We start from the raw sequence: 57,149 nt of genomic DNA, 5'->3' as shown, positions 1-57,149 counted from the left end.
CTCGGTCGGACGGCAGCGGCACGAAGGCCATGGTGAGGCCTGAAGGGCGGATGGTACCGATGCCGAAGGAGGCGCCGCGCACCATGCGCAGGATGTCCGTGCGCAGGATATCTGTGGCCGCGTGCTGGCCCGTGCCGACCACGATCGGAATGCCGTGCCAGACGGAAACGCGGTCATGATGAATATGGCCGCTCAGGATGCCGATGACATTGCGATCCTTGAGCAATGCGCGTAAACGTTCCGATTGCGGGAAATGGATTGTCCGCCAGTGGGTTGCATCCGGCTCCTCACCAAGCGCTGGAGGGTGGTGGACGACGATCAGCTTGGGCAGGTGCGGATGGCTGTCGAGCGTGGAGGCGAGCCAGTCGAACTGTTCGGGATCGATCGTGCCACCGATCAGGTCGGGGGTCGAGGAATCGATCGTGACGATATGGATGCCGTCGATGATCGCATCGTGATCGTAGGGCGCGTCCGGATCATGCGTCTCGATGCCCATGCCCTCGTAGAAGCCCGGACGGGTATCGTGATTGCCCAGCGCATAGATCACCGGCACGTCGATCTTCGCGTCCATGATTTCCTTCAGCCGGCGGTAGCTGTCCGCGTCGCCGCGATTCGTGAGATCGCCGCTGGCGATCACGAATTGAGGCTTCGGCGTTACGGTCGCGACAAGATCGAGGACCTGGTTCAGCGTTTCCGTCGTGTCGCTGTGCAGGTGATCGTCGTCGGCGGTGCCGATATGCAGGTCGGTCAGATGGATGAATGTGGTTTCGCGTCGCACCGGATGCCTCCATGGATGACTGTCCGGAGGATCGATAGAGGGGCTTTGTTTCCCGGTCGTGACGGATTTCGAATGACGTTTGAAACCGGCGAGGCGGTTCAGTCCTCAGGCCGGCCGGCGGAACATCGGGGCGATGACTTCGATCATGCGGGCGATGACGATTTCGGGATCGTCGAGATTCATGCGGTAGTTCGTGAGGACCTCGGTGCGCGAGCGGCTGCGGGTGACCTGCGACCGGATGCCGAGGGCGCAATTGAGCCGCCAGCCGATATCCACTTCGTCGAGCCAGGGCGCTATCCGCTTGAAATGCGGTATGAAGGCGCGATGATGTTCGACATTGTCGATGATGCGGCGGTAATGGGGTGCGCGTTCCCGGTGGGTCTTCGCCATGGACGTGAAGTGGGAGAGGACCGGATAGCTGGACGTCGGATCGAGGCTCCATCGGATCGACGGGCCGATGAGCGCTGCGATGACCTCTTCCAGATCGGGCGGATCGGGTGCCCGGCGATCGGCCGCCTTGCGCAAGAGGCTCAAGCGCTCGGCATTCAGCCGGCGATAGACCCGCTCGGCGACGGCTGCGATCAGCTCCTCCTGCGAGCCGAAATGATAGGCGATGGCGGAAGGCGTGGCATGCGCCTCGATGGCAATCCGCCGGGCGGTCAGCTCCTCCAGAGCCTCGGCTTCGCAGAGCAGATGCTCGCAGGCATCCATCAGCCTCATGGCAGTGAGATTGGCGCGGCCATGCATGGAACGATCACCCTCGACCACGCCAGTCTAGGGATGGTTTATGTAGGGCCGATGACAATCCAAAGAGCTATGCGAAGTCGGCGCGGCCCGTTTCACTCCCAGCCTTGCGGGTGAACGGTGAAGGCCAGGTGTCGCGCTCGTCATCGCCATCCTCTCCCTCACGAAATTCGTCCATGCGATGTTTGATGGCGAGCGCATAAATCGTGTCGAGGATGTTGCGATCGCGCAGGTGAGGATCGGTGAGGCCGAGCAGCGCGGCCCGAACGATCTTCTTGCTCGATGTCCGGGGGCAGCGTCTTGCGACGAATTCGAATAACGCCTTGTCCGTGAGCCCCTCCATCGCACCGTCGACCAGCGCCTCATAGACCTTGCGTTTCTCTCCCATTGAATTCTCCACAATCGAACGCGATGTCACATAGCTGTCATCATTCATTTTGAATGAAATATGGCAAGAGGCTGGAATAAAAGTTCTGATTGCATTTTGCCGGCAGCGCCGGCTAAGCCGGCTCACGTGCTCGGTAAAATGCGGTGCCCCCGTTTCAATGATTGCAACCATCTCCTTCCACTCCTAGTTTCGTTGCGTCGGCGTATATCCGGAGGCAAGACGTGAAGACAGGCATTGGAATCTGGTGGCAGGTGGCCTGTCTCATATCGATGCCTCTTCCGGCGCATGCTCAGACGCAATGGCAGGCCGTCGAGCAGGTGCAGACCTATCCGGTGACCGGCACGTCCGGTATCGAAATCTATGCCTCGATCGGCGAGCGCGGTCCCAAGATCGGCCGAGAGGTGCGCACCATCGCCCACACCAATTTCAAGCTCACGTGGACGCGGAAATACGAGCCGCAGCCGAACGGAGCGTGCACGCTGGTTTCCGCGCTGCCACGGCTTGTCATTACCTATGTTCTGCCGAAGCCGGTCTCGCCCCTGTCGCCGGACATCAAGAAGAAATGGGACGTTTTCATCGCGGGTGTCCGCAGGCATGAAAAGGTGCATGGGGTGATGATCACCGACATGGTGAAGGAGATCGAACGGGTGAGCGTCGGCCTCACGGTCGCCGATGATCCGAAATGTACGAAGATCAGAACCGAGCTGACGAAGAAACTCGGCGAGATTTCGCGGGCGCAGCGGCAGCGGAGCAGCGATTTCGACCGGATGGAGATGAGCGACGGGGGCAATGTCCATCAGCTCATCCTCAACCTGGTCAATGGGAAATAGTCGTATCGCGACCGTCTATCTCTTCCGCATCAGGTTGACGACCAAAACCCCGAGAATGGCCATGACGCCGCCGATCGCACCGATCAGGGTCGGGACTTCACCCAGCCAGACGAAGCCGATGAGCGTCGCCGTCGGCGGCACGCCGTAGAGGAAATTGGCGGCGCGGGCAGCGGAAAGCCGTTTCAACGCGATTGCCCAGGTGACATAGCCTATGGCGGTAGGAAAGAGCACCAGATAGGCGACGCCCCAATTCACCTCGGCCGGTGCGGCGAGGAGCGCCTGAACGGTGGACGGGACCGCCGGCAGCAGCGGTATGGAGCCGATCAGCAGCAGCCAGACCGTGACGGCCAGCGCCGGCATGCGGCCGAGGATCGGCTTCTGCAGCACGCTTGCAATGGCGGAGCAGAGGGCGGCGCCGAGGATGAGGATCGCATTCGGGTCGAGATCGAAGCCCTCGTCGCTCGATGCGGCGATCAGCGCCACGCCGGCAAAGGAGATCGCGGTCCCCGACCAGCCCCAGCGTCCGAATTTCTCGCCGAGCGCGAAGGTGGCGATAAGGGCGGTGAGGACCGGCATGGTGTTGATGATGAAACTGGCCGGGCCTGCCGCCACGGTACGCTCGCCCATGTTCAGGAGAACGGCATAGGCTGCGATGAAGAGTACGCCCGCAACCGTGAGGCGCAGAAGATCGCGCTTCGAGGGAAGCGGCGGCCGGACGGCGGCGAGATAGACAGCGGCGATCAGTGCAGCCGCCACGTAACGGGCAGCCGCGAGTTCGACCGGCGTCAGCGGGCCGAGGCAGATGCGGATGACCACGAAAGATGACGCCCAGAAGACGATGGTTACCAGGATCGCCAGGAAGGCGATCACATCGAATTCCTGTCTTCCGTCCATCGTTTTGGATCCCGTTGCAACCGCGCTCATGCTCGCCTCTATCTTTGTCCGTGCTCGCCGGCTTACGCTTTTGATCCGTGCTTGAAAAGCATCGGGATCGATGATCATATGTGCGTATGGTTCACAGCTCGCAGACATTGCCGCCGCTCGACACGCTCGAGACTTTTGCGCGCGCCGCCCGGCTTGGCTCGTTTTCCGCCGCAGCGGAGGAGAGCGGTGTCACCCATGGCGCCGTCTCGCGGCAGGTAGCGCGCCTGGAGCGCTGGATGGGCGTGCGGCTTTTCTCGCGCGAGGCACGGGGTGTCGTGCTGACACCGGAGGGCGCACGCTTTTTTGGACGGGCGGAGGAGGCGCTGGCACTGCTCGGCGATTCCGACGAACGCTGGCGGCCTCGCCCCAACAAGACGGTGGTCCGGCTTTCGGTGACGCCTTCGGTCGCCTCGCTTTGGCTGTTTGCGCGCCTGCCGATGCTGGAGGCAAATGACATCCATCTCGACATGATCCTGGAGCACCGCCTGGCGGATTTCAGCGAAGGGATCGATCTGGCAATCCGCTGCGGCAAGAGTCCGTGGGCCGGCGTGCGCAGCCTGCCGCTCTGGCAGGAGAAGCTTTTTCCGATTGCCGCGCCCTCACTGGCGTCCCGGTTGGGTCCATGCCCGGATGCGAAGGCGCTCCTCGAACTGCCGATCCTGCACGATTCCAACATCGAGGGTTGGCGCCGCTGGCTGGCGGCCGGCGGAGTGGAATACGTGCCGCGCGGTCAGGACCGGCGCTTCGAAGACTATAATCTGGTGATCGACGCCTGCGCCCAGGGCGTCGGGATCGCGCTTGCCCGCCCGCCGCTTGTCGACGCAGCTTTGGCCTCCGGCCGGCTCGTTGCGGTTTCGGACAGGACGATCGATCACCACCTGGCGTTCCACCTGATCCGCCCCAATGACGCACTCAAAGGTTCCGCGGCCGAATTCGCGCGCCGGTTCCTGGAAGCTGCAGGTCAGGACGAAGCCGCAATCGCCGCCTTTATCGCTCCCGGTCGGGGCAAGGGATAGGGCAGGGCGGTCTTTTGATCGATCGGCAGCATTGAACCACCGGCTATCATCGGATCGCGGCCGTATTGGCCGACGGCGTAAGGCCGTTTCAGGCCTTGCCGGTCACATAGTCGCGCATGACATTGCCGAGCCTTGCGAGATTGGCTTTCAGCTCATCGTAGCCGGCGATCTTCTCCCGGCTGTCCTCGTCCATATAAAGCTTGCGGTTGAGCTCGATCTGGATGCTGTGACGATTCCTTGCCGGGGCACTGTAGGCGGAGATCAGTTCGGCGCCCTTGAAGGGTACGTTCAACGATACCGAGTAGCCGAAGCCTTCCAGCGTCTCGACGACGAGCTTCACGAAGTCGGGCTCGCTTGAGAGGCCTTCGTAGTCTCCGACGACGACGTCCTTGCGCACCGTACCGGCCGGATCGGGCGAGAGCACATGGCCGACCGCCGGCATGGAATGGCAATTGACGTGGTAGACTTTGCCGAATGCTGCATATGTCTCGTCGAGCAGCCGGACGATCTCGCGGTGATAGGGCCGCCAGTATGTATCGATGCGGTTTTCCAGCTCCTCCACGGTAAGCCTGCGGCCATACATCGGCGTGTCGCTCCAGGCATAACGCCAGGTGAGGCCCATGCCGCGGCGGGCAGAGGCGCTGTCGCGCACCGGATGCGGCCACACACCTTCCACCATTTCGAGATCGACGTCCTTCAGCGAACGGTTCAAATCGAGGAAACTGCGCGGAAAGTGCGCGATCAGCAGCGGCGCGCCGATCGAGGGCGCGAAGCCGAAGAGGTCGTCCACATGGGTATCTGCCGCAACGCGCACCAACTCGTCGGGAACGATGCGTTCGAAATCCGGAATCACCAGCCCGCTATGGGGCGAGTCGACGACGAGCGGGATGGTCGGGGCAGTCGGCGGAATGATCTTGAGAACGCCGTCGATATCGGCGGGGGCGAAGGTCAGGTCAGTCATGGAAGCCTCATTCAGGCTGTAGCGGCGTAGGCGGCCGGATAGGTGATGTCGGGCATGCCGACGAAGACTTTGCCGCGCCGGCCCACCATGCCGGGGGCGGCGAAGGGACGGGGATAGACGACCGCGGCAGCGGGCCTCACCTTGGCGATCCTTTCGAGCGCCTCGATCTGATCGGCGGGCATGTCGATGTTGAAGATGACGTCGCTATGCGGGCCGGTGGTCATTCGGGGCATATTCATCGCCTCCTCGATATCGAGACCGGCATGCAGGATCATGCCGGTGAGCTGCGCCAGCGCAGGGACGATCTGGTTGCCGCCGGCAGCGCCATAGGCCGCGAAGGGACCGTTCTCGTCGGTGATCGCGACCGGGCACATGTTGCTCGGCGCATAGGCGTTGGGCTTCAGCGAGTTTGCGCGACCCGGCGTCGGATCGAACCACGACATGCCGTTGTTCAGGAGGATGCCGGTGGACGGAGAAAGCGCGCGGGCGCCAAAACGGTTGAGCAGCGTGAAGGTGATCGCCACCATGCGGCCTTCGGAATCCACGGCGTTGACCTGGGTCGTGCTGGTCTTGCCGTTCGTCTCGGCGGAATTGAGGCGCTTGCGGTGGGCGCCGAAGCTTTCCCAGAGGGCTTCGGCCATGGCGGTAAAGAAGCCGGCCTCGACCGGCCCTTTGCCGCGCTTCCCGTCAAAGTGATCGAGCGCATCAAGGAGCCGTTGTCCGGCGCTGGTTTCCCCCGCCACATGCACGGTCTTGCCCTGCAGCGGCATGGTCCGGGACGGATAGAGGAGCGGCGCATAGTTCGCCATGTCCTCCAGCGTGATCGAACTGCCGCCGGCGTTCAGGTCCTCGACGAGTCTTTCGCCGATCGCGCCGCCATAGAGAGCATCCGGCCCCTCTTTGGCGAGCTGTTCCAGGGTCCCGGCGAGCTGGGGCAGGGGCAGCGTGATGCCCGGCTCCGGCGCGTGGCCGTCCGGGAGGAAGATCGACCGTGCCCCCGGATCCATGGCGAGATCGCCCTCGGCGATTGCGATCGCCAGCGTCGTGTGCCAGTCCACATACATGCCCTTGCGGGCGCGCTCGATGGCCGGCGTCAGCGCCCGGTCGAAGCCGATCGTGCCGTAGCGCTTCAGCGCTTCCGCGAAGCCGCGCACGCAGCCCGGCACGACGGCAGCGGTAAAGCCCCGGACATTGCGGTTGTCGATCGAGGCCGGATGGCCGATGAAGGTCTTGATCGCGGGATCGGGCTTGTAGAATTCCTCATCGAAATAGGAAGGAACCCGGCCGGTGAATTCCACGACCTCCACCTTGCCGTCCGGCTGGGCGACCAGCATGTAGCCGCAGGCGGCGAGGCTGGTCATCCACGGTTCGACGGTCTGCAAGGTGAAGGCGGCGGTCACCGCAGCATCGACGGCATTGCCGCCCGCCGCAAGAACTGCGGCGCCTGCCTCGGCCGCCGCATAATGCTGGGAGGTGACGACGCCACGTTCGCTGACGCCCGCCACCTTGCGATAGATGCCCCGCTCGACGCGCAGGTGATTGTATTGCGGATTTTCCATTACTTCTGCTCCAGCGCGGCGGCGACGAGGCGGCTTGCACCCGAGAGGTCCCCGAGCTTTTCCCCGGCGGCGACCTTGTCCTTGTTCCGGCCGGCGCGGGCCTGCCGGGCCATCGCTTCCTCGACCACTTCCTCGGCCTCATCGACCGGGATCACCACGATGCCGCTCGCATCGGCAACGACCACGTCGCCCGGCAGTACCGGAACGTTGCCGCAGGAGACCGGCAGGTTCAGCGCGCCGCCGAGATCGTTGAGCCTTGTGGTGATGCCAGAGACGCCGCGACACCAGAGCGGCATGCCGAGCTCGACGATCTCCTCGACGTCGGTACAGGGGCCATCGATCGCGACGCCGATCGCGCCTGCCGTCCTTATCGCGAAGGCGACGCCGCCGCCGATGCAGGCGTGCCGGTCGTCGCCGAGCCGGTCGACGAACAGGAAGTCGCCGGGACGCAGGAAGCCGATCGCGTGATGCAGCAGCGTGGAATCGGTGCCGGGGATAGCCACCGTCACCGCCGTGCCGACCAAGGTCTTTTTCGGCTCCACCACCGGCGTGATCGAATGGCGCACGAAACCGCGATGACGGAAATGGCCGATCGTCGCCACCTCGACGCTCTCGAACTTGCGGACGAGTTCGGCGTCGACCTGTTTCGGCACGGAGCCGATCTGGTATTTCTTCATGGTGCTTCCTTCCGGAGCTTTGGCTCTCCGGCCTCGTTTTCGCTCGCGTGGTGTTGCCAGCTCTTGCCGGGCACGGCGGCGAGCAGTTCCTTCGTGTAGGTTTCCTTAGGTGCGCCGAAGAGCGATGCCGGGTCGCCCCGCTCGACGATCTTGCCGTTCTTCATCACCGCGATGTTGTCGCAGATCTGGCTTGCGACGCGCAGGTCGTGGGTGATGAAGAGGATGCCGAAGCCGAGCCGCGCCTGCATGTCGGCGAGCAATTTCAGAACCTGCGCCTGGACCGAAACGTCGAGCGCGGAAACGCTCTCGTCGGCGATCAGGAGCTCCGGCTCTACCGCAAGCGCCCGGGCGATGCAGATGCGCTGCCGCTGGCCGCCGGAGAATTCGTGCGGAAAACGGTTCGCGGAAGCCCGGTCGAGACCGCAGGCTTCGAGCAGATCGAGGGCGCGGGCCATGGCCGCCTTGCGGTCGAGCCCGTGGATGATCGGCCCTTCCGCGATGGAGGCGCCGACCTTCTGGCGTGGGTCGAGGGCGGTATAGGGATCCTGGAAGACGATCTGCACCTTGCGCCGCGCTTCGCGGAGCGCCTTGCCGGAAAGGCCGGCGAAATCGCCCCCGGAAATGAGAATATCGCCACTTTCGGGCTGCACCAGTCGGATAACGCATTGGGCCAGCGTCGATTTGCCGGAGCCGGATTCGCCGACGAGCCCCAGTGTCTCCCCGCGGCGGATGGTGATATCGACATCGTCCACCGCCTTCACCGTGCGGCCGCCGCCGAACAGGCCGGAACGGGTGAAGGTCTTGACGATGTTCCTGGCGACGAGAACCGGATTGCCGAGGCCTTCGCGTTCCTTGCGCGGCGTCAGCGTCGGTACCGCAGCGAGCAACCGGCGGGTATAATCCTCCTTGGGGTGGTTGAGGATTTCGTCGCGCGTGCCGATCTCGACCAGCTTGCCCATCTGCATGACGGCGACGCGGTCGGCGATCTCGGCCACGACACCGAAATCATGGGTGATGAAGATGATGCCGGTGTCGTGCCTGGCGCGAAGCTCCAGCATCAGCTTGAGGATCTGCGCCTGGGTGGTGACATCGAGCGCGGTCGTCGGTTCGTCGGCAATGAGAACGGACGGATCGAGCGCCAGAGCGGTCGCGATCATCACCCGCTGGCACTGTCCGCCGGAAAGCTGGTGCGGATAGGAGTGGTAGATCTGTTCGGGGTTCGGGAGCTGCACTTCGCGGAAGAGCTCGATGACCTTCTTGCGGATCTCCGCCGGAGAGAGCGACGTGTGAATCCGAAACGTCTCCGACACCTGTTCGCCGACCCGGAAGATCGGGTTGAGGGCTGCCATCGGCTCCTGGAAGATCATCGCGATGCGCCGGCCGGTGATGCTGCGGCGGGTGGCGTCGTCGATCGTCAGCAGGTCCCGGCCTTCGAACATCACATGCCCGGTCGGCAGCCCGAGATTACTGGGCAGAAGCCCCATCGCGGCCAGCGCCGTCAGCGATTTGCCGGAGCCGGATTCGCCGACGATGCAGAGGATTTCGCCTTTGCTCACCGTCAGCGACAGGTCCTCGACCGCGAAACGCCGGTCTGCGCCCTGCGGCAAAGGCACGTTCAGATGCTCGATCGAAAGCCGCTCGCTGCTCATGAAACCGCCCTCGTTTCTTCCGGCGTGAAAGCTGTCACCGAGCGCATGTCGCAGCGGCGCATATGCTCGACGAAGCGGGCGCAGAAGCCCACAAGATGCTCGACCATTTTCGCGCCCTTCTCGGCGCTGGCGAGCGAGGGATCGCCGCCCAGCATGCCATCGGCATTCACCTCATGGCAGTCGAGCGGCATATGCACGGGCATGCCTTCGAACTGGACGTTGCTGACGCCGCCGGTCGGCAGCCCGAAGGCCTTGGCGCGAACCGAAGGCTTGGCAAGATCCATGCGCATCAGTTCGGGGAAGAGATGCAGATAGATGGAGGTCAGCGGATCGCCGCCATGGCCGCGGGCGGCTGCGACCAAAGGACCATGCAACTCCTTCCAGAGCGCATCGGGGATCGACTGCCAGAGATTGATGAAAGGGACGGAGACGCCGCGTTCGGCACGGATGCGCCTCAGCGTCTGGTCGAAGAGCGACGCGTTGCTCGTATGGCCGTTCAGGATGAGGATGTGTTCGATGCCGTGGTCGAGGAAGGCCGTCACCGTATCCTCCACCACCGCGGAAAAGGTGGAAGGCCGAAACTGAATGCCCCCGGGGATGGTCCTGAAAAAGTCCGCCCAGCCGAAGGGAATGGTCGGCGCGACGATCGCATCGGCGGCTTCCGCCACCTTCGCCGCCACCGCCTCGGTCAGCATGAAATCGCCCATCGGGGCGTGTGGTCCCTGCTCCTCCTGACTGCCGAAAGGCAGCAGGATGACAGGCTTTTCGGAAAGGCGTTCGCGGAATTCCGCGAACGTCATGTCCTTCAGCGCATGCTTGCGTTCTACCGTCATCATACGAACTTGAAGTAGTCGCCGTAGATGCGCATTTCGCCGTTCGGCTTGAACTTGAATTCGATGCCGGCGCGATGGGCGCAGTTGTAGACGCTCTTCCAGAGATAATAACCGGGCGTTACGCGCTGCCATTCGTCCGAAAGCGCGAGATAGGCTTTCTTGCGCTCCTCGAAATCGGTGGCGGCGTCGAATTTCTTGCCGAGTTCGATGAATTCCGGCGTCGGATCCCACGTCTTCCAGTTCGCGGTCGAGCGGGATGCCGTCGGTCCCCAGTCCAGCCAGAGCGGCTGGTAGGGATCGCCGGGGATGAAGTCCGAACTCATCGACATGTTCATCAGATGGAACGGCCGGCGATAGACGAGTTCGAAGTTGTCGAGGATGACCGCATCGACGTTGACGCCGATCTCGCGCCATTGCTCGACCATGATTTCCGCGGCCGCTTCATAGTTGGGATAGAACTGGCGGGTAATGTGCCAGCGCAATCTCTCGCCCTTGTATTTGGTCTTGGCGACGAGCGCCTTGGCGGCCTCCACGTCGTAGGGCAGCTTCACCGGCAGGTTCGGATCGTAGAACTTGCCGTATTCCTTGAAGTTGAAGGGAACGGCCGGATGTTCGGTCGTGCCGTTGAAGAGAGCCTGGACGATCGAATCCATGTCGATCGCCTGAACCATGGCGTAACGCAGGTTGGCGTCTACGAGCGGATTGTCTTCCGGATCGGGGCGGGTGTTGAAGGCGAAGGCCGGATAGTTGTCGGCCAGCACCCGCTTCAGCGTGACGCCTTCATAGCCTTCCAGCGTCGCTTCCTGGTCGGTCGGGATGTTGACGATGAAATCGAATTCCTTCGACACAAGGCCCGCCATGCGGGCGGCGAATTCCGGTACGATCTTCCAGGAGATCTGCTTGACCGGCGGCGGACCGTCCCAATAGTCGTCGAAGGCATCGAGCATCATGATCTCGCCGGAGCGGAAGGTCGTTACCTTGTAGGGGCCGGTTCCGACCGGCTTCTGGCCGAAACCGTCGACGCCGACTTCCATGTAATACTTCTTCGGCACGACGAAGCCGATGTACCCGGTGAGCTTGCTCGGAATGTTGGGGTCCGGCCGCTCGGTCTCGATCTCGAACGTGTATTTGCCGGTCGCCTCGACACGCTTGAAGCCGGCGGTAAACGTCTTGCCGCGCGGCTCGAACGGCTTCGGTCCCCACAGGCGCTCCGGCGACAGCGTGAAGACCGCATCTTCCGCGGTCATTTCCGTGCCGTCGTGGAATTTCACGCCTTCACGCAGCGTGAAGCTCCAGACATTGCCGTTCTGCTCCCATTTGGTCGCGAGCTTCGGCGCGAAGATCAGGCCGTTCTCGTCGTTGATGTAGTCGCGGTCGACGAGATTGTCGTAGAAGTTCGGGAATATCCGGCGCGACGTGGTCGAGATGCCGTTGATCGTCGCCATGTTGGCCCAGAGATTGTCGACTGCGATCGTCAGCGACGGCCGGTCCTGTGCCGCTGCCCGTTTCGGCATGCTGCCGACCATGGAAAGGGCGCCAGCGCCCAGAATGAGATTTCCAACTTCACGCCTTGTAAACATCGTTCCACCTTCCCTTTAGTTATTACGTTAAAGCGGTATTTCAGGTCGTTCGGGCACGCAGCATCGGATCCAGCCGGTCACGCAGCCAGTCGCCGACGATGCTCATCGAAAGAGTGACGAGAAAGATGACCAGACCCGGCCAGACCGAGATCCACCAGGCGGTCGAAAGATAGTCGCGGCCGTCTCCCAGAATCTGGCCGAGGCTCGTCTGCGGGGCCTGGATGCCAAGCCCCAGGAAACTCAGCGAGGTTTCGAGCAGGATGATCTGCGGGAATGTGAGCGTGACCTGGACGATCAGGGCGCTCGCCACATTCGGCAGCACATGCTTCAGATAGAGGCGGCCGTTGCCGGCGCCGAGCGCGACGATCGCCTTGGCATAAGGCTGGTTGATCGCCGAAAGGACGACGCCGCGAGCGAGGCGCGCATATCTTTCCCAGCCGAACAGTCCCATCAGGATGACGAAGAGCGTCATGCTGTTGCCGAAGAAGGCGAGCAGCGTCAGCGTGATGAGGATGAAGGGAAGCGATGCCTGGAAGTCGACCAGCATCATCAGCGCCTCGCTGACCCAGCCGCGAAAATGCGCGGCGACGAAGCCGACCAGCGAGCCGAAGACCGCGCCGATGATCGTGCCCGCGATCGCGACCGAGAGCGACATCTGCAGGCCGGCGATCAATCTGGCGACCATGTCGCGGCCGATGCGGTCGGTTCCGAGCGGGAAGCTCGGATTGCCGCCGCTCAGGAAAGCCGGGGGCTTCAGGCGCGCGAGCAGGTTCTGCTGCGACATGCCATAGGGCGTGAAGACATTTCCGACGATGGCGACGAGGACCGCGATCGCAAGAACGACGACCGCGAAAACGAGAATGGGGGAGACGCGCTTCATCCGCCTGTCCTCAGTTCTGCACACGGATGCGCGGGTCGAGCAGACCGTAGAGCAGGTCCACCACGAGATTTGCCAGAACCATGGTGACGGCCATGATGAGGACCAGGCCCTGCACGACCGCGAGGTCGCGCGAGGAAACGGCTGTCACCAGAAGGCGACCGATGCCCGGCCAGGCAAACACGGTCTCCACCACGATCGCTCCGCCGATCAGTTCGCCGAGATTGAGGCCGATGATAGTGACGAGAGGGATGCTGGCATTAGGCAGCGCATGCAGGATGATGCGCTTCCAATAGCCTACGCCCTTGGCCGCCGCGGCACGGATGTAAAGCTTGTCGAGGACTTCCAGCATGGCCGACCTGGTGAAGCGGGCAAGCGTGCCGGCCGTGAAGGTCGCCAGCGTCACCGCCGGCATGACGAGGTGCCAGATGGTGCCGGTGCCGGAACTCGGCAGCCATTGGAGGCTGAGCGAAAAGAGCAGGATCATGAGAATGCCGAGGAAGAAGTTCGGCAAGGCGAAGCCGAAGACGGCGGTCGCCATGATCAGGTTGTCGAAGGTCGAGCCGCGCTTGATGGCGGCGATGATGCCGGCCGGCACGCCGATCAGGATAGCGCCGATATAGGAGAAGAGGCCGAGCATCAGCGTCCACGGCACGCGTTCGGCGATGATGTCGATCACCTCGCGGCCGTCGCGGTAGGAGATGCCGAACTGGCCCGTCGCCATCTGCATGACGTAACGGACGTACTGGACCCAGAGCGGGTCGTCGAGACGCCAGAGGGCGCGGAACTGCTCGATTTCCTCAGGCGTGGCGTCGGCGCCGACAAGCGCGACCACGGGATCGCCTGACGTTCTCAGAACCACGAATGTGAAAGTCACCACGAACCAGAGCGTAACCGCGGTCCGCAGGATTTTCAGCAACCAGAAACGCGTCATGAAAGCCCCGTTTCAGGGCCGATAGGCCCAGCTGTTCCAATTTTTATGTCGTTTTTTTGAAAACTAATCACGGGAATAAATTATTATCTATTACAAAATCGCGGGGGCTTTGATATGTTTCAGATATGAAATACGGCATCGAATTTCGTCATCTCCATTACTTCGCCTGCGTTGCGGAAGAGCTGCATTTCAGCCGCGCGGCAGACAAGCTCGGCATGGCGCAAGCCCCCCTCAGCCAGCAGATCCGCCAGCTGGAGGAGAGGCTGGGCACCAGACTTTTCCGCCGTACGACGCGCCGCGTGAAGCTCACGCCCGCCGGCGAGATCTTCCTGCGTCACGCACAGGAAATCCTAGGGGGCATCGACCGGGCAGTCACGCATACCCGTTCCATTTCCGGAGAGGACAGCGGAACGATTTACGTCAGCGGCGTGCATGTGGCGCTGTCGCATGTCCTGCCGCCGGTCATTTCGCAGTTTCGGAAACGCTATCCGGCGATGACCGTCGACGTGCAGGTGCTCGGCACCGCCCAGCAGCTCGAGCTCCTGCAAAGCGGCAAGATCCAGGTGGCGTTCATCCGTCCGACCAATCCGGCGGGTTTCCTGAAGACCGAGCATATTCTCAAGGAAGGCTTCGTCGCCGTCCTGCCGAGGGATCACCGGCTGGCTGGTAAAAGCGATCTGACGGTGAAGGATTTTGCCGGCGAACCGATCATCACCTATGCGCCGACGGTGGGAGCCAGTTATTACCACGCGATCATGGATGCGCTGCGCCGCGCGGGCGTCTACCCGGTCATCGCGCAGGAGGTCTCGCACACGCTGGCGATAGGAACCCTTGTTGCGGCCGGTGTCGGCATTGCGGTCGCGCCGTCATGGCTGGCGCACAATCCTAGCCCCTATCTCGTCTACCGGCCGCTTCCGGATATCCCCGCGGAAGTCGAGCTGCTGGTCGCCTGGCAGGCGGAGGAAAAGTCCAAAATCGTGCTCGATTTCCTGGAAACGACGCGACGGGTGATGGCGGAAGCCGGCAATAGCCTCATCCGCAGCAGTCATTTCGAGCCCGTCTGAAAACGTCACGTGGATGGTCGGCCCGGAGGTGGAAAATTCTCCGCTCTCGCGCAGTGCAGCGTATCGGCCTGCCTGGTTTTCTGGCATAGGCAGATGCGACTCGATGCCGGTGGTGTTGTGAATCGGAAGGAGAATCCATGCTGACGATCAAGCGTTTGAGCCTTGAGGACGCGCGCGTGCTGATAGCGGGCGCCCGCGCCAAGGCGGAGGAGATCGGCGTGCCGATGTGCATCGCGGTGACCGACGAATCCGGCCAGCTCATCGCCTTCGAACGCATGGACGGCGGCAAGATCACCAGCTCGATCATCGCTCAGGACAAGGCCTATACGGCCGCCGGCGCCAAGCGAACTACGGAAAGCTATGGCGTCGCCAGCCAGCCGGGCAGCCCGGCCTACGGCATCAATTCGGCGATCGGCGGCCGTCTTCTGGTGGTCGCCGGCGGCTTGCCGGTGATCGTCGACGGCGACGTCGTAGGCGGCATCGGCCTCAGTTCCGGCACGCCGGCGCAGGACGCCGAATGCGCCCAGGCCGGCATCGATTTCTTCCTGAAATCTCTCTGATTCCTTCGGCGGTCGGAACGCCTCGTCAAAGGCAGGGAATCCCGCACAATGGGTATGGCGATCCTTGTCCGGCTCATTATAGTGGCCGGGCCGCGCCTCTGCGGTATCCTCTTCGCCCGCCTGAACCGTTCCCAAGGTTACTCCCATGACGCCTGCCATTTCCGCCAACGACATCAACGACAAGGCTCTCATCGAAGAGCTGAAGCGCTGGGTCGGGATCGAGACCCCGACGCTGAATGCCGCCGCCGTTAACCGGCTTGCCGACCGTGTCGAGGTTTTGGGCAAGGAGGCGGGTCTTGAGACGGAACGCGTGCCGGGCACGCTCGGCTTCGGCGATATCCTGGCGCTGCGATCGCCACGTCCTTCCGGCAGTAATGAGAAGACCGTGCTGATCCTTGCCCATCTCGATACGGTGCACGCGGTCGGCGTCATAAACGACCAGCTCCCGCTGCGGCAGGAAGGCGACAAGCTCTACGGCCCCGGCATCTACGACATGAAGTCCGGTGCGCTGATGGCGCTCGAAGCGATGAAACTCGCCGTCAGGCACGGCACCCGGATGCCGATCGACCTGATCTTCGTGCCGGACGAGGAGATGGGCAGCCTTTCTTCGCGCGCCTTCATGGAGGAGGCGGCGAAGAATGCGGGCTACACGCTGGTGGTGGAGCCCGCCCGCGACGGCGGCAAGGTCGTCACCGCCCGCAAGGGTGTGGCCATGTATGACGTCGCCGTACGGGGACGTGCGGCGCATGCGGGCGCTAGACCGCAGGACGGGCGCAGTGCCATCCGCGCCGCCGCCCGGCTGGTTCTGGAACTGGAGGCGCTCAACGATACCGAGCGCGGTGTCACCGTCACCGTCGGCACGATCCAGGGCGGAACCGGCCGCAATACCGTGCCGGCCGAATGCAGGCTGCAGGTCGATGTGCGTGTGCCGAACGACAAGATCGCCGCCGAGGTCACCGGCAAGATCGAAGCGATGAGGCCGGTCGATCCGGACATCACTTTCGAGATCGCGGGCAAAATGAACCGTCCGCCCTTCGCGCAATCGGAAGAGGGCAGACGTTTGTTCGATGTCGCCGCAGAAATCGCGGGCGGCCTCGGCATTGCGCTCGAAGGCGTGGCGACCGGCGGCGGATCGGACGGCAATTTCACGGCCGCGCTCGGCGTGCCGACGCTCGACGGCCTGGGAGCGGACGGCGCCGGGCCGCATACGTTCAACGAGCATATCTTCTTGAGCAGCGTCGCGCCGCGCACGGCGCTTCTCGCCAATCTGATGATCTCGCTGGAAGCAAGATAGCTCAGACCGGCAGCTTCACGTCCAGTGAATTGCGGATGCGGCTCTTCCCTACCTCGATGACATGGCGCATCGCGGCGATCGCCTTCTGCGGATCGCGCGAGGCGATCGCGTGCGCGATCCTGAGATGATTGGAGGCGACTTCCTCGATCTTTTCCGGCGAGGCCGCCGGCGAGGAGAGCTGGAAGGAGATCGCCAGCGCCGCCTCGATCAGCGCGCTTGCCGAACGCATGAAGGGATTGCCGGACATGCGGGCGATGGCGAGGTGAAATTCCAGGTCCACCTTTGCGATGGTTTCCGGCGTGTGCGAGAGATCGTCGAACCTTGCGGCGATCGCATAAAGCGCGACGATGTCGTCGCTCGTGGCCCGTATTGCCGCCGCCGCCGCTGCCGCCGGCTCCAGCGCCATGCGCATCTCGGCGAGATGCTCGATGAATTCGAAATCGAGGCCGGATTCGAAACGCCAGCCAAGCACGTCGGAATCGAAGAAGTTCCAGCTCGCCCTGTCCAGCACGCGGGTGCCGACTTTGGCTTTGGGCTCCACCAGCCGCTTGGCGGCAAGCGTCTTCATGGATTCGCGCAGGACGGTGCGGGAGACGCCGAAACGGGCGGAAAGCTCCGTATCGCCCGGCAGCAGCGAGCCTTCGGGTATCTTGCCGGATACGATCCCGCGGCCGAGCTCCGCGACCACATGCGCGTGGTTGCTGCGGCGCTTTCGTCCACTGATCGTCGTCTCCAGAAGACCCAATCAAACCTCCTTGAGCCGGCCCTCGGCCAATTTCCTGTTTGAATACCAGATGATGCCGCGCTGCAATACGATGAAGACGAAGAGCAGGATGCCGATGACGATTTTTGTCCACCAGGACGACAACGTGCCGTCGAAGACGATGTAGGTCTGGATCAGCCCCTGGATCAGGATGCCGACGAACGTGCCGGCCACGAGGCCGACGCCGCCGGTAAGCAACGTGCCGCCGATGACGACGGCGGCGATCGCGTCGAGCTCGACGCCGACGGTCGCAAGCGAATAGCCGGACGAGGTGTAGAGCGTATAGGCGATGCCGGCGAGGCCGGAGAGGAAGCCGGACAGCGCATAGATGCCGACGGTCGTGGAGCCGACCGGCACGCCCATCAATTCGGCGGATTGCTGATTGCCGCCGATCGCATAGACATTGGCGCCGAAGCGGGTGCGACCGGCGATGAAGGCGCCGACGATGAAGACCAGGAGCATCAGCATGGCGAGCGCCGTCAGCCTGCCGCCGCCGGGGAAGCGGAAATAGAAGCTCTGGATCGCATCGATCATCGGGTGGGAGATCGGCACCGATTCGGTGGAGATCAGGTAGGCGGCGCCGCGGGCGAGGAACATGCCGGCGAGCGTCACCACGAAGGGCGGGATGCCGAGATAGCGGATCATCGCTCCCATCAGGCAGCCGAACAGCGTCGAGACGACCAGAACGGCGGCAAACGCGACGAGAGGATGCACACCGAGCGTGCCGACCATGACCGCCACGAAGACGCTGGTGAAGGCAATCACGGACCCGATCGACAGGTCTATGCCGCCCGAGAGGATCACGAAGGTCATGCCGACTGCGGCGATGCCGAGAAAGGCGTTGTCGGTGAGCAGATTGCCGATCACCCGGGTCGACAGCATGTTCGGGAACTGCAGTACGCAGAGCGCATAGGCGATGATCAGGATGGCCAGCGTCGTTACGAAGGGCAGGTTGCGGCTGTGGATCATCGCGCCGTTCCTTCCGCCTTTTTGGTCACGGTTTCCGGCCGCCGGCTGGCCGGTTTGAGGAAATGGAACAGCGAGAAAATCGCCGGCGACTGGAGCGTCAACACGATGATGATAATGCCCGCCTTGATGATGAGATTGAATTCCGGCGGGAAGCCGGAAACCAGGATGCCGGTATTGATCGACTGGATGATCAGCGCGCCGATCAGCGAGGCTGCGATCGAGAAGCGTCCGCCGTTCAGCGACGTGCCGCCGATCACCACGGCGAGGATGGCGTCGAGCTCCAGCCAGAGGCCCGCATTGTTGGCGTCGGCGCCGCGGATGTCGGCGGTGACGATCAGGCCGGCGATGGCGGCGCAGATGCCGGAGACCGCGTAGACGAAGAAGAGAAGGAAACGGGCGCGAACGCCGGCGAGCGTCGCGGCGCGGCGGTTTATCCCGGTCGCCTCGATGAGGAAGCCGAGCGCCGAGCGGCGCACCAGCAACCCGACGGCCAGGCCGGCGCCGGCCCAGAGATAGATCGGGATCGGAATGCCCGCGAACGAGCCGGAGCCCAGAGCCGCGAACGTATCGTTGTTGAAGGTGAGGATGACCCCCTCTGTGATGAGCTGCGCGATGCCGCGGCCGGCCACCATCAGGATCAGCGTGGCGATGATCGGCTGAATGTCGAGAATCGCCACCAGCACACCGTTCCAGAGCCCGCAGAGGAGGCCGACGCCGAGCGAGATCAGGATGACGGCCGATAACGGGTAATCCTTGCTGATCAGCGTTGCGGCAACCGCGCCGCAAATGGCGATCACAGCGCCGATCGAAAGGTCGATGCCGCGCGTGGCGATGACCAGCGTCATGCCGATGGTCAGCAAGGCGACAGGTGCGGCGCGCACCAGAATGTCGATCAGGCTGCCGTAAAGGCGGCCGTTCTGGACGGAGACCGTCAGGAAGCCCGGCGCGACCGCGGTGATCAGGGCCAGGATGACGGCGAGTGCGATGAGCTGGGGCGCGAGGCGCTTGAGGCGGCGGGCGACGCGGGCCATCACGCGGCCTCCGTGCGGGCGGATGCGGCGATCGCCTGCATGATATTGTCGGCCGTCACCTGATCGCCTGACAGTTCCGCGACATGGCGGCGGTCCGAAAGCACGATCACTCGATGAGCGACGGCCGTGAGTTCCTCCAACTCGGAGGAGATGACGACCAGCGACATGCCCTCGGCGCAGAGGCGCTCGATCATCTTCAGGATTTCCGCATGCGCGCCGATGTCGATGCCGCGGGTGGGTTCGTCGAGGATCAGGAGCCGCGGTTCGGTCGCCAGCCAGCGGGCGAGGATCGCCTTTTGCTGATTGCCGCCGGAGAGGAACTTGATCGGCCGCTCCGCATCGGCGGGACGGATATCGAGCGACTTGATGAAGTTTTCCGCCAGAGCCCGTTTTTCGCGCGAGGAGATCGGGCTTGCCCAGCCCTGGCGCGCCTGCAGCGCGAGCGCGATATTATCCGCGACCGAAAAGTCGCCGATGATACCGTCCGCCTTGCGTTCTTCCGGACAGAAGCCGAAACCGTTGGCGACAGCCGCTTCCGGTGAAGAAAGGGCAATCTCCTGATTGTCGACGCTGGCAGAGCCGCTGTCGGCGCGGTCGATGCCGAAGAGAAGGAAGGCGGTTTCGGTGCGGCCGGAGCCGAGCAGGCCGGCAATGCCGACCACCTCGCCGGGGCGGATATCGAGATCGAAAGGGGCGACGCTGCCGCGCTTGCCGTAGCCCGCAAAGCGGATCGGCGCTTCGGCGCTATCCGCCACCGTTTCCTCCTGGGCCTGGTGCTCCCGAGTGATGTGCTGCAACTCGCGGCCGAGCATCATCGAGATCAGTTCCAGACGGGGGAGTTCGGAGAGTTTTCGCGTGCCGACGAGCCTGCCGTTTCTGAGCACCGTGACGCGATCAGCGACGGCATAAACCTGATTGAGGAAATGGGTGATGATGACGATGCCGAGACCGTCTTCACGCAGCCGCCGCAATACGGAGAACAGCGTCTCCACTTCATGCGTATCGAGGCTGGCGGTCGGCTCGTCGAGGACCAGGACCTTGCCGGAGAGATCGACCGCACGGGCGATCGCGACGATCTGGCGGATCGCGACGGAATAGGATGAGAGCAGGGCGTCGACGTCGATGTCGAGGCCGTAGCGGGCAAGCAGGGCCTTCGAGCGGCGCCGCATCTCGCGGCGGTCGATCAGGCCGAAACGACGCGGCTGGCGCCCGAGGAAGAGGTTTTCCGCCACCGTCAGGTTTTCGAGCAGATTGACTTCCTGGTAGACCGTGCCGATGCCGAGCGCCTGGGCTTCCGCCACGTTGGCCGGCGTCACCTCGATGCCGTCGAGGCGCATCGTCCCATGGTCGCGACTGTAGACGCCGGTCAATATCTTGATCAGCGTCGATTTGCCGGCGCCGTTCTCGCCGAGCAGCGCATGGATTTCGCCGCGTTCCAGCGTGAAGTCGACGTTGTCCAGGGCGGTGATACCAAGGAAGGCCTTGCCGATGCCCCGGGCTTCCAGAAGTGAGGAGGAATCCGTCATGTTCAATCCCGCGTCTATCGAAGAACCGGAGCGGCAAGGGGGCTCCGCTCCGGTTGCTGAGTTTGCCCGGCCGAATTGAGGAGCGGCCGGGCGGCGGGAGGTCAGTAGCCGAGACCCTTCTTGGCTTCGTAGACCTTCATCGGGTCATCGGCAGCCGTGTAGAGCTTGGATTCCGTCTGGATCCACTTCGGCGGTTCCTTCTTGTCCTTGAGATAGGCCTCGAGCGCGTCGAAGGCGGGGCCGGCCATGTTCGGGGTCAGTTCCACCGTCGCATTGGCTTCGCCCTTGGCCATGGCCTGGAAGATGTCCGGCACGGCGTCGATCGAGACGATCTTGATGTCGGTGCCGGGCTTCAGGCCGGCTTCCTTGATCGCCTGGATGGCGCCGACGGCCATGTCGTCGTTATGAGCGTAGACGGCACAGATGTCCTTGCCGCCGCCTTCCGCCTTGATGAAGCTTTCCATGACTTCCTTGCCCTTGGTGCGGGTGAAGTCGCCGGTCTGCGAGCGGGCGATCTTGATGTTGGGATGCGAGGCGATCGCCTGCTCGAAACCCTTCTTGCGGTTGATGGCGGGCGAGGAGCCGGTCGTGCCCTGAAGCTCCATTACCTTGCAGTCCTTCGACCCGATCTCCTTGACGAGCCAGTCGCCGGCGACCTTGCCTTCGAAGACCTGGTCGGAGGTAACGGCCGTCAGGTAGAGGTCCTTCGGCGATTCGATTTCGCGATCGAGCAGGATGACCGGGATATTCTCTTCCTTGGCTTCCTTCAGGACCGCATCCCAGCCGGTGGCGACGACCGGAGCCACGAGGATCGCATCGACCCCCTGCGCGATGAAGCCGCGGATCGCCTTGATCTGGTTTTCCTGCTTCTGCTGCGCATCGGCGAATTTCAGGTTCACGCCGCGCTTTTCCGCCTCCTGCTTGGTGACGGTCGTTTCTGCGGCGCGCCAGCCGGATTCGGAACCGATCTGCGAAAAACCGACCGTAAGCGATTGAGCGGAAACGCCGGAAGCCAGGGATATGCCGAGAGCGACGGTTGCCGCCGCAAATGCTCTTTTCATCTTAAATCCTCCCAGAGATGAGAAAGCGAACTGACATCGGCAGGATTGGCATATAATAATACTTTTTCAAGCGATAATTTCGGGGGAGCCCAAAAATACATGCAGTTGTAGAGTCTTCCATGAAAATAATGCAATCAATACAGCTAGTTGATGCCGGTCCAGAACGATATGGATCCTCTTGAAGAGGCTGTTTTCTCGTTCTTGACAAGCATGATCGCAATCCAATAGTCGTATTAATACCGCGTCGAGCTCAGGTGGTTCCGACGGGAGGAGCTGTGTGGCGGCACAGTGCGCCATATGGATTACGGAAGCATTTGGATGACGACGTCGATGTTGCGAATTCTTCAGGTCAAGGATGAGGCCGGCCGGGTGCAGGTCGTTGCGTGGGATGGGGAAAACCCGGCACGTGCGGTGAACGGCGTTTCTTCCACCTATGACCTTGCCAAACAAGCGATTGCGGCTGGCCAGAGCTTGGCTCAGCGGATCGAAGCGGCAGGCTTTGGCGATCCGATCGATCTCCAGAAGGCCGCGGACGAAGGACGTCTCCTTTTGCCGATCACCCATCCGGATGCGGCGCATTTCGTCGTCGCCGGCACGGGGCTCACCCATCTTGGTTCGGCCGACGGCCGCGACAAGATGCATAAAGCGGCCCAGGCCGCCGAAAAGCCGACCGATTCTATGCGCATGTTCCTGATGGGCGTCGAAGGCGGCAAGCCGAAGCCGGGCGAGGCCGGCGTTCAGCCGGAATGGTTCTATAAAGGCAATGGCTCGCAGCTTCGCGCGACCGGCGAAGACCTCGTCTCGCCGGCCTTTGCGCTCGATGGCGGCGAGGAGCCGGAACTGGCGGCGATCTATCTCATCGGTCCTGACGGTACGCCTTTCCGGCTGGGTTTCTGTCTTGCCAATGAATTCTCCGACCATGTGACGGAGAAAGGCAATTATCTCTGGCTTGCCCATTCGAAGCTCCGACAAGCATCGCTGGGGCCGGAACTCCTGGTCGGCGACCTGCCGGACCATGTGGAAGGCACTTCCCGGGTGCGGCGCGGCGACGGGGTGGTCTTCGAAAAGCCCTTCCTGTCGGGCGAGGCGAACATGTCGCACACGATCGCCAACCTGGAGCATCATAATTTCAAGTATGAGCTGTTCCGCCAGCCGGGCGATTTGCACGTGCATTTCTTCGGCACGGCGACGCTTTCCTTCTCGGACGGCGTGAAGACGGAAGCGGGCGATGTCTTCGAGATTTCCGCAGCACCCTTCAAGCTGCCGCTCGTCAACCGGCTGACCGTCGCGGCGGACAAGCCCGTGACGATCAAGAAGCTCTGAGGCGAGATCATGGCTCCTATCCGCCTTGCCATCGTCGGGCTTGGAAAGATCGCCAGAGATCAGCATCTCGGCGCGATTGAAGCGACCGGCGGCATCGATCTGGTGGCCGTCGCAAGCCGTCACGCGAAGCTCGATGGCGTCCGCTGTTTCCATGAAATTACTGACCTGCTGGCCTCCGATGTGGAGATCGGCGCCGTTTCGCTCTGTACGCCTCCGCAGGGCCGGTTCGAACAGGCCAAGGCCGCGCTCGACGCCGGCAAGCATGTGATGCTCGAAAAGCCGCCCGGTGCGACGCTGTCTGAAGTCTACGCGCTTGAAGCGCTCGCCAAGGCAAAGGGCCTCACGCTTTTTGCGACCTGGCACTCGCGGGCCGCGGCCGCCGTGGAGCCGGCGCGGGCGCTGCTTGCGAAACGGAAAATCCGCAGCGTTGCGGTCGAGTGGAAGGAAGACGTGCGCCACTGGCATCCGGGTCAGGCGTGGATTTGGGAGCCGGGCGGTCTGGGAGTCTTCGATCCAGGCATCAACGCACTGTCGATCGTCACCCGCATCCTGCCGGAGAAGTTTCATCTCACACGTTCCGACCTGACCTTTCCGGCCAACCGGGCCGCGCCGATCGCCGCCAGCCTCGCCTTCGAGACGGATGGCGGCGTGCCGGTTTCCGCGGAGTTCGACTGGCGCCAGACCGGCCCGCAGACCTGGGACATCCGCGTCGAAACGGACGAAGGTCCGATCGTGCTGACCCATGGCGGCAGCCGGCTCTTCGTCGATGGTGGGCAAAGGATCGTCGAAGAGGACCGGGAATACCGCAATCTCTACCGCGATTTCGTGACGCTGGTCGCGGAGGGGCGCAGCGACGCCGATTTTTCCCCGCTGGTTCATGTCGCCGACGCCTTCATGCTGGGCCGGCGCATTCAAACAGATGCTTTTGAGGACTGATGATGAGCAATTCCGAAAACGCTCCATCCAATGAGATCGCCGAAACGGACCATCGCCGCCAGGAGATGAGAAAGCTCCGCTCCCGCGCCTGGTTCGACAATCCGGCGAATGTCGACATGACGGCGCTCTATCTCGAGCGCTACATGAATTTCGGCCTCAGCCAGGCGGAGCTGCAATCAGATCGGCCGATCATCGGCATCGCCCAGACCGGCTCCGATCTTTCCCCCTGCAATCGCCACCATCTGGAACTTGCCAAGCGGCTGCGCGAGGGCATTCGCGAAGCGGGCGGCATCGCGATCGAATTCCCGGTCCATCCGATCCAGGAAACCGGCAAGCGTCCCACCGCCGGCCTTGACCGCAATCTTGCCTATCTCGGCCTCGTCGAAGTGCTCTACGGCTACCCGCTCGACGGCGTGGTGCTGACGATCGGCTGCGACAAGACCACGCCGGCCTGTCTCATGGCCGCGGCGACGGTCAACATCCCGTCGATCGCGCTCTCGGTCGGGCCGATGCTGAACGGCTGGTTCCGGGGCGAACGCACCGGGTCCGGCACGATCGTGTGGAAGGCGCGCGAACTGCTGGCCAAGGGCGAAATCGACTATGCCGGCTTCGTGAAGCTCGTCGCGTCCTCGGCCCCGTCGACCGGTTATTGCAACACGATGGGCACGGCAACGACGATGAACTCGCTTGCCGAAGCGCTCGGCATGCAGCTTCCGGGTTCCGCGGCCATTCCTGCGCCTTACCGCGACCGTCAGGAAGTGGCCTATCTCACGGGCCTTCGTATCGTCGAGATGGTCAAGGAGGATCTGAAGCCTTCCGACATCCTGACCAGGGAAGCGTTCATCAACGCGATCCGCGTCAACTCGGCGATCGGCGGCTCCACCAATGCGCCAATCCATCTGAACGCGCTGGCGCGTCATATCGGCGTTGAACTCACCGTCGACGATTGGCAGACCTATGGCGAGGAGGTGCCGCTGCTCGTCAACCTGCAGCCGGCCGGCGAATATCTCGGCGAGGATTATTACCATGCGGGCGGCGTGCCCGCAGTCGTCAACCAGCTCATGCGGCAGGGCCTCATCCATGAGGATGCCATGACGGTGAACGGCAAGACGATCGGCGAGAACTGCCGCGGCGCGATCATTGAAGATGAGAAGGTCATCCGCCGCTATGAGGAGCCGTTGAAGGAGCATGCCGGATTCCGGGTGCTGCGCGGCAATCTCTTCTCATCCGCGATCATGAAGACGAGTGTCATCTCGCCCGAATTTCGCGAGCGTTATCTGTCGAACCCCAATGACCCGGAAGCTTTCGAGGGCAGGGCGGTCGTGTTCGACGGGCCGGAGGATTATCATCACAGCATCGATGACCCGTCGCTCGAAATCGATGAACACACGATCCTCTTCATGCGCGGCGCCGGCCCGATCGGCTATCCGGGCGCGGCGGAGGTCGTGAACATGCGCGCGCCGGATTACCTGCTGAAGAAAGGTATCACCTCGCTCGCCTGTATCGGCGACGGTCGCCAGTCGGGCACGTCGGGCAGCCCGTCGATCCTCAACGCCTCTCCGGAAGCGGCGGCAGGCGGCGGTCTTGCGCTGCTGAAGACCGGCGACCGGGTCCGCATCGACCTCGGCCGCGGCGAAGCGAACATTCTGATCTCGGACGAGGAACTGGCGGCGCGCCGCAAGGCCTTCGAGGCGAACGGCGGATACCATTATCCTAAGCACCAGACGCCCTGGCAGGAAATCCAGCGCGGCATCGTCGGCCAGATGGAAACCGGTGCGGTGCTGGAGCCGGCCGTCAAATACCAGCGGATCGCCCAGACAGCCGGGCTGCCGCGCGACAATCACTGACGTCATCATGCCGAGGGCGGGAGGGCTGCCCTCGGAGGTAAACTCGGCGGCTCGAAGGGAGACCGCCCCAAAGGAGGAGTAGTCATGCGAATCTTCAAATATCTGACCACCGCCGCAATGCTGGCAGGGCTGGCCTTTGCGGCACCGGCCGGCGCCCAGGAGAAGGGTCTCGTCGGCGTTGCCATGCCGACCAAGTCCTCGGCCCGCTGGATCGCCGACGGCGACAACATGGTGAAGGTCCTTCAGGAGCGCGGGTATAAGACGGACCTGCAATATGCCGAGGACGACATTCCGAACCAGCTTTCGCAGATCGAGAACATGATCACCAAGGGCGCCAAGGTGCTCGTCATCGCCTCGATCGACGGTACCACGCTGTCGGACGTGCTGCAGCAGGCCGCCGACCAGAAGATCAAGGTCATCGCCTATGACCGCCTGATCCGTGACACCCCGAATGTCGATTATTACGCGACCTTTGATAACTTCCAGGTCGGTGTCCAGCAGGCGACTTCGCTCGTGAAGGGGCTCAAGGCGGACACGGAGGCGGGGCCGTTCCATATCGAGCTTTTCGGCGGTTCGCCGGACGACAACAACGCCTTCTTCTTCTACAACGGCGCGATGAGCGTGCTGCAGCCGCTAATCGACAAGGGCACGCTGATCGTCGGCAGCGGTCAGACCGGCATGGACAAGGTTGCGACGCTGCGCTGGGACGGTGCTACCGCTCAGGCCCGCATGGACGCGATCCTTTCCTCCACCTATTCCGACAAGAAGCTGAACGGCGTGCTTTCGCCCTATGACGGCATCTCGATCGGCATTCTCTCGTCGCTGAAGGGCGTCGGCTACGGCAGCGGCGACATGCCGATGCCGGTTGTCACCGGCCAGGACGCGGAAGTGCCGTCCGTCAAGTCGATCCTCGCCGGCGAGCAGTATTCGACGATTTTCAAGGACACGCGCGATCTCGCCAAGGTGACCGTCGACATGGTCGATGCCGTGATGAGCGGCAAGGAGCCGACCGTCAACGACACCAAGACCTATGAGAACGGCAAGAAGGTCGTGCCGTCCTATCTCCTGAAGCCGGTCATCGTCGACAAGTCGAACTGGAAGCAGGTCCTGGTCGATAGCGGTTACTATCAGGAATCGCAGATCCAGTAAGCTGTTTCGAAGCCGCGCGACAGGTTCGCCTGCCGCGCGGCCTTTGCTATTGCGGAGTCGTCATGCTTGATCCCGTCTCTCTTCCCGAGAAACCGCCCATTCTCGAGATGCGCGGCATTTCGAAGAGCTTTGGTGCCGTGAAGGCGCTTTCGGATGTCAGCTTCACCGTCAGGGAAGGCGAGATCCATGCGCTGGTCGGCGAGAACGGCGCCGGCAAATCGACCTTGATGAAGGTGCTGTCGGGCGTCTATCCGTACGGTTCCTACGAAGGCTCGATCCTCTTCGACGGAGAGGAACGGCACTTCCACAACATCAACAATTCCGAAGCGCTCGGCATCATCATCATCCATCAGGAACTGGCGCTGATCCCGCTGATGTCGATCGCGGAAAACATCTTCCTCACCAATCCGCCGGCGCGTCACGGCATCATCGATCGCGGCGAACGGCATAGGCGCACCCAGGCACTGCTCGCCAAGGTGGGGCTCAGCGAACAGCCGGACACGCTGATTACCAATATCGGTGTGGGCAAGCAGCAGCTCGTCGAGATCGCCAAGGCGCTGTCGAAGGATGTGCGCCTCCTGATCCTCGACGAGCCGACCGCCTCGCTTAACGAGACGGACAGTGCGGCTTTGCTGGAACTGCTTAAGGAGTTCCGGTCGCAGGGCATCACCTCGATCCTGATCTCCCACAAGCTCAACGAGATTTCCGAAGTCGCCGACCGTATCACCGTGCTGCGCGACGGCCGCACGGTCGGCACGCTCGATTGTCATGCCGGTCCCGTGGACGAGGACGAGATCGTGCGGCGCATGGTCGACCGCGACCTCGAAAGCCGCTACCCGAAGCGCGACCCGAAGATCGGCGACGTCATTTTCGAAGTCGAGAACTGGTCCGCCTATCATCCGATGCATTCCGACCGGCAGGTGGTTAAGAATGTCTCGCTCCAGGTGCGTGCCGGCGAGATCGTCGGCATATCCGGGCTGATGGGCGCCGGGCGCACCGAATTCGCCATGAGCCTGTTCGGCCGGTCCTGGGGCCGCCACATCACGGGTACTGCCAAGCTGCGCGGCAAGGTGCTCGACCTCTCCGATGTCCACAAGGCCATCAAGGCGGGCCTTGCCTATGTGACCGAGGACCGCAAGCAGCTTGGCCTCATCCTGCCGGAAGACATCCGCAAGAACGTCTCGCTCGCCCATCTCGGCGGCGTTTCCTCGCGCGGCGTGATAGACGACATCGCGGAAATGAAAGTGGCGCAGGAGTTCCGCGGCCGCATGCGCATCCGCAGCCACAACGTCTATCAGGAAACGGGAAAACTCTCGGGCGGCAACCAGCAGAAAGTGGTATTGTCGAAATGGCTGTTCACGGGACCTGACGTGCTGATCCTGGACGAGCCGACGCGCGGGATCGATGTCGGTGCGAAATACGAAATCTACACGATCATCAACGAGCTCGCGGACGCCGGCAAGGCGGTGATCGTGATCTCGTCGGAAATGCCCGAACTGATCGGCATCTGCGACCGTATCGTGGTCATGCACGAGGGTGCGTTCGTCGGCGAAGTGTCCGGCGAGGGAGCCACGCAGGAAAATATCATGCGCGCCATCATGCGGCGCAAAGGGAGAGAAGAATGAGCACGCCCCAGGAAGCAATTAACGCGCCGCAGAGCGCGGTCGGTTTTCTGAAGGACAATCTTCGTGACTTCGGCATGCTGATCTCGCTGGTCGCGATCGTCGTCTTCTTTCAGATCGCCACGGGCGGTGTTCTCCTGAAGCCGCTCAACGTCACCAATATCGTGCTTCAGAACAGCTATATCGTCATCATGGCGCTCGGCATGCTGATGGTGATCGTCACAGGCCATATCGATCTGTCGGTCGGTTCGGTCGCGGGCTTCATCGGCGGTCTCGCAGGGCTGATGATGGTCAAGCTGGGCATGAATTTCGCCGTGGTCATCGTTGCCTGCTTGGCGGTCGGCGCCCTGATTGGCGCGATCCAGGGCTATTTCGTCGCCTATTTCAAGATACCCTCGTTCATCGTGACGCTCGCGGGCATGCTGGTCTTCCGCGGCCTGATGATCGCCATTCTCGGCAGCCAGGCGATCGGACCCTTTCCGCCGATATTCCAAAAGCTTTCGTCCGGTTATGTCGTCGAGCTCATCTCGTCGGCCGGCGGCCTCTACATCACCTCTTTCCTGCTCGGACTGGTGCTTGCGATCATCCTCATCATGCAGAATTTCGCGAGCCGCAAACGGCGCATTTCGCATGGCGTCGAGTCGGAGCCGTTCGGCTTCTTCGTCGCCAAGAACCTGCTGATTCTCGCCGGCGTCGGCTACATCGCCTTCCTGATCTCGTCGCATCGCGGCATGCCGAACGTGCTGATCATCATGGCTGTACTGATCGCAGCCTATAGCTTTCTGACCACCCGCACCGTGATCGGCCGGCAGATCTATGCCGTCGGCGGCAATGCCCGGGCGGCCGAGCTTTCCGGCATCAAGACGACGCGGCTCGTATTCTTCACCTTCGTCAACATGGGCGTGCTCGCAGCCCTCGGCGGGCTCGTTGTCGCCGCGCGGCTGAACAGCGCCACGCCGAAGGCCGGCGCCGGTTTCGAGCTGGATGTCATCGCCGCCTGCTTCATCGGCGGCGCGTCCGCCTATGGCGGCGTCGGCAAGGTGACCGGCGCGGTGATCGGCGCGTTCCTGATGGGCGTTATGAACAACGGCATGTCGATCCTCGGTATCGGCATCGACTACCAGCAGGTCATCAAGGGCCTCGTCCTGCTCGGCGCCGTCTGCGTCGATGTGTATAACCAGCGCCGCTGAGCTACTCCCTGCGAGGTTCTGATAAGCCTCGCCCACTACTCGACGTCATCCTCGGCCATGTGCCGAGGGTCTGCTAGCGCTTAGTTTTGACCGACGTTTGTAGATCCTCGGCACAAGGCCGAGGATGATGTAGGAGCAAGTTTTCAGGCTTCCGCGGTCAGGTTGCCGAATCCGTCGCGGCTTCCTCAAGGACGTCCTCGGGGATGTCGTCGAAGGAGGCGTAGTTGAGATTGTAGAGCTTCGAATAGAGCTTGCCGTTCTTCATCAGCTCGCGGTGATTGCCGCTTTCGACCAGCTCGCCGTTCTGCAGCACGATGATGCGGTCGGCTTCGCGGATCGTCGCCAGGCGGTGGGCGATGACGAGGCCGGTGCGGCCTTCGAGCAGTTTCACCAATGCCTTCTGGATCAGCATTTCCGTATAGCTGTCGATATTGGCGGTCGCCTCGTCGAGCACGAGGATCTTCGCGTCCGCCACCAGCGCGCGGGCGAAGCTGATGAGTTGCCGCTGACCCAGCGAGAGATTGCCGCCGCGCTGGCCGAGAATGCTCTCGTAGCCGTCGGGCAGGCGCATGATGAAATCATGGGCGCCGACAGCCCTGGCCGCCTCGATCACCTGTTCGCGCGTCGCGTCCGTCTTGTGGTAGCGGATGTTCTCGAACACCGTGCCGGTGAAAAGGAAAGGCTCCTGCAGCACCATGGCGATCTGGCGCCCGAGCGAGTCCTGCGTCAGGTCGCGCACATCGTGGCCGCCGACCAGGACCTGGCCGCCCTGAACCTCGTAGAAACGGTGGATCAGCGACATGCAGCTCGACTTGCCGGAGCCCGTCGGGCCGACGAGCGCGACCGTTTCGCCGGGATTCACCTTGAAGCTGACGTGTTTCAGCACCGGATGCTTCGGATTGTAGCCGAAGACGACGTCCTTGAACTCCACCGAACCATCCATGTCGGGTGAAAGCACCTTGGCGTCCGGCGCATCCTTGATGTCGACCGGCACGTCCAGCACATCCGTCAGCCGCTGGCCGGAAGCCATGGCGCGTTGCATGACCGAATATTGCAGGGTCAGCGAACGGATCGGATCGAAGAAGCGCTGAATATAGAAGAGGAAGGCGATCATGACGCCGACGTCGAGCGCCTGGTTCAGCACGCGCGCGCCGCCGACGACGATCACGAGCGCCATGGCGAGGCCGGTCAGCGAATCCACGATCGGCACCATGACCTGCGCATATTTCGCAGCCGTCAGATGGGTTTTCAGGTTGGCGCGCGCCTTGTCGTCGTAGAGCGTGAAGTTGACGCGTTCGCGATCCATGCTCTGCACGGCGCGAACGCCGTGGATCGCCTCGGCAAGCGCGCCGTTCGCCACGGAATTCGTCTCATGCGCGGCCATGAAGGACTTTCGAGCGCGCGGCAGCCAGAAGATGCGGACGATGAAGAGCACGGGAAGCGCCGAGAGCGTCAGCAGGCCGAGCTTGAAGTCGAGCGTGAGCATCACAAAGACGATGCCGAAGAGCAGCGCAATATCTCCGACCGAAAGCACCGAGGTTTCGAGGAATTCCTGCATCGAGTTCACGTCGCCCTGCAGGCGCGACATCAGGCGGCCGACTTCCGTCTTGTCCATCCAGGACAGCGAGACGCGCTGCAGATGGGCGAACATTGCCTTGCGGATGTCGAAGAGCACGTCCTCGGCGACGTTGCCGACGAGGGTTTCCTGCACATAGCTCGCGCCGAAATTGATCAGGATTGCCACTAGGAAGGCGATGATCGACCAGGTGAGCACGCTGTGATCGACGCTGCCCGGCTGCATGCCGTGGTCGATGGCGTAGCGGATGATGAGCGGAATCAGGAGCTGCATGGCGGTGAAGGTCAGCACCGCCACGACGGCCCAGTAGATCTTCACCCGGTAAGGGCGCACGAAAGCCCAGATGCGCTTGACGATATTGCCGTCGAAGACCTTGCCGAAGATTTCCTCTTCGATGCGGTGCGAACCGACGACCGCGCGGGGAGGGCGCCTGCCGTCTTCGCGAACGTCGGAGCGCTCGGTTTCCAGTTCCTCGGCCATTTATAATTCCTCCCTCAGGCCGTCAGCGCTTCGTCGCCGGGGCGGACCTGCAGATCGTAAAGCGCCTTGTAGCGGCCGCCGAGCGCCAGCAATTCCTCATGTGTCCCGCTTTCGACGATCCGGCCGTTTTCCATGAACAGGATCCTGTCCGCGTGCATGAGCGAGCTCAGGCGGTGGGCGACGATGATGGTCACGCGATCGGCGGCATATCTGCGCATGGCGCTGCGGATGCGCTGCTCGGTGCCGGCGTCGATCGCAGCGGTCGAATCGTCGAAGACCATCACGGCGGGTCTCAGCATCAGCGCGCGGGCGATCGAAAGCCGCTGGCGCTGGCCGCCGGAAAGCGAGACGCCGCGCTCGCCGACGACCGTGCCGTAGCCGGTCGGCAGGCCGAGCACGTAATTGTGAAGCTGGGCGCTTTCGCTGGCGCGTTCGATGCGCGCTTCCTTGGCCCAGGGGTCGCCATAGGCGATATTGTTCTCGATCGTCGTGGTGAACAGGAAGGAATCCTGCTGCACGACCGCGACCGAGCGGCGCAGCGACTGCAGCGTGGCACGACGGATGTCCTGCCCGTCGATGGTGATCCTGCCGCCGGTGACGTCGTAGAAGCGCGGGATCAGGTGCGCGAGCGTGGATTTGCCGCTGCCGGGCGGACCGACGATGCCGATCGTCTCGCCGCGTTTCGCTTCGAAGTTGATATCCGTCAGCACCTGGTGCGTGTCGGCGCTCGGATAGGCGAAATTCACGTGTTCGAAGCGCAGCGTGCCGTCGGTGACCTTCAAATCCCGGGCGTCCTTCTCGTCCTTGATGGCGATGTCGAGGTCGAGCAGCTCGAAAAGGCGGGCGCCGCAGGTCGAGGCGCGGGCAAAGGCGTTCACCATCAGCCCGAGCTGGCGCACCGGCATCTGCAGTATGGTCATGAAGGTGAGGAAGGAGGTGAGCGTGCCGACCGTCATCTCGCCGGCCATCACCTTGCCGCCGCCGACCCAGAGCACGAGGCCCATGGCCGCGAAGAAGGAGAAGGTCATGGCGCTGGTGTTCGCCACGCGGATGCCGACGCGCTGGTGCGCGAGGGACAGCGCGCTCTTCGAGGCGGTTTCGAACTTGTCGAGTTCGTGTTCCTGGGCGGCAAAGGCGCGCACGACCCGGATGCCGCCGAGGTTTTCTTCCATGACCCGGGTCAGAACCGAAAGCCGTTCCTGCAGATCGAGCCAGGTCGCGCGCAACCGAAGCTGGGTGACGGAGGAGCGCCAGCCGACGAAAGGCACGAAGCTCAGCGCCAGAAGGCCGAGCACGAGATCGGTCGAGAGGAGGAGATAGGCGCCGATGCCGATCAGCATGGTGAGCAGGACCATGCGCACCAGCGCGGTCGAGAAATACATGCGCACGCCTTCAAGATCGAGAAGCCCGACGGTGATCAGATCGCCCGAATGCATGCTGTCGTGGAAACTGAAGGAGAGGCGCTGGATCTTCTCGTAACAGGCCAGCCTCAGCCGATAGCCCATGTGGTGGCCGACCGCCTCGCTGTAATAGTTCTGAAAGAGCGTGAAAATGCCGCGAAGTACGCTCGCGCCGAGCAGAAGCAGGGCCGTCGTCAGAAGCGCGTCCTGCGCGGCCTGACCGGCATCGCCGCCCGTCAAAAACACCTGCGTGTGATCGACCGCCTGTCCCAGAAGCTGCGGGATCATGAGCTGGAAGGTGGAGGCTATGAGGGTCGCGCCGATCGCAAAACCCGATTGCCAGGGGTGGCGGAAGGCCATGACGGTGATGCGGGTCAGGATCGAGAGGCCTTTGCCCCAGCCTGCTGCCTTCACCAGCGCAAGCGAAGCCGATGGCTTCGTGGCGCGAACTGTCGCATCGCTGCTCACGGTTTTATTCCAAAATGAATCATTGATCCGGACAAGGTTTGTCCAGGAAGACGGCGGTTATGAGATGAAGATTCGTCCGTCATCTAGCGTGCACAATGAAGGTGATCAGTCAACAGATTTGGGTAAGAACGCAGCAATCGCTGCCTCTTTTTCAGGCCGGTGTGGCGATGGAATTTCCACCATCGGGGCGTGTTCAGCATATCCGTGCTTGAGGAATTTTCCCGCGTAGGCGAAAAGGCAGAGCCGGCGGGGCATTTTCCTTTGCGCCGGCGGGTTTTCCGATCGCGACATGGCGGTCGGATGTATTTTGCTCGTGCTGGAGTTGGAATGGTGACAGTCAGTCAGCCGGACATCGCTACGCCGGTTTTCCGCCCCCGCCTGATTATCGTCGCGCTGAGGGCCGTCGAAACCGTTCTCGGCGTCCTTGCTGCGTTCATCCTGGCTCTGCTGCTGGCTGTCGTGCTGGTGAGCGTCGTCCTGCGCTATGTTTTCAATACCGGACTGATCGGTTCCGAAGACCTCGGCATTTGGCTGCATGTGGCGCTGATTTCGCTCGGCGCGCCGCTCAGCCTGAACAGCGCACTCGCCATGCGGCTCGATGTCTTCGTACGGATGCTTCCGGCGCGCGTGACACCGGTGACGCAGGTTCTCGCGGATGTCTTCACGGTCGTCGCGGCGCTGATTCTGGTCTTCGGCGGGGCGGAGATCATGACGATGCTCGGCGGCGTTTCGCCGACCTTGGGCGTGCCGGAATGGATCCGTTTCGGTCTCCTCGGGGCAGGCGGCGGGCTGATCCTTATCGTTCTTTTGCTGCAGCGGATTGCCGATGGCAGAGCAGCCGGTGTCCTCGTTTCTCTGGTGGTTGGCGCGGCGGTGTATTTCGGCGTGCCGGAGGTCTTCGTGGAAAGCGAACTGCCGCCGAGCCTGTTCCTGGCTCTGACCGCGGCACTCGGCCTGGTGTTGGCGGCACCTCTGGCCCATGCCTTTCTGGCTGCGGCCTATGTGGCGATCGCCTTCGGCAGCAGCCTGCCGGAGCCGGCGATCGTCTCCACGACAGTCACCGGCATGTCGAAGTTCCTGCTGCTTGCCATCCCCTTCTTCCTGCTCGCCGGTAGGCTTCTGACCTCCTCAGGCGTCGCCAACCAGCTCGTGCGTTTCGCAGCCTCGATGGTCGGCCATCGCCGGGCGGGGCTGGCGCAAACGACGCTGCTCACCAGCGTGCTTTTTTCCGGTGCGTCCGGGTCATCCGTCGCCAATGCCGCCTTCGGTGCTTCGACCTTCCAGCCGGAACTCGTCAAGCATGGCTATCCGCCGGCTCAGGCAGGGGCGATCATCGCCGCGACCTCGGTGCTCGACAACGTCATTCCGCCCTCGATCGCCTTCCTGATCCTGGCAGCCGCGACCAACCTCTCGGTAGGCTCGCTGCTGGTCGGCGGCTTCTTCGCCGGCGGGCTGATGGCGGTCTGCCTGGCCGTCGCCATCCATCTGACGGTGCGGAAGCAGGTGACCCAGCCGCGCGCGACGGCTGCTGATCGCTGGCAGGCGGCCGTTTCCGCCATTCCCGCTTTCGGCCTCGGCATCATCGTGGTGATCGGCATCCGCATCGGCATCGTCACGACGACGGAGGCGGCAGTGCTCGCGGCTCTTTATACGCTCCTGCTCGGAGCCTGGGCGCGGCTCGGCTTCGGTTCGCTTCTTAGCTCTTTCCGGCAGTCGGCGACGGAGGCTGCGGCGATCGGGCTTCTGATCGGCACGGCCGGTCCCTTCGCCTTCCTGCTTGCGGTCGACGACGTTTCGGGTCTCGTCTCCGATTTCGTGACCGTGCTCGGCGGCAGCGCTCTTGCGGTTCTCATCCTCTCGAACGTCATCCTGCTGGTCGTCGGCCTGGTGCTCGATATCGGCGCGGCTATCCTGCTCTTCGGACCGATCCTGTTGCCGGCTGCCGTTTCCGCCGGCATCGATCCGATCCATTTCGGCGTCATCCTCGTCGTCAACCTGATGATCCACGGGCTGACGCCGCCGCTCGGCATGCTGATCTTCGTGGTCAGCGGCGTTACCCGCATTCCGGCAACGGCGCTCTTCCGCGCGGTCGTGCCTTACCTTCTTGCTCTCCTCGTTTCCCTGGCGATCCTTTGCGCCTGGGCCGTCATCTTCTAACGCTGCATATTTTCCGGGGCTTAGACATGCAAAACCTCAACCGCCGCACCCTTTTGAAGACCGCCGCCGTAACCGGTGCTGCTCTTGCGGCACCGGCATTCGTTCGCACTGCAGCCGCCCGCACCACGACGATCACGGTCGCGTCGCTGCTTGGCGACGACAAGCCCGAGACCAGGATCTGGGTGAGGATCGGTGAACTGGTGGAGGCCAAGCTGCCCGGCCAATTCAAGTTCAACATCGTCAGGAACGGCGCACTCGGCGGCGAGAAGGAAGTCGCGGAGGGCACGCGACTTGGTTCGATCCAGGCCAGCCTTTCCACCGTTTCGTCGCTTTCCGGCTGGGTGCCGGAACTGCAGATCCTTGACCTGCCGTTCCTGTTCAAAGACAGCGACCATGTCCGCAAGACCGTGGAAGGTGATATCGGCGCCGATTTGAAACAGAAGCTTGCCGCCCAGAATTTCGTGATTGGCGATTTCATCAACTATGGCGCCCGGCATCTGCTCACCAAGGAACCGGTCACCCGTCCGGAACAGCTCAAGGGCAAGAAGATCCGTGTCATCCAAAGCCCGCTGCACACCAAGTTGTGGAGCGCCTTCGGCACCGCGCCGGTCGGCATCCCCATCACCGAGACCTACAATGCGCTCTCGACCGGCGTGGCCGACGCCATGGACCTTACCAAATCCGCCTATGCCGGCTTCAAGCTTTACGAGGTCGTGCCCTACATGACGGAGACGGGCCATATCTGGGCATCGGGTGTGGTCTTCTATGCCGCGGGCTTCTGGAACCAGCTCAACGAGGAGCAGAAAGCCGTGTTCCTCGACGCCTCGCGTGAAGGTGCCGCCTATTTCAACCAGCTCATCGTCGAGGACGAAGCGAAGTCCGTCGAACAGTCGCTCAAGAACGGTGGTAAGCTCCTGAAGCCTGAAGCCTTCGAGGAATGGCAGAACGGCGCCCAGGGCGTCTGGCAGGATTTCGCCCCGATTGTCGGCGGCATCGACCGCATCAAGGCCGTCCAGGCGGCTTAGGAGATCTCTTCATGACGAGCGGTCTGCATCACATCACCGCCATTACCCGCAAGATCCAGGCGAATGTCGATTTTTATGCCGGGTTCCTGGGGCTGAGGCTCGTTAAGCGGACGGCGGGCTTCGAGGATGCCCGGCAACTCCACCTGTTTTACGGAGACGGAGCGGCTTCGCCGGGTTCTCTAGTGACCTTTCTTGCCTGGGAGGACGGGTCGCTGGGACGGGTCGGGCATGGCGCGCCGAGCGAGATCAGCTTTTCGATCGCGCCGGAGGCGATCGGCTTTTGGCTGACGCGGGCGTTGCAGTTCAACGTCAAGCTCAGCGGTCCGGTGCAGGAATTCGGGGAAACGGTGCTGAGATTGACCGGTCCGGACGGGATCATCGTCAAGCTGGTCGGTGTCGAGGAGACGGCATCCTGGGTCTGGTGGCAGGGCGGCGGGATCGGTGAGGCGGATGCGATCCGGAAACTGCATGGCGCTACGGTCCTTTCCGAAAAACCGGATGAGACTGCGGACTTCCTGACCCGCCACATGGGGCTCACGCCTGGGCCAAAGGAGGGGAATATCCAAAGGCTGGTCTCCGGAGCGCAGGATATCGTCGACATCCGCGATGCCGCCGGCTTCTGGACCGCCGCGCCGGGCACGGGGACGATCGACCATATCGCTTTCCGGGCTCCCGACCGGGTTCACGTCGAGGCGGTGCATGTCGCCCTTCAGGCGGAGGATCGCGGCGAGATCAACATGCACGACCGGCATTATTTCCACTCGCTTTATGTACGCGAGCCGGGCGGCACGCTGATCGAGCTTGCGACCGACGGCCCCGGTTTTACGATCGATGAGCCGCTGGAGACACTCGGCAGCAAGCTTTTCATCCCCGCGCATTTCAATGAGGACCACGAGGTTCTCCGGGTCATGCTGCCGCAATTCGGACTGCCGGGCGAGGAGCGGATTACCTATCGCGACCTGCCGTTCGTGCATCGCATCCACATGCCGGACGAATGGGACGGTTCGACACTGGTCCTGTTGCACGGATCAGGCGGCAACGAGACGACCATGCTGTCCTTCGGGCGCAAGGCTGCGCCGAACGCGATGCTGATCGGCGTCCGGGGACGGTCCACGGACGAGGGTTATCCACGCTATTTCCGACGCTTCACAGAGACGACGTTCGACCAGAAGGAGATTGCTTCCGAAGCGGAAGCCTTCGTCGCCTTCTTGGAGGATATCGGCCCGGCCTACGGCGTCGATCCGGACCGGACGGCTTTCGTCGGCTGGTCGAACGGCGGCAACATGATCGCCGCGGTCATGCAGATTTATCCCGGAGTGGTCCGCAAGGCCGTGCTGTTGCGTTCCATGAACTGCCTGAAGGAAAGGCCACAGGTCGATCTTTCCGGTGCCAAGGTCCTGTCGCTCAGCGCGACCGACGATTTCTACGGGTCTCTTGCGTCCGAGCTGGAGGACCGGCTTCGCGCGGCAGGTGCGGAGGTTACGGCGAAAAAACTCAATGCGAACCACGGCATCGGTCCCGAGGACGAGGCCATCGCGCGAGACTGGCTGATCGGGAAAGGCCCTTGATCAGTCGCCGTAGTGGAGGGCGATGGCATCGACCGCTGCGGCGATGTCTGCCTTGAAGCCGAGCCTTCTCAGGCCCATGCCGAAGGCCGTAACATTGCCGAGCACGCTGTCGAAACGGGCGCGCCGGCCGGTATGGTTCAGCCGGACCAGCTGTTCGGCACCCGGCCCGACGCCGGCCGAAAGCTCCATGATACGCGGGGCGACGGCGAGGAGTGCGGTCGTGTCGGCTCCGACCGGTATTTTGGCAGCCGTCACCAGGTTCGACGCTTTCGTGGAATCTACCCACAACTCCGCCCCCATGGCGGCCAGCGCTGCACGCGTCGCCCTCGCGGCGCGGACATGCTGGGCGACAATCTGATCCACGCCTTCCGCTTCTACGCGATCCAGTGCTGCTTCGAGCGCGAAGAATTCCAGCGGCGCAGTGGTGCCCGGCAAGACGCCGCGCCCGGTGTCGAGCCAGGCCTTCTGGTCGAGAAGCGAGAGAATGGAATCCCTGGGGCCGCCTTGCCTGGAAATCAGCTCCCATGCGTCAGGGCTGATCGAGAGCGCCGAGAGCCCGGCCGGTCCGGCCAGCGCCTTCTGCGGGCCGATGACGGTGATATCGATGCCGAGTTCATCGACATCGAGCGCATGGCCGCCGACCGAAGCCACCGCATCGACCACCGTCACGATGCCGCGTGTTCGCGCCAGCGCCACGATTTCTTCCAAGGGATTGCGGATGCCGCTTGCCGACTCCGCATGAACAACGGCCAGAATTTTCACGTCCGGATGGGCGTTGAGCGCCGCTTCGACCGCGTCGAGTTCTATCGGACGCGCCGGCTCCGCCGCGAGGTTGACGACATCGGCGCCGCCGCGCCGCAGCCAGTTGCCGAACCAGCCGCCATAAAGGCTTGTGACGATGCTGAGCGCCTTCAGGTCCGGCCGCGCGAGGCTTGTCGCGACCGCTTCCAGAGCCACGACGGCTTCCGCCTGGATAATCAGCACGTCGTTGCGGGTCTTCAATATCCCGCCGATCCTGTCGGCGATCGAGGCATAACGGGCGGCGGGAAAGGCGAGCGCGTCGTTCAGCGGATTCCAGCGGTCAAACGTCATGAGTCGTGTCCTTCCGAAATTTCGGCCGATGTTCCGGCGGCGAGACGCGGCACGGCGGCGATCAGCGCCCGCGCTGCGGAGGATTGCGGATTTTCGATCACCTGGCGAGCGGGGCCGGTCTCGACCAGCCGCCCGGCGTCCATGACAGCGATATGGTGCGATACGGCACGCAGTACGGCGAGATCATGCGAGACGAAGAGATAGGCGATGCCACGTTCCTCCTGCAATTCGACAAGCAGTTCGAGGATCTTTCCGCGAATCGAGACGTCGAGCGCCGACACCGCCTCGTCCAGCACGATGAGCGACGGTCGGGTGGCGATGGCGCGTGCGATCGCGATCCGCTGCCGCTGGCCGCCGGAGACTTCGCGGATGGAGCGTTCTGCATAGTTTGCCGGCAGGCCGACGCGATCGAGCAGCGCGGCGATTTCCCGGGGCCTTTCAGCTTTCGGCACGATGCCATGGATACGCAGCGGATCGTCCAGCACGGAAGCGACCGTGGCGCGCGGGTTGAAGGCGCCGAGCACGTCCTGGAACACCATTTGCATTTTCGCACGCCGACGGCGCAGTTCAGGACCGGAAAGCGCCAGCCAGTCTTCATCATCGAAGCGGATCGTCCCGGCATCGGCGGGGATCAGCCGGACGAGAATGCGAGCCAGTGTCGATTTTCCGCTGCCGGAGGCGCCGACGAGTCCGAGCGTCTCCCCCGCCGCAAGCATCAAGGAGACATCGTGGAGCGCTGCGACTTGACGACCACCCGAGGAGAAACGTTTGGAAAGATTTTCGACCGACAGCAGCGTCATGACGCCACCTCACGGATAAGAGGCGGCGTGAAAAGATCGCGATGGCTGGCGATCAGCGCTTTCGTATAGGCTTCCTGAGGCATCGCCATGACGGTGGCCGTCGGGCCGGTTTCGACCAGGCGGCCATCCTTGAAGATCGCCACGCGGTCCGCGAAGCCTGAGGCGAGCGCGATGTCATGCGTAATGAAGAGCAGTGTCATCCCGGCTTCGCGGACGAGTTCGTCGAGCAGCGAGACGATCTCTGCCTGAACCACCATATCGAGCGCGCTGGTCGCCTCGTCGGCGATGAGGGTGCCGGGTTTTGCCGCAAGCGCCGCCGCGATCGCCACCCGCTGGCGCTGGCCGCCCGAAAGCTGATGCGGAAACGCCTTGAGTGTCTTTTCCGGTTCAGGGATATGGACCCGTTCCAGCATGTCCAGCGCTTGGGAATAGGCGGTTTTCCATGAAAGCCCGAGATGCCGGCGGGCGCCTTCGGCCACTTGTTCGCCGATCGTCAGCACCGGATTGAGGCTGGAAGACGGGTCCTGGAAGACGAAACCGAGATCGCGACCGGCGACGGGCGTATGGCCGCCGGGCCAGCGCATTTCCCCGGTGACTGCCGCGCCGGGCGGCAGAAGCCCGGCAATGGTACGTGCCAGCGTGCTTTTGCCGGAGCCGCTTTCGCCGATGACCGCCAGCCGCTCGCCCGAATGGATATCAAGATCGACATCCCTTAAGGCCGGCATCGGCTGGCCGCGATAGGTGACCGAAAGGCTTCTGATCTCGCAAAGCAGACTCATGCGTCGCTCCTCCGCCCGGCAAGCGTCTTGGTGAGGCCTTCGCTGAAGAGATAGACGCCGACGACCGTCACCACCAGCGCAATGCCGGGAAAGATCGATAGGGAGGGCGAGGAGCGCAGGATGTTGCGGCCCTCCGCGATCATCGAACCCCAGGTGACCACATTCGGATCGCCGAGGCCAAGGAAGGAGAGGGCTGCCTCGGTGAGGATCGCAGCCGCGACGATGATGGCGGAGAGCGCCAGGACCGGCGGAAGCGCGTTCGGCAGGATTTCCTTGAAGGCGATTTCCGCAGGGTGCATCCCGATCACCCGCGCCGAAGCGACATAATCCCGTTCGCGGATCGAGAGCACCTGGGCGCGCGTCAGCCGCGCCGGATCGGCCCAGGCGCCGAGCGCGATCGCCAGCACGACGACGGGCACCGAGGCGCCGATGACGCTGACGAAGGCGAGCGCCAGCAGAAAGCTCGGGACGATCTGGAAGGCATCGACCACGCGCATCAGCGCTTCGTCGGCCAGCCCGCCGGCAAAACCGGCCGTGAGCCCGACGCAAAGGCCGATCGCGATCGCGGCGAGCGCCGCCGCGATGCCGACCGCAAGCGAAGTGCGTGTGCCGTGGATGATACCGGCGAGCACGTCGCGGCCGAGACGGTCCGTGCCGAGCGGGAAATTGGCGTCGGTGAAGGGCGGGAGCAGCGGGCGCGCCGCAATCCTCAGCGGATCGCCGGGAGAGAGCGCCGGTGCGAGGAGGGCGACCAGCACCAGCAGGGCCAAAATGCCAAGCCCTATCGCGCCTTCCGGCGTTCTGATGAGATTTCGAATCAACCTCATCCGCCGCTCTCCGAGGCGCCGACGCGCGGGTCGAGCGCGGCATAGACGATGTCGATCACCAGATTGACGCAGATGACGAGCACGGCGCTGATGACGATGATACCCATCAGGAGCGGCGCGTCGCGGCCGCTGACGGCCTCCTGCGCCAGCCGGCCGAAGCCGGGGATGGCAAAAATGCTTTCGATGACGACGCTGCCGCCGAGCATGGCGGCAGATTGCAGGCCGAGCATGGTCACGAGCGGCAGCAGCGCGTTGCGCGCCACGTGGCGCAGCACGATGCGGGAGCGCGAAAGCCCCTTGGATCGGGCGAAGAGCACGAAATCGAGCCGCCAGACCTCCGCCATGCCAGCGCGCATGACGCGCAGGAACAGCGCCATATAGATGAGGGCAAGCGCCGCGACCGGCAGGACGAGATGCGCGGCGATGTCTGCGGCGCGGACCAGCCCAGTTTTGCCGGAAGCAATCGTTTCGATGCCGGACGTCGGCAACCAGCGAAGCTGTACCGCAAAGATGATGCTGAGCACCAGGCCGAGCCAGAAGCTCGGGATCGCGTAAAGTACCAGGGAAAGGGTCGAGAGCGCCCTGTCCCGCAGGCTCTCCGGCTTCGCGCCGGCGAGGATGCCGAGCGCCGAGCCGAACCCGAACGAAAGTGCCGTGGAGCTTCCCATCAGGAGCAATGTGTTCGGCAGGCGTTCGAGGATCAGGTCGAGCACCGGCCGGTCGAATGCGACCGACCAGCCGAGATCGAGCTTCGCCAGCGATGAGACGTAGAGCCAGAGCCGCGCCAGCATGGACTGGTCAAGGCCGTAGGCCTGGCGCAGCGATTGCGCCACCACCGCGTCTCCGCCGCCGATCGAGAGCAGATAGGCATCGACCGCATCGCCGGAGGCTGATTCGAGCAGCAGAAAAGTCAGGACGATGACGATCAGCAGCACGGGAATGCTGCTGATCGCGCGGCGCCTGATCAATCGAAGGGCACGGTTCACGCTGCTTGACGCCTCGGGACTCGGTTGCTGGGGAGCGACCTTATCACGATTGCAGCGCGGTATCCGCCCAGTTCGACACCGCCCAGCGCGGATTGTTGGAGACGTTCAGCACCGTGTCGCGCGCCACTGTGATGAAGCCCCATTCGGCGACGTTGATCAGCGGCAGGTCGGCCGCGACAAGCTTCTGGAACTGCTTGTAAAGGTCCGTGCGCGCCGCCGTGTCGACGGTCTCGGCTGCCTTGGCGATGATATCGTCCAGTTGCTTGCTGGCATAGCCGCCCTGGTTCGAGAAAGGTACGCCGGCGGGCGTTCCGGATTTTACGAGGATGGTGGTCGAAATGGCCGGATCGCCGCGGAAGACGGGCGGCGCGACCGCCAGGTCGAAATCGTGATCCGTATAAACCGCCTTCTGGTGGGCGGCGGAATCGGCATTTACCAGTTGAGCGTCGATGCCGACGGCGGCCAGTGCCTGGCGGAGATAGTCTCCGAACTGTTTCGTCTCGTTGAAATAGGGGGCGGGGCGGAGCTTCAGCGAGAAACGGGTGCCGTTAGCGCCCTTCCTGTAGCCGGCTTCGTCCAGCAGCGCATTGGCTTTCGCTACGTCAAAATCATAGGTCGGTACGTCGGCATCGTAGAATTCCGGCGCGTTCTTCGGGACCGGGCCGGTCGAGGCGGCGGCGTAGCCGAGGAAAATCGTATCGACGACGAATTTCCTGTCGATCGCGTGGGCGATCGCCTGGCGCACTTTCACGTCGGCCAGTTCCTTGCGGCGATGGTTGATCTCCACCACGAGCTGGTAGGTCAGCGCCTCGTAGCCCTTCGAGATCACCTTGATGCCCGGCGCTTTGGAAATGCGGTCGAGATCGGTGAGCGGCACGGCCGAGAAGGCGGCAAGCTGGATTTCCTCCGCCTCCAGCGCCGCGCCTGCGCCGGCACGGTCCGGCAGGACGCGGAAGATGACCTCGTCCAGCTTCGGCTCACCCTCCGCCCAATAATCCTCGTTCCTGGTCAGCCGGTAATATTCGCCCGGCTTGTATTCCGTGAATTTGAACGGGCCGGTGCCGACAAGCTTCACATTGGCGGGGTTGGCGCCGATGTCGGTGCCTTCATAGACGTGCTTGGGCACGACGCTGCTGACGACCGGCAGCGCGTTGCGGATGAGCTGCAGCGGCGTGGGCTTGGAAAAGCGGAAGACCGCCGTCGTTTCATCCGGCGTATCGACGGCTTCGAGGTTGGCAAAGACGAGGCGGCCGAGATTCTGCAGCGGTTTCCAGATGTTGAGCGCGGAAAAGGCGACGTCGGCGGAGGTAAAGGGCTTGCCGTCGTGCCATTTCACGCCTTCGCGCAGCTTGAAGGTGACGGACTTGCCGTCCGCGGAGCCTTCCCAGGAGGTGGCAAGCCGCGGAGCAAGACCGTCCTTGCCCTCGAATGAGGCTTCGGCGAGCGGCTCGACCACCTTGCTGGCCACGAAGAAGACGCCGTTGGAGGCGACGATCGCCGGGTTGAGGTTCTTCGGCTCGGAATCGGCCGCGACGATCAGCCGGCCGCCGGGAGGCGCCGTCTGGGCGCGGGCGAAGGTCGGGAGCGCCGTCGAGGCGAGCAGGGCGGCGCCGGTCTGTAAAAGGATGCGTCGGGATAGTTTGGCAATCGTCATGGCTCTCTCCTGCGTCCAGCTTTTTGGACAGGATATTGCCAGCGAAATCGTCTGCCGCACAGGCAGGAAATTTCACTTCCCTGCCTTCGGGAACAAATTCTCGTCGGCCGGGCGCGGCCAAGCGCATTTCCGTTGCGGTAGAAAGGTTTAGGTCATGGTGACGACTTGCCTTATGCACGGCGAGCGGTGTGTCGCCCGCTGCGCGGGCGACACTGTTTCTTCCACCAGAGAGGATCTTTTAAGTTCGTTCGAACACCTATGGATAGATCTTCTTGGCAAGGTCCATCATCGGACCATATTCATCCAGCTCGCGGGTGCCGAGCAGCTTTGCGCCGGCGAAACGTTTCGATTCCGGGTCTAGCTGATCCTGCACGCCCTTGATCACCGGCAGCATCCAGGCTTTCGCGTAGGTGACCTGCGATTCCATGTCGAGGAAGTGGTTGATGAAGAGTCTGGCCGCGTTCGGATGCGGCGCGTTCTTCATGATCGCGAAATGGATCGAGACATAGGGCACGCCTTCCTCCGGCACGACCACCTTGATCGGCAGCCCCTGCAAATCGTTGGCGAAGGCGAACATCTGCGGGATATAGATCGGGTATTCGCCACGGGCGACGCGGCGGGCGTCATTGCGCAGATCGCGGCTGAAGACCGGCTTGTTTTCGGCGAGTTTCTCGTTGAATTCCTGGCCATAGGTCTTCTGGAAGACCACGAACATGGTGCCGCCGGAGCCGAGCGGACGCATGTCGTCGGAAAGGATCTTGCCTTTCCACTTCGGATCGGCAAGGTCCTTCCAGCTCTTCGGTTCGTCTTCCGACTTCACGAGGCCGGTATTCACCAGAATGCCATAGGCCTGCAGGAAGCCCGGCACGTGGTCGTCGGTGACTTCTTTCCTCATGTCGTCGCGGATATTGGCGACGTTCGGGATATTGCCGAGCTGTTCGACGGCAATGCCCTGAGCTTTGCCCGTTTCGATCGAATTCGCCGAATGCATCTGGATGTCGGCTATATAGCGGCCGGCCGTCTGTTCGGAGCGCAGGCGTTCCGTCAGCTCGCTGGCGCGGACGTCCAGCGACTCGACCTTGATGCCGTATTTCTCCTGAAAGGACTCGATGACGGCGACGAAATTCGGCGCGCCGAGCTGCGAGTTGTAGACTGTGACCGTTCCTTCTTTCTTGGCGGCTTCCACCACCTTGTCCCACTCTGCATCCTGCGCGAGCGCAGGTGCTGCAAGCGCCGCGCCGAGCGCGAATACGGCCAAGTGCCGGATAAACGACATTCTTTCCTCCCTGGAATGCTTGCCTTGATGAATGTTCAGATCTCTACGACCACGTAATCCTCGTCGATGGAGACCGGAAAGGTTTCGGCCTGATAGGGACCTTCCACGAGGGCTCCGCCGCTCGCGACGGAGACGTCGAAGCTTTTCACGCGGGTGCGCGCCGGGTCGCACCAGGATTTGCCGGTGCGGATGTCGAATTCCCAGCCGTGCCAGGGGCAGCGAACGAGTTCGCCGTGCCGCGTCATGCGGTACTTTCCCGGTTCGTCGGATTCCGCCAGCCCCACCATCTGGCCGCGGCAGAGGTCGGCGCCCTCATGCGGGCAACGGTTGGCGATGGCGAAGAACTCGCCCTTGACGTTGAAGAGGGCGATGTCGCGACCTGCGACCTTCACCAGTTTCGATTTGCCGATATCGAGTTCATCGACCTTGGCGACGACGTGACGAGCCATTCTCAGTTCAATCCATAGAAGTTGACAGCGTTTCCGGCGAAGATCGCCGCTTTTTCGGCCGCGGTGAGCGGCACCTTGAAGGCATAACGGGGATCGTCGAAATCCCAGTGCGGATAGTCGGTCGAGAACATCAGCCGGTCGGTACCGATCCAGTTCAACGTGTCGGCGAGATTTCTCGCCGGGTTCGGCTCCTCCATCGGCTGGGTGGTGAACCAGATGTTCTTCTTGAGATATTCCGACGGCGGTCGTTTCACATGCGGAACCTCGTCACGCATCGCGGCCCAAGCCTTGTCCATGCGCCAGCCATAAGCCGGCACCCAGGAGAAGCCGCCTTCGACAAAGGAGACCTTCAGATCCGGGAACTGCTCGAAGACGCCTTCGAAGATCAGGCTGGCGATGATCGCCTGCATGGTCTGCACCTGGCTGTGGTGCTCCTCGATATAATAAGAAGGCCAGCCGGCGCCGGTCGCCTGATGGCCGCCGATGCCGCCGACATGCATGGAGATCGGCAGGCCGTGGCTGAGTGCTGCCTCGAAGATCGGCCAGTGACGGCGCTTGCCGAGCGGTTCGATGGAGCGCGGCGGCAGGAGGATTTGTAGAAAACGCTTGTCGGAAGCTCGGCGGTTGATTTCGGCCACCGCATTCGCGGGGTCTTCCTGGGTGGCGATGATCGAGCCGCGCAGGCGGGATTCCGGTTCCAGGAATTTGCCGACCTGCCAGTCGTTGATGGCCGTGGCGATCGCGGCTGCGAAATCGGGATGGCGCTGGCCGCTGGCGTTGAAGCGCAGCGGCACGAGCACGCCAATGTCGATGCCGAGACCGTCGAGATGCTGCTCGCGCAGGAAGGGCAGGTCCGAGCCCGGCGGTCCGCCGGCCGGCGGCCAGGAATCGACGCGGGAGACTTCCGGCACCATGCGCGGATGGGAGAGCGTCTCGGCCAGCCCCTGCCGGGTGTGCCCGCCATAGGTGGCCAGATGATCCCGCCAGCGCTGCGAAAGGTATGGATGCATTTCGGCCGGCGTCTTCATCGACGGATGGATGTCGCAGTCGATCAGACTGTATTTGGCCTTTGCCTCGACCGGGCGTTCGAGTGTCAGCGCCTCTGTCATTTCGAGACCTCCTTTCCGAAACCCGCGGCGATCCGCGGATAGGTGGCGAGCGGGTTGTCGATCATGATCTTGCGGGCGAGCGTTTCCCCAAGGGCTGCGGGCAGTGCGTTCAGTCCTTCGAACTGCGCGTGCGGATAGTCGGTCGAGAAGAGGAGGATGTCGTCGCAGTCGATATGGGCCAGCGTTCGAGCGAGAGCGTCGGTCTCCGGCGGCGCTTCGACCGGCTGCAGCGTGAAGCGCACGTGCCGCTTGACGATGTCGCTCGGCTGTTCGGTCACCCAAGGCGTTTCGGCACGGACGCCGCGCCAGGTCTTGTCGGCCCGCCAGAAGAAGGAGGGAAGCCAGGTGAAGCCGCTCTCGGCGAACACCACCTTGAGCTCCGGTATTTTGTGGAAGACGCCTTCGGCGACCAGGCTGAGCAACTGGCTCTCGAAGATCGAACCCTGCGCCACATAGGCTTCGACGAAATAGCTCGGCCAGCCGGTCGCGGTCGGCGCATGGCGGTTGCTGCCGCCGGCATGGATGCAGATGGGCAGCTTGTTGCGGGCAGCCGCCTCGTAGATCGGCCAATAGCGGCGGCGGCCGAGCGGCTCGTCGTTCTGCGCGAGGATCAGCACCTGCACGAAACGGTTGTCGGCGGCGCGCCTCTCGATCTCGGCGACGGCAAGCTCGGCATTCTGGGCGGAGACGACGATCGATCCCCGCAGGCGCGGCTCCATGTCGAGCCATTCCCGTGCCAGCCATTCGTTGACCGCGCCGCAAAGGGCTGCGGCCATATCGTCGGAATGCATGACCATCGAGCCGTGCAGGACGTTGCAGATCGCAAGCCGCGTGCCGAAGGGATCGAGCGCCTGGGCGCGGACCGTTTCCAGCGTGTCGCCGGCAAAACCGCTCTTCGCTTTCCAATCCGAGCGCACATTGATCGGAGCGCGGACCGGCGAGGCGGTCATCGCCAGGCTCAGCCGGTCGACGCCGCGCATGACAAAAGTCTCGCGCCAGTAATCATCGAGGTAGGGGAGCAGCGTCGCCGTCGCCGGCGAGGCCGGATGCAGGTCGCAGTCTATGCCGCCGACCGTCGAAAATCCCGGTTCCTTGCCTAACGATCTGATCATTTCATTCATGCGGGGGCGCTCCGGGTCAGGGCAGGCGGTAGACGGCTTTTGCGTTTTCGCGAAAGATCTGCGCGCGTTCGGTCGGCGACAGCGGCACCTTGAAGGCGTAGCGCGGATCGTCGAAATCCCAATGAGGATAATCGGTCGAGAACATCAGCCGGTCGGTGCCGACCCAGCGCAGCGTGTCGAGCAGGTGGCGGTTGTTCTCCGGCTCCTCGATCGGCTGCGTGGTGAACCACACGTTCTCGCGGATATATTCCGATGGCGGCCGTTTCACATGCGGTACCTCGGAACGCATCCGTTCCCACTGTTTGTCGAGCCGCCACATCAGCGGTGCGGCCCAGGCAAAACCGCCTTCGACGACGACAAGCTTCAGCTTCGGGAAGCGCTCGAAAACGCCTTCGAAAACCATGCTCGTCACGACGCTCTGCAGGCTGTGCGAGAAGGCGTAGTGTTCCTCGATATAAAAATTCAGCCAGCCGGCGCCGCTGTTGGTGTGCTGGCCATAGGCGGCGGAGTGCATGCCGATCGGCAGGCCGTGGTGCTCGGCCGCTTCGTAGATCGGCCAGTAGCGCCGCCTTCCAGCCGGTTCGATCGTGCGCGGCGGAATGGCGATCTGCACGAAACGCTTGTCGCCGATGCGCGCTTCGATTTCGGCGAGTGCAGCGGGCACATCCTCCTGAGTAACGGAAATCGATCCCTTAAGACGCGGCTCGGGATCCATCCACTTGTCGATCTGCCAGTCATTGATGGCGACGCACATGGCCGCGCCGAGTTCCTGGTTCAACGTCGAGGAACCGGCCGCGAGCGGCTGCAGGATGCCATATTCGATGTCCAGCGGGTCAAGAAGCTGTTCCTGCAGATAGGCGAGGTCGGAGGCGGGCGGCCCACCGTTCGGCGGCCAGGCGTCGCGGCGCATGCCGTTGCCGGGCGTCATGCGCGGATAGGGAAGGGTGCCGACGACCGGGTTGGCACTGCGCTGGCCATAATCCGTAAGATGGTCGCGCCAGCGCGCGGGCAGGAATTTCGCAAGTTCGCCCGGCGTGCCGAAAGCCGGATGGATGTCGCAATCGACGATCCCGAGCTTGGCCTCTGCTTTGGTGTCCTTTTCCAGAACGGCTTGATTCATGACTTAGCCCTCCAGTCGCGGATAGGTGGCGAGCGCGTTCTCCCGGACCAGCCGGTCGATCAGATGTTCCGGGAAACCTGCAGGAATGGCGGCATCGCCCTCGAACTGTGCGTGCGGATAGTCGGTGGAGAAGAGCAGCATGTCGTCGGCATCGAGATGCTCTATGATGCGCTCCAGCTCCTTCGGGTCGCGCGGCGCATCGAAGGGTTGCGTGGTCAGGCGGATCTGGCGGCGGATCAGCGATGCAGGGGGCTCCTTGACCCATGGCACCTCGATGCGGGCGCCGCGCCAATCCTTGCTCATCCGCCACATCTGACCGGGCAGCCACGAGACGCCGGATTCGATCAGCACGATCTTCATGCCGGGGAACTTGCCGAGCACCCCTTCGGCGACGAAACTGCCGACCTGGGCGGCAAAGCCCTGGATCTGATGGACGTAATCCTCCGCCAGATAGGAGAGGAACCCGCTCTGGCTCGGCGCGTGGCGATAGGCGCTGCCGGCATGCACGCCGAGCGTGAAGCCGTGGCGCTGCGCGGCCTCGTAGACCGGCCAGTAGAGGCGGCGGCCGAGCGGCATTTCGCCCATGCAAAGCGCCAGAACCTGCACGAAGCGCTTGTCGTCGGCAAACCGCTCGATCTCCTCGACGGCGGCTTCCGGGTTCTGCATCGGCAGCACGAGCGAGGCTCGCAAGCGCGGATCCCGGTCCAGCCATTCCGCCTTCAGCCACTCATTGGTGGCGCGGCAAATCGCCGTCGCGAGATAGGGATCGTAGATCGCGTGAACGCCGGTGACGCAGTTCAGGATCGCGTATTTGAGACCGAACGGATCGAGCAGGTTCTTGCGCAGCTTCTCGACGCCCTTTCCTTCCGCCGCCTTCCAGTCCTCGCGGAAGAAGGGCCTGCTGCGGGTCGGGAAATTGGTGAGTTCCAGCCGATCGACGTCGCGGGAGACCACAATCTCCTGCCAATAGTCGTCGAAATAGGGCATCAAATCCGCACGTTGTGGCGCATCGGGGTGAACGTCACAATCAATCGCGCCCAATTGCGAAAGCACCGGGTTCCGCTGCATCACAGCAGTATCCACCGCGCAAACCTCCCTGTCTGTTCTGCCGCCGCTTCTTCAACGGCAGGCAAAAGCCTCACTCCCGAGCGGCGCCATCAGGGTGGCTGCCGCTCATCGCATCCGTGATGCGTTTCCTCGATTTGGGAGGGTAAGGGGCGGTCGGGCGAGTGAGAATACTCTTTTTCGTCCGAGCGGCTTTCGCAAAACGAGAAAGCTGAATGGCCTTTGCTTTTGCTCCTAGAGCAAAGATGCCGTGTCGCGGGCCGATCTGTCGCCGCTTACCAGCGAGGCATGCATATGGACCTTCAACCAATCCATCACCGCCCGGACGCTGGGCTTGCGGGCCTGAGTCTGGGGGATCAGCGCTTTCAGCCAGAGCTCCGCTACCGGATAATCCGGCATGAGTTCGATCAGCCTGCCGGTGCGGATCGATTCCTCGGCGACGTAGCTTGCTACCATGGCGATGCCGCGGCCGCGCAAAGCCAGGTCGTGCAGTATCTGCGTATCGTTGGCGCTAAAGGCGGAGCGTACCTCCACGTCGATCGGCCCGCCTGGACTCAGGAAAGACCAGGTCGAGCCCGTCGCGTGAAATGTGAGGCAGATGTGGTTGACGAGATCGCGGGGATGTTTCGGGATGCCGCGGCTTTCGAGATAGGACGGGGCGGCGCAGAGCTTCCGCGGATACGGACAGAGCGGCTCGTCGATGACATTGGAATAGGAGGCCGGAAGCGCCCCAAGCGCGATGTCATATCCCTCTTCCGCCGGGTTGACGGATCGGTCGACCAGCGCGAGGTCCATGGTGACGTTGGGGTTTTCCTGCTGGAAATCGCTGAGGATGCGAGCGAGGAAAGCGATCGTCACGGTGGTCGGCGCCTTGATCCGCAGATGCCCCTCGATGCGCTGGGCAACCGCGGCGGCGCCGCTGATCGCATCGTCTATCTCCTTCACCAATGACTGGTAGCGCGGCAGGTAACGCTCGCCAACCTCCGTCAGGATGAGCTGGCGGGTCGAACGGACGAAGAGCTTCACCCGCATTTCGTCCTCCAGGCGGCTGATGCGTTTCGTCACCACGGACGGCGCGACACCGAGATGGCGCCCGGCCGCCGAAAAGCTGCCGGACCGGGCGACAGCCAGGAACGTGCGGATATTGATGAGCGTATCCAATGCTTTAAGTCTCCCAAGCCGCCCGATAAGGCGGTCCTCCGTTGAAAACCTAGCACGATTCATCTTTCTATTTTCGAGAAAAGTGAATGTAAAAAAATGGTGCTTTTCCACTGCAAGGGAAAAGGTCAATCTAGCACTGGAGGAAATTCCGGTGCCCTGCGCCGCCGTTCTGCTGGCGGAAGACAGGTCGTGGATCGGAATCCGGAACCAGGGAGTTTCAGTTGGCGGAGGCCGATCTTGCCCGAACGGAAGGCTTCTCGTGCCGTATGGTACGGCACGTATCAGGGAGCTTGTCATGCAAGTGCGTCAGATCGCTGCGGCCCCGGCCGATAAGCGGCAGAGACTGAATGAGGACGCACATCCCGCCGGGGTTCTCCGAGCCAGGCGGAAGTGACGGCGCCGTGCGGGAAAGCGGCGTCGTGAAGTGGAGAAGGACATAGCGGCGGGGTAGCCGCAGACAGTTTCAGCGTCGATGCCGGAATTCGCCATCGCGCTCCATCGTCGGTTCTATGGAGGAGAGATACGTGACGAGAACGACATTCATGACTTTGGCCATTCGGAATTGGTCGCGCCGGTTTTTTCTGACGGCCGCGGGCAGCATCGCCATTGCGGCGGTGGCAGGTCTGCCGGCCCAGGCGCAGGACGCCGAATGGCAGAAAGTGATCGAAGCGGGCAAGAAGGAGGGCACGCTCGTCCTCTATACCGCCCTTGTGGGCCAGCCGAGCACCAAGGCGATCGCCGAGGCCTTCACCAAGGAATACGGCATCGACGTCGAGATTCTCGAAGCGCGTGCCAGCGAAATCCGCGAGCGTGTCCGCGTCGAGCAGGCGGCCGGGCGTTTCGCTGCCGATGTCATGTTCACCAGCGAAGGGCAGACCATGCTCTACGACAAGGAGGACAAATCGGTCGATCCGCTGCCGGTGACGCCGAATTCTCAGAAGATCAACGACAGGTTCAAGCTCAAGGTGCCGATGGCGTCGGTCATGACCATTCCCTATGGCATCATGATCAATACCGGCCTCGTCAAGCCGGAGGACGAACCGAAGAGCTGGAAGGATCTCGCCGATCCGAAATGGCGGGGCAAGATCCTTTCCGACGATCCGCGCGCGATCGGCGCCGGCTATCTTTGGTTCTTCTCGACCTATACCAAGATCGGCGAAGACTATGTGAAGAAGGTCGCCGAGCAGAAACTGGTCTTCACCCGCGACCAGCGTGAATCGCAGCGCCGTACGGCGCGCGGCGAATATTCCATCTACACACCGGTCATCATGACCGACTTCTCGGATCTGAAGGGCTTGCCGGTCAAGTTCATCATTCCGGAAGAAGGCGTGCCCTACGTGCTCTACGGCAACGTGCTGCTCAAGAAGGCACCGCATCCGAACGCGGCGAAGCTTTACCTTGACTTCATGCAGGGACCGGTCGTGCAGAGGATCTACGCAAGTCTTGGCTATGGCCCCGTGCTTGACGGTATGACCGAAGGCCTGCCGGCCGACGTCAAGGCGATTTCGGAAGCCAAGCTCTATGGCACGACGGACACGACCCGCCAGAACGAGATGCTCGCGAAGTCGAAGGACATCTTCAAGTGACATTGCGGCGTCTCCGCCGGATGCGATCCGGCGGAGACGCTTTCCCATGACATGACATCGGAGCAGCGAGGATCCCTATGACGATTATCCATAATCGCTCCCTGGACGATATCAACGACACCGCGCCGGTTCTCGGCGGCAATGCCATCACGCGCGCTTTTTCGGGCGGCTCCCTGACGCGCCTGATCGGCATGCTGGTGCTGATCTTAATCCTCGGCTTCCTGACGATCTATCCTCTCTCCATGCTGCTTTACGGCAGCCTGCATTCGACGCCTCCCGGAATGGCCGGCGAGTTCAACCTTAACGGCTATCGCTCGATCATGACGACCCAGAACCTCATCGTTCTGGCCAACACGGTCGGCATTTCGCTCGCGAAGACCATTCCGTCGCTGACGATCGCGGTATTTCTCGCCTGGGTCGTCGCGCGCACAGACACGCCGTTCCGCGGGACGCTGGAAGTGCTGATCACGCTGCCCTTCTTCATCCCGCCGATCCTGACCGCGATGGCCTGGGGCATGCTCGCCAATCCGCAGGTCGGCGTCATCAACATGGTATGGCGCTGGCTCACCGGCGCGCAGGACCCCCTCATCAACATCTATTCCTATGGCGGGGTCATCTGGCACATGTGCCAGTATTCGATCCCGTTCCTTTTCCTGTTCATGGTCGACGCCTTCCGGGCGATGGACCCGTCGCTCGAGGAATCGAGCCGCATGTGCGGCGCCTCGCGGCTCACGACATTCCGCAAGATCACGCTGCTCCTGATGCTGCCGGTGCTGACCAGTTCCTTCATGCTGAGCTTCATCAAGGGCATCGAGACCTTCGAGTCGGCGCTGTTCTTCGGCCTGCCGGCCGGCATCAAGGTGATCACCACGGATATCTACGAGGCGATCAACCACCGCGCGACGCCGGATTACCAGTACGCGACGTCGCTTTCCTTCGCGATCATGGGGCTGATGTTCCTGCTGGTCATCGCGCAATGGGCGATCCTGCGCGGCAAGAGTTTCCAGACGGTCACCGGCAAGGGGTTCCGTCCGAACGTGATGGAGCTCGGCCCCTGGCGGTGGGTGACCTTCGCGATCTGCATCCTTTTCTTCTTCGTCACCGTCGTCCTGCCGGTCGGCCAGCTTCTGCTCGGCTCCTTCTTCCGGTTCTTCGGGTTCTACACCTACGACATGCTGACGCTGGAGCATTACAGGGCGGTCTTCTCGAATTCCGAGTTCTGGCGGGCCGTGCGCAACACGATGATGCTCGGCCTGCTCGGTGCGACCGCGACCATGGCGCTCGGCGCCGTGGTGGCCTATATCTCGGTGCGTACCAAGTGGCGGGGCCGCAGCCTGATCGACGGCATGGCCTGGCTCCCCTGGATGATGCCGGGCATGGTTCTCGGCGTCGGCTTCCTCTGGGCTTTTGCCATGCTGCCGGGGCCGATCCCGATCTACGGCACCATCTGGGCGCTGCTGCTTGCCTATATCGCGCTCGGAACCCCGGTCGCGGTGCGCGTGATGACGGGCTCCTACCACCAGCTTTCCTACGATCTGGAGGAATGCTCCCGTGTTCACGGTGCAAGCTGGCTGCAGACCCTTTGGCGCATTCTCGTGGCGCTTGCCTGGCCCGCTTTCGCCGTCGGCTGGGTGCTCACCTTCTTCGGCATCATGCGCGAACTCTCCGCATCGATCCTGCTCTATTCGGTCGGTTCGGAGACCTTGGCCGTCGTGCTCCTGAAGCTCTGGGCGAACGGCAATGCCGAACAGGTGAGCGTCATCGGTCTGATGATGATGTTGCTCGTCATCCTGTTCCGCTGGGTGCAGCTTCGGTTCATCAAGGCCCGCATCAGCAAGCTTTGAACCCGACCCGGCGGCTGCGGCTGCCGGCAACAATCGATATTCAGTCAGCGGATTTCGAAATCCGCGCTCGGCAAGGAAGAGAAATATGGCTTCGGTAACGCTCGAAAACGTGACCCGCATGTATGGCGCGATCACGGCCGTGGATCACGTGAACCTGAAGATCAAGAGCGGCGAATTCGTCACGCTGCTCGGGCCGTCGGGTTGCGGCAAGACGACGACGCTGCGCATGGTGGCGGGGCTCGAAAAGAACACCGGCGGGCGCATCTCGATCGGAGACAATGTGGTCTCGGATGCGGACAAAGGCTATTTCGTGCCCTCCGAACGGCGGCGCCTCGGGATGGTCTTCCAGTCCTATGCGATCTGGCCGCATATGACGGTCTTCGACAACGTCGCCTACCCCTTGCGAATCCGCCGCCGTCCGGACAAGGAAATTCAGGACCGGGTGATGAATGCGCTGCGCCTGGTCGAGATGGAGCAATATGCGGAACGTCCGTCGCCGGCGCTTTCGGGCGGCCAGCAGCAGCGCGTCGCGATCGCCCGCGCGCTCGTCTTCGAACCTGAGGTGCTGCTTCTCGACGAGCCGCTTTCCAACCTCGACGCGCGGCTGCGCACCCAGATGGGTGACGATTTCCGCGCGCTTCAGCAACGGCTGAAGATCACCGCGCTCTACGTGACCCACGATCAGTCGGAAGCCATGGCGCTCTCCGATCGGGTCGTCGTCATGCACGGGGGCAAGATCCTGCAGGTGGGCGCGCCGGAAGACATCTACCGCCGGCCGGAAAACCGGCAGGTGGCCGCCTTCTTCGGCACGCCGAACCTGCTCGACGCGAAGGTCAGGGATTGTCGCCCGAACGGCGGCCAGTACTACAAGCTGGATGTCGAAGGGCAGGGCTGGTCCGGCGAATGTCATGCAGCGACCGAAATGCCGAAGGGCGCGGATGTCACCGTCATGGTGCGGCCGGAAAACCTGCAGATCCGGGAGACCGGCGAGGCGAACGGCGGGCTTTCCTGGTCGGGCGAGATTTCCCAGGCGATCTTCCGCGGTCCGCATCGCTCGATCATGGTCAAGACCCCGGCCCAGACGCTGCATGTGGAAACGCCCTCGCTGGCGGATGTCGGCATCGGCCGGCCGGTGACGGTCGCGGCACCTTCGGACGCGGCCTGGGCGGTCCGTAATTAGGAACCTCCATCCCGTCGTGTGTACACGTCCATTATGGATTGGCGCTGGTTGCAAGGAAATTATGGCCTTCATCCATTTCTAATTGGATGTCGATTGGTTTATGTATACATAGATGTTCTCGATGAATTGCTCCGGGCGACGGTGGACTTGCGCCCAGGACCACAGGCACAATCGAGTGAGGAGGAGAAATGCTCAAGAATCTGACCCAGATCCTGAAAGAGAAGGGCAATACCGTCGAGATGCTGCGCAATTCGCGCATCGGCATGTACATCTATCCGGTCGTCGCCCCGGAATTTTCCAACTGGCGCACCGAACAGGTCGCGTGGCGCCAGTCTGCCGTT

50 protein-coding genes (2 of these 50 cut by a window edge) are annotated in these 57,149 nt (G+C 62.8%); 18 read left to right on the top strand and 32 right to left on the bottom strand.

The window, feature by feature from the left end; genetic code table 11:
* The 3 genes from ACMGE0_RS04400 to ACMGE0_RS04390 all read right to left on the bottom strand — a co-directional run.
* A protein-coding gene (locus tag ACMGE0_RS04400; protein WP_436814652.1) for a metallophosphoesterase family protein crosses the window boundary here: on the bottom strand, nt 1-778 show its 5' portion. It extends 65 nt beyond the left edge of the window; the window shows 778 of its 843 coding nt (coding positions 1-778); it begins with the start codon at nt 776-778; its stop codon lies beyond the left edge, outside the window.
* A 105-nt stretch (nt 779-883) separates the two neighbouring features.
* Entirely contained in the window at nt 884-1,525 is a 642-nt protein-coding gene (locus ACMGE0_RS04395) for a TetR family transcriptional regulator (RefSeq protein ID WP_436814651.1), read from the bottom strand.
* A 67-nt stretch (nt 1,526-1,592) separates the two neighbouring features.
* Entirely contained in the window at nt 1,593-1,910 is a 318-nt protein-coding gene (locus ACMGE0_RS04390; protein WP_436815056.1) for a hypothetical protein, read from the bottom strand.
* A gap of 269 nt (nt 1,911-2,179) precedes the next feature.
* Between ACMGE0_RS04390 and ACMGE0_RS04385 the strand changes: the two genes are divergently transcribed.
* Nucleotides 2,180-2,740: a DUF922 domain-containing Zn-dependent protease gene (locus tag ACMGE0_RS04385; protein ID WP_436815055.1), complete on the top strand. Its 561-nt coding sequence runs from the start codon at nt 2,180-2,182 to the stop codon at nt 2,738-2,740.
* Between the two features lie 15 nt (nt 2,741-2,755).
* On the opposite strand, the gene ACMGE0_RS04380 is transcribed toward ACMGE0_RS04385, so the two are convergent.
* A complete protein-coding gene (locus ACMGE0_RS04380; protein WP_436815054.1) occupies nt 2,756-3,676 on the bottom strand; it encodes a DMT family transporter in 921 nt (306 codons plus the stop codon).
* Nucleotides 3,677-3,750: 74 nt separating this feature from the next.
* On the opposite strand from ACMGE0_RS04380, the gene ACMGE0_RS04375 reads away from it, so the two are divergent.
* Nucleotides 3,751-4,680: a LysR substrate-binding domain-containing protein gene (locus tag ACMGE0_RS04375; protein WP_436815053.1), complete on the top strand. Its 930-nt coding sequence runs from the start codon at nt 3,751-3,753 to the stop codon at nt 4,678-4,680.
* 88 nt (nt 4,681-4,768) lie between these two features.
* Here the strand turns inward: ACMGE0_RS04375 and ACMGE0_RS04370 are convergent, their stop codons facing one another.
* From ACMGE0_RS04370 to ACMGE0_RS04335, 8 genes are read right to left on the bottom strand one after another with little or no spacing between them, the layout of a single operon-like run.
* Nucleotides 4,769-5,641: an N-formylglutamate amidohydrolase gene (locus ACMGE0_RS04370; RefSeq protein WP_436814650.1), complete on the bottom strand. Its 873-nt coding sequence runs from the start codon at nt 5,639-5,641 to the stop codon at nt 4,769-4,771.
* 11 nt (nt 5,642-5,652) lie between these two features.
* Nucleotides 5,653-7,200, bottom strand: coding sequence for a gamma-glutamyltransferase (locus ACMGE0_RS04365; RefSeq protein WP_436814649.1), 1,548 nt, complete (start codon nt 7,198-7,200; stop codon nt 5,653-5,655).
* The gene (locus ACMGE0_RS04360; RefSeq protein ID WP_436814648.1) at nt 7,200-7,877 is read right to left on the bottom strand and encodes an RraA family protein; all 678 of its coding nucleotides are present in this window, start codon (nt 7,875-7,877) and stop codon (nt 7,200-7,202) included. Before ACMGE0_RS04360 ends, ACMGE0_RS04365 begins: the two co-directional genes overlap by 1 nt.
* The gene (locus ACMGE0_RS04355; RefSeq protein ID WP_436814647.1) at nt 7,874-9,526 is read right to left on the bottom strand and encodes an ABC transporter ATP-binding protein; all 1,653 of its coding nucleotides are present in this window, start codon (nt 9,524-9,526) and stop codon (nt 7,874-7,876) included. Before ACMGE0_RS04355 ends, ACMGE0_RS04360 begins: the two co-directional genes overlap by 4 nt.
* On the bottom strand, nt 9,523-10,362 hold the full coding sequence (locus ACMGE0_RS04350; RefSeq protein WP_436814646.1) for a creatininase family protein: 840 nt from the start codon (nt 10,360-10,362) through the stop codon (nt 9,523-9,525). Before ACMGE0_RS04350 ends, ACMGE0_RS04355 begins: the two co-directional genes overlap by 4 nt.
* Nucleotides 10,359-11,939, bottom strand: a complete 1,581-nt coding sequence (locus ACMGE0_RS04345; protein ID WP_436814645.1) for an ABC transporter substrate-binding protein — start codon at nt 11,937-11,939, stop codon at nt 10,359-10,361. Before ACMGE0_RS04345 ends, ACMGE0_RS04350 begins: the two co-directional genes overlap by 4 nt.
* A 40-nt stretch (nt 11,940-11,979) precedes the next feature.
* Entirely contained in the window at nt 11,980-12,819 is an 840-nt protein-coding gene (locus ACMGE0_RS04340; RefSeq protein WP_436814644.1) for an ABC transporter permease, read from the bottom strand.
* A 10-nt stretch (nt 12,820-12,829) separates the two neighbouring features.
* Entirely contained in the window at nt 12,830-13,750 is a 921-nt protein-coding gene (locus ACMGE0_RS04335) for an ABC transporter permease (protein WP_436814643.1), read from the bottom strand.
* 125 nt (nt 13,751-13,875) lie between these two features.
* Between ACMGE0_RS04335 and ACMGE0_RS04330 the strand changes: the two genes are divergently transcribed.
* The 3 genes from ACMGE0_RS04330 to ACMGE0_RS04320 all read left to right on the top strand — a co-directional run bounded on the left by ACMGE0_RS04330 (nt 13,876) and on the right by ACMGE0_RS04320 (nt 16,668).
* Nucleotides 13,876-14,814 (top strand): LysR substrate-binding domain-containing protein, encoded by a 939-nt coding sequence (locus ACMGE0_RS04330; RefSeq protein WP_436814642.1) that lies wholly within the window; start codon nt 13,876-13,878, stop codon nt 14,812-14,814.
* Between the two features lie 137 nt (nt 14,815-14,951).
* Nucleotides 14,952-15,374 carry a GlcG/HbpS family heme-binding protein gene (locus tag ACMGE0_RS04325; protein WP_436814641.1) on the top strand — a complete coding sequence of 141 codons (423 nt, stop codon included), beginning with the start codon at nt 14,952-14,954 and terminating at the stop codon, nt 15,372-15,374.
* Nucleotides 15,375-15,519: 145 nt separating this feature from the next.
* Nucleotides 15,520-16,668, top strand: coding sequence for a M20 family metallopeptidase (locus tag ACMGE0_RS04320; RefSeq protein ID WP_436814640.1), 1,149 nt, complete (start codon nt 15,520-15,522; stop codon nt 16,666-16,668).
* A gap of 1 nt (nt 16,669) precedes the next feature.
* On the opposite strand, the gene ACMGE0_RS04315 is transcribed toward ACMGE0_RS04320, so the two are convergent.
* The 5 genes from ACMGE0_RS04315 to ytfQ form a co-directional block, all read right to left on the bottom strand.
* Entirely contained in the window at nt 16,670-17,413 is a 744-nt protein-coding gene (locus ACMGE0_RS04315) for a FadR/GntR family transcriptional regulator (RefSeq protein WP_436814639.1), read from the bottom strand.
* Entirely contained in the window at nt 17,414-18,400 is a 987-nt protein-coding gene (yjfF, locus tag ACMGE0_RS04310) for a galactofuranose ABC transporter, permease protein YjfF (RefSeq protein WP_436814638.1), read from the bottom strand.
* Entirely contained in the window at nt 18,397-19,431 is a 1,035-nt protein-coding gene (locus tag ACMGE0_RS04305; protein WP_436814637.1) for an ABC transporter permease, read from the bottom strand. Before ACMGE0_RS04305 ends, yjfF begins: the two co-directional genes overlap by 4 nt.
* Nucleotides 19,431-20,957: a galactofuranose ABC transporter, ATP-binding protein YtfR gene (gene ytfR / locus ACMGE0_RS04300; protein ID WP_436814636.1), complete on the bottom strand. Its 1,527-nt coding sequence runs from the start codon at nt 20,955-20,957 to the stop codon at nt 19,431-19,433. The genes ACMGE0_RS04305 and ytfR overlap by 1 nt, the downstream gene beginning before the upstream one ends.
* Before the next feature lie 101 nt (nt 20,958-21,058).
* Nucleotides 21,059-22,018 carry a galactofuranose ABC transporter, galactofuranose-binding protein YtfQ gene (ytfQ, locus tag ACMGE0_RS04295; RefSeq protein WP_436814635.1) on the bottom strand — a complete coding sequence of 320 codons (960 nt, stop codon included), beginning with the start codon at nt 22,016-22,018 and terminating at the stop codon, nt 21,059-21,061.
* A gap of 330 nt (nt 22,019-22,348) precedes the next feature.
* Here ytfQ and araD1 point away from each other — a divergent pair, with 330 nt between their 5' ends.
* The 6 genes from araD1 (at nt 22,349) to mmsB (ending at nt 30,085) form a co-directional block, all read left to right on the top strand.
* On the top strand, nt 22,349-23,341 hold the full coding sequence (gene araD1, locus ACMGE0_RS04290; protein ID WP_436815052.1) for an AraD1 family protein: 993 nt from the start codon (nt 22,349-22,351) through the stop codon (nt 23,339-23,341).
* A gap of 9 nt (nt 23,342-23,350) precedes the next feature.
* A complete protein-coding gene (locus ACMGE0_RS04285) occupies nt 23,351-24,277 on the top strand; it encodes a Gfo/Idh/MocA family protein (protein WP_436814634.1) in 927 nt (308 codons plus the stop codon).
* A 2-nt stretch (nt 24,278-24,279) separates the two neighbouring features.
* Nucleotides 24,280-26,124, top strand: coding sequence for an IlvD/Edd family dehydratase (locus tag ACMGE0_RS04280; RefSeq protein ID WP_436815051.1), 1,845 nt, complete (start codon nt 24,280-24,282; stop codon nt 26,122-26,124).
* A gap of 84 nt (nt 26,125-26,208) precedes the next feature.
* Entirely contained in the window at nt 26,209-27,273 is a 1,065-nt protein-coding gene (gene chvE / locus ACMGE0_RS04275) for a multiple monosaccharide ABC transporter substrate-binding protein (protein ID WP_436814633.1), read from the top strand.
* Between the two features lie 62 nt (nt 27,274-27,335).
* Complete coding sequence (gene mmsA, locus ACMGE0_RS04270; RefSeq protein ID WP_436814632.1) at nt 27,336-28,898, top strand: multiple monosaccharide ABC transporter ATP-binding protein; 1,563 nt, start codon at nt 27,336-27,338, stop codon at nt 28,896-28,898.
* Complete coding sequence (gene mmsB, locus ACMGE0_RS04265; RefSeq protein WP_436814631.1) at nt 28,895-30,085, top strand: multiple monosaccharide ABC transporter permease; 1,191 nt, start codon at nt 28,895-28,897, stop codon at nt 30,083-30,085. Before mmsA ends, mmsB begins: the two co-directional genes overlap by 4 nt.
* Before the next feature lie 157 nt (nt 30,086-30,242).
* Here the strand turns inward: mmsB and ACMGE0_RS04260 are convergent, their stop codons facing one another.
* Entirely contained in the window at nt 30,243-32,141 is a 1,899-nt protein-coding gene (locus tag ACMGE0_RS04260) for an ABC transporter ATP-binding protein (protein WP_436814630.1), read from the bottom strand.
* Between the two features lie 14 nt (nt 32,142-32,155).
* Nucleotides 32,156-34,009: an ABC transporter ATP-binding protein gene (locus ACMGE0_RS04255; protein ID WP_436814629.1), complete on the bottom strand. Its 1,854-nt coding sequence runs from the start codon at nt 34,007-34,009 to the stop codon at nt 32,156-32,158.
* A gap of 327 nt (nt 34,010-34,336) precedes the next feature.
* On the opposite strand from ACMGE0_RS04255, the gene ACMGE0_RS04250 reads away from it, so the two are divergent.
* Genes ACMGE0_RS04250 through ACMGE0_RS04240 form a run of 3 tightly spaced genes read left to right on the top strand, consistent with a single transcriptional unit; the run spans nt 34,337 to nt 38,759 of the window.
* Nucleotides 34,337-36,166 (top strand): TRAP transporter large permease, encoded by a 1,830-nt coding sequence (locus ACMGE0_RS04250; RefSeq protein WP_436814628.1) that lies wholly within the window; start codon nt 34,337-34,339, stop codon nt 36,164-36,166.
* Between the two features lie 26 nt (nt 36,167-36,192).
* Nucleotides 36,193-37,191 (top strand): TRAP transporter substrate-binding protein, encoded by a 999-nt coding sequence (locus tag ACMGE0_RS04245; protein ID WP_436814627.1) that lies wholly within the window; start codon nt 36,193-36,195, stop codon nt 37,189-37,191.
* Nucleotides 37,192-37,202: 11 nt separating this feature from the next.
* Nucleotides 37,203-38,759, top strand: a complete 1,557-nt coding sequence (locus tag ACMGE0_RS04240) for a VOC family protein (RefSeq protein ID WP_436814626.1) — start codon at nt 37,203-37,205, stop codon at nt 38,757-38,759.
* Here the strand turns inward: ACMGE0_RS04240 and ACMGE0_RS04235 are convergent, their stop codons facing one another.
* From ACMGE0_RS04235 to ACMGE0_RS04175, 13 genes are all read right to left on the bottom strand, one after another.
* Entirely contained in the window at nt 38,760-39,851 is a 1,092-nt protein-coding gene (locus ACMGE0_RS04235) for a pyridoxal-phosphate-dependent aminotransferase family protein (RefSeq protein ID WP_436814625.1), read from the bottom strand.
* Nucleotides 39,848-40,651 (bottom strand): ABC transporter ATP-binding protein, encoded by an 804-nt coding sequence (locus ACMGE0_RS04230; RefSeq protein ID WP_436814624.1) that lies wholly within the window; start codon nt 40,649-40,651, stop codon nt 39,848-39,850. Before ACMGE0_RS04230 ends, ACMGE0_RS04235 begins: the two co-directional genes overlap by 4 nt.
* Nucleotides 40,648-41,430 (bottom strand): ABC transporter ATP-binding protein, encoded by a 783-nt coding sequence (locus ACMGE0_RS04225; RefSeq protein ID WP_436814623.1) that lies wholly within the window; start codon nt 41,428-41,430, stop codon nt 40,648-40,650. Before ACMGE0_RS04225 ends, ACMGE0_RS04230 begins: the two co-directional genes overlap by 4 nt.
* Entirely contained in the window at nt 41,427-42,257 is an 831-nt protein-coding gene (locus ACMGE0_RS04220) for an ABC transporter permease (protein WP_436814622.1), read from the bottom strand. The genes ACMGE0_RS04225 and ACMGE0_RS04220 overlap by 4 nt, the downstream gene beginning before the upstream one ends.
* A complete protein-coding gene (locus ACMGE0_RS04215) occupies nt 42,254-43,243 on the bottom strand; it encodes an ABC transporter permease (protein WP_436814621.1) in 990 nt (329 codons plus the stop codon). The genes ACMGE0_RS04220 and ACMGE0_RS04215 overlap by 4 nt, the downstream gene beginning before the upstream one ends.
* Nucleotides 43,244-43,286: 43 nt before the next feature.
* Complete coding sequence (locus ACMGE0_RS04210; RefSeq protein ID WP_436814620.1) at nt 43,287-44,897, bottom strand: ABC transporter substrate-binding protein; 1,611 nt, start codon at nt 44,895-44,897, stop codon at nt 43,287-43,289.
* A gap of 256 nt (nt 44,898-45,153) precedes the next feature.
* A complete protein-coding gene (locus ACMGE0_RS04205; RefSeq protein WP_436814619.1) occupies nt 45,154-46,173 on the bottom strand; it encodes an ABC transporter substrate-binding protein in 1,020 nt (339 codons plus the stop codon).
* A 35-nt stretch (nt 46,174-46,208) separates the two neighbouring features.
* A complete protein-coding gene (locus tag ACMGE0_RS04200; protein ID WP_436814618.1) occupies nt 46,209-46,622 on the bottom strand; it encodes a Rieske (2Fe-2S) protein in 414 nt (137 codons plus the stop codon).
* A gap of 2 nt (nt 46,623-46,624) precedes the next feature.
* Nucleotides 46,625-47,731, bottom strand: coding sequence for an amidohydrolase family protein (locus ACMGE0_RS04195; RefSeq protein WP_436814617.1), 1,107 nt, complete (start codon nt 47,729-47,731; stop codon nt 46,625-46,627).
* Nucleotides 47,728-48,852: an amidohydrolase family protein gene (locus ACMGE0_RS04190; protein WP_436814616.1), complete on the bottom strand. Its 1,125-nt coding sequence runs from the start codon at nt 48,850-48,852 to the stop codon at nt 47,728-47,730. Before ACMGE0_RS04190 ends, ACMGE0_RS04195 begins: the two co-directional genes overlap by 4 nt.
* Before the next feature lie 16 nt (nt 48,853-48,868).
* Nucleotides 48,869-49,972: an amidohydrolase family protein gene (locus ACMGE0_RS04185; RefSeq protein ID WP_436814615.1), complete on the bottom strand. Its 1,104-nt coding sequence runs from the start codon at nt 49,970-49,972 to the stop codon at nt 48,869-48,871.
* Nucleotides 49,973-49,975: 3 nt separating this feature from the next.
* Nucleotides 49,976-51,055 (bottom strand): amidohydrolase family protein, encoded by a 1,080-nt coding sequence (locus ACMGE0_RS04180; protein ID WP_436814614.1) that lies wholly within the window; start codon nt 51,053-51,055, stop codon nt 49,976-49,978.
* 216 nt (nt 51,056-51,271) lie between these two features.
* On the bottom strand, nt 51,272-52,198 hold the full coding sequence (locus ACMGE0_RS04175; protein WP_436814613.1) for a LysR family transcriptional regulator: 927 nt from the start codon (nt 52,196-52,198) through the stop codon (nt 51,272-51,274).
* 524 nt (nt 52,199-52,722) lie between these two features.
* Here ACMGE0_RS04175 and ACMGE0_RS04170 point away from each other — a divergent pair.
* The 4 genes from ACMGE0_RS04170 to ligM form a co-directional block, all read left to right on the top strand.
* Entirely contained in the window at nt 52,723-53,784 is a 1,062-nt protein-coding gene (locus tag ACMGE0_RS04170; RefSeq protein WP_436814612.1) for an ABC transporter substrate-binding protein, read from the top strand.
* A gap of 77 nt (nt 53,785-53,861) precedes the next feature.
* Nucleotides 53,862-55,628 carry an ABC transporter permease gene (locus ACMGE0_RS04165; RefSeq protein ID WP_436814611.1) on the top strand — a complete coding sequence of 589 codons (1,767 nt, stop codon included), beginning with the start codon at nt 53,862-53,864 and terminating at the stop codon, nt 55,626-55,628.
* Between the two features lie 85 nt (nt 55,629-55,713).
* Complete coding sequence (locus ACMGE0_RS04160) at nt 55,714-56,808, top strand: ABC transporter ATP-binding protein (RefSeq protein WP_436814610.1); 1,095 nt, start codon at nt 55,714-55,716, stop codon at nt 56,806-56,808.
* A gap of 188 nt (nt 56,809-56,996) precedes the next feature.
* Nucleotides 56,997-57,149: the 5' portion of a vanillate/3-O-methylgallate O-demethylase gene (gene ligM / locus ACMGE0_RS04155; protein WP_436814609.1), read on the top strand. It continues 1,254 nt past the right edge of the window; only the first 153 of its 1,407 coding nucleotides appear in the window; its start codon is at nt 56,997-56,999; the stop codon falls past the right edge of the window.

Origin of the sequence: Neorhizobium descurainiae, assembly GCF_051400715.1 — a bacterium.
In the GTDB taxonomy this organism is placed as follows: Bacteria; Pseudomonadota; Alphaproteobacteria; order Rhizobiales; family Rhizobiaceae; genus Neorhizobium.
This window is presented reverse-complemented; position numbering and strand designations above follow the sequence as displayed.

What these genes read in the sequence shown, in the direction of transcription:
- ACMGE0_RS04225 (WP_436814623.1), bottom strand. Translation starts at nt 41,430, where the DNA reads ATGAGTCTGCTTTGCGAGATCAGAAGCCTTTCGGTCACCTATCGCGGC.
- araD1 (WP_436815052.1), top strand. Translation starts at nt 22,349, where the DNA reads ATGTTGCGAATTCTTCAGGTCAAGGATGAGGCCGGCCGGGTGCAGGTC.
- ACMGE0_RS04240 (WP_436814626.1), top strand. Translation starts at nt 37,203, where the DNA reads ATGACGAGCGGTCTGCATCACATCACCGCCATTACCCGCAAGATCCAG.
- yjfF (WP_436814638.1), bottom strand. Translation starts at nt 18,400, where the DNA reads ATGATCCACAGCCGCAACCTGCCCTTCGTAACGACGCTGGCCATCCTG.
- ACMGE0_RS04165 (WP_436814611.1), top strand. Translation starts at nt 53,862, where the DNA reads ATGACGATTATCCATAATCGCTCCCTGGACGATATCAACGACACCGCG.
- ACMGE0_RS04190 (WP_436814616.1), bottom strand. Translation starts at nt 48,852, where the DNA reads ATGAATGAAATGATCAGATCGTTAGGCAAGGAACCGGGATTTTCGACG.
- ACMGE0_RS04200 (WP_436814618.1), bottom strand. Translation starts at nt 46,622, where the DNA reads ATGGCTCGTCACGTCGTCGCCAAGGTCGATGAACTCGATATCGGCAAA.
- mmsA (WP_436814632.1), top strand. Translation starts at nt 27,336, where the DNA reads ATGCTTGATCCCGTCTCTCTTCCCGAGAAACCGCCCATTCTCGAGATG.
- ACMGE0_RS04205 (WP_436814619.1), bottom strand. Translation starts at nt 46,173, where the DNA reads ATGTCGTTTATCCGGCACTTGGCCGTATTCGCGCTCGGCGCGGCGCTT.
- ACMGE0_RS04365 (WP_436814649.1), bottom strand. Translation starts at nt 7,200, where the DNA reads ATGGAAAATCCGCAATACAATCACCTGCGCGTCGAGCGGGGCATCTAT.
- ACMGE0_RS04325 (WP_436814641.1), top strand. Translation starts at nt 14,952, where the DNA reads ATGCTGACGATCAAGCGTTTGAGCCTTGAGGACGCGCGCGTGCTGATA.
- ACMGE0_RS04375 (WP_436815053.1), top strand. Translation starts at nt 3,751, where the DNA reads ATGGTTCACAGCTCGCAGACATTGCCGCCGCTCGACACGCTCGAGACT.
- ACMGE0_RS04370 (WP_436814650.1), bottom strand. Translation starts at nt 5,641, where the DNA reads ATGACTGACCTGACCTTCGCCCCCGCCGATATCGACGGCGTTCTCAAG.
- ACMGE0_RS04160 (WP_436814610.1), top strand. Translation starts at nt 55,714, where the DNA reads ATGGCTTCGGTAACGCTCGAAAACGTGACCCGCATGTATGGCGCGATC.
- ACMGE0_RS04340 (WP_436814644.1), bottom strand. Translation starts at nt 12,819, where the DNA reads ATGAAGCGCGTCTCCCCCATTCTCGTTTTCGCGGTCGTCGTTCTTGCG.
- ACMGE0_RS04330 (WP_436814642.1), top strand. Translation starts at nt 13,876, where the DNA reads ATGAAATACGGCATCGAATTTCGTCATCTCCATTACTTCGCCTGCGTT.
- ACMGE0_RS04210 (WP_436814620.1), bottom strand. Translation starts at nt 44,897, where the DNA reads ATGACGATTGCCAAACTATCCCGACGCATCCTTTTACAGACCGGCGCC.
- ytfR (WP_436814636.1), bottom strand. Translation starts at nt 20,957, where the DNA reads ATGACGGATTCCTCCTCACTTCTGGAAGCCCGGGGCATCGGCAAGGCC.
- ACMGE0_RS04220 (WP_436814622.1), bottom strand. Translation starts at nt 42,257, where the DNA reads ATGAGGTTGATTCGAAATCTCATCAGAACGCCGGAAGGCGCGATAGGG.
- ACMGE0_RS04185 (WP_436814615.1), bottom strand. Translation starts at nt 49,972, where the DNA reads ATGAATCAAGCCGTTCTGGAAAAGGACACCAAAGCAGAGGCCAAGCTC.
- ACMGE0_RS04260 (WP_436814630.1), bottom strand. Translation starts at nt 32,141, where the DNA reads ATGGCCGAGGAACTGGAAACCGAGCGCTCCGACGTTCGCGAAGACGGC.
- chvE (WP_436814633.1), top strand. Translation starts at nt 26,209, where the DNA reads ATGCGAATCTTCAAATATCTGACCACCGCCGCAATGCTGGCAGGGCTG.
- ACMGE0_RS04280 (WP_436815051.1), top strand. Translation starts at nt 24,280, where the DNA reads ATGAGCAATTCCGAAAACGCTCCATCCAATGAGATCGCCGAAACGGAC.
- ACMGE0_RS04360 (WP_436814648.1), bottom strand. Translation starts at nt 7,877, where the DNA reads ATGAAGAAATACCAGATCGGCTCCGTGCCGAAACAGGTCGACGCCGAA.
- ACMGE0_RS04230 (WP_436814624.1), bottom strand. Translation starts at nt 40,651, where the DNA reads ATGACGCTGCTGTCGGTCGAAAATCTTTCCAAACGTTTCTCCTCGGGT.
- ACMGE0_RS04335 (WP_436814643.1), bottom strand. Translation starts at nt 13,750, where the DNA reads ATGACGCGTTTCTGGTTGCTGAAAATCCTGCGGACCGCGGTTACGCTC.
- ACMGE0_RS04385 (WP_436815055.1), top strand. Translation starts at nt 2,180, where the DNA reads ATGCCTCTTCCGGCGCATGCTCAGACGCAATGGCAGGCCGTCGAGCAG.
- ACMGE0_RS04320 (WP_436814640.1), top strand. Translation starts at nt 15,520, where the DNA reads ATGACGCCTGCCATTTCCGCCAACGACATCAACGACAAGGCTCTCATC.
- ACMGE0_RS04395 (WP_436814651.1), bottom strand. Translation starts at nt 1,525, where the DNA reads ATGCATGGCCGCGCCAATCTCACTGCCATGAGGCTGATGGATGCCTGC.
- ACMGE0_RS04245 (WP_436814627.1), top strand. Translation starts at nt 36,193, where the DNA reads ATGCAAAACCTCAACCGCCGCACCCTTTTGAAGACCGCCGCCGTAACC.
- ACMGE0_RS04390 (WP_436815056.1), bottom strand. Translation starts at nt 1,910, where the DNA reads ATGGGAGAGAAACGCAAGGTCTATGAGGCGCTGGTCGACGGTGCGATG.
- ACMGE0_RS04285 (WP_436814634.1), top strand. Translation starts at nt 23,351, where the DNA reads ATGGCTCCTATCCGCCTTGCCATCGTCGGGCTTGGAAAGATCGCCAGA.
- ACMGE0_RS04350 (WP_436814646.1), bottom strand. Translation starts at nt 10,362, where the DNA reads ATGATGACGGTAGAACGCAAGCATGCGCTGAAGGACATGACGTTCGCG.
- ACMGE0_RS04195 (WP_436814617.1), bottom strand. Translation starts at nt 47,731, where the DNA reads ATGACAGAGGCGCTGACACTCGAACGCCCGGTCGAGGCAAAGGCCAAA.
- ACMGE0_RS04345 (WP_436814645.1), bottom strand. Translation starts at nt 11,939, where the DNA reads ATGTTTACAAGGCGTGAAGTTGGAAATCTCATTCTGGGCGCTGGCGCC.
- ACMGE0_RS04250 (WP_436814628.1), top strand. Translation starts at nt 34,337, where the DNA reads ATGGTGACAGTCAGTCAGCCGGACATCGCTACGCCGGTTTTCCGCCCC.
- ytfQ (WP_436814635.1), bottom strand. Translation starts at nt 22,018, where the DNA reads ATGAAAAGAGCATTTGCGGCGGCAACCGTCGCTCTCGGCATATCCCTG.
- ACMGE0_RS04235 (WP_436814625.1), bottom strand. Translation starts at nt 39,851, where the DNA reads ATGACGTTTGACCGCTGGAATCCGCTGAACGACGCGCTCGCCTTTCCC.
- ACMGE0_RS04305 (WP_436814637.1), bottom strand. Translation starts at nt 19,431, where the DNA reads ATGGCCCGCGTCGCCCGCCGCCTCAAGCGCCTCGCGCCCCAGCTCATC.
- ACMGE0_RS04355 (WP_436814647.1), bottom strand. Translation starts at nt 9,526, where the DNA reads ATGAGCAGCGAGCGGCTTTCGATCGAGCATCTGAACGTGCCTTTGCCG.
- mmsB (WP_436814631.1), top strand. Translation starts at nt 28,895, where the DNA reads ATGAGCACGCCCCAGGAAGCAATTAACGCGCCGCAGAGCGCGGTCGGT.